This window comes from Cryobacterium sp. BB307, from assembly GCF_012274275.1.
Classification (GTDB): domain Bacteria; phylum Actinomycetota; class Actinomycetes; order Actinomycetales; family Microbacteriaceae; genus Terrimesophilobacter.
Window position 1 is genome coordinate 171,877 of record NZ_JAANZA010000003.1, and the last position, 55,102, is coordinate 226,978.

The 55,102-nt window shown below is 65.9% G+C and carries 59 protein-coding genes and 1 tRNA gene (2 of these 60 running past the window's edge); 26 read left to right on the forward strand and 34 right to left on the reverse strand.

Annotated features, from left to right (window positions below; translation table 11 throughout):
• Nucleotides 1-972, reverse strand: the 5' portion of a protein-coding gene (gene prfB / locus HGK58_RS12335; protein WP_168627921.1) for a peptide chain release factor 2. 138 nt of this gene lie to the left of the window's left edge; the window shows 972 of its 1,110 coding nt (coding positions 1-972); the start codon lies at nt 970-972; its stop codon lies beyond the left edge, outside the window.
• A 45-nt stretch (nt 973-1,017) separates the two neighbouring features.
• Between prfB and HGK58_RS12340 the strand changes: the two genes are divergently transcribed.
• A complete protein-coding gene (locus tag HGK58_RS12340; protein WP_168627922.1) occupies nt 1,018-2,250 on the forward strand; it encodes an MFS transporter in 1,233 nt (410 codons plus the stop codon).
• Between the two features lie 11 nt (nt 2,251-2,261).
• On the opposite strand, the gene HGK58_RS12345 is transcribed toward HGK58_RS12340, so the two are convergent.
• The 6 genes from HGK58_RS12345 to HGK58_RS12370 form a co-directional block, all read right to left on the reverse strand.
• Nucleotides 2,262-2,960 carry a hypothetical protein gene (locus tag HGK58_RS12345; RefSeq protein WP_168627923.1) on the reverse strand — a complete coding sequence of 233 codons (699 nt, stop codon included), beginning with the start codon at nt 2,958-2,960 and terminating at the stop codon, nt 2,262-2,264.
• A gap of 47 nt (nt 2,961-3,007) precedes the next feature.
• Nucleotides 3,008-4,036, reverse strand: a complete 1,029-nt coding sequence (locus HGK58_RS12350; RefSeq protein WP_168627924.1) for an agmatine deiminase family protein — start codon at nt 4,034-4,036, stop codon at nt 3,008-3,010.
• Nucleotides 4,037-4,122: 86 nt separating this feature from the next.
• Complete coding sequence (locus HGK58_RS12355) at nt 4,123-4,536, reverse strand: pilus assembly protein TadG-related protein (RefSeq protein WP_210422935.1); 414 nt, start codon at nt 4,534-4,536, stop codon at nt 4,123-4,125.
• Nucleotides 4,533-5,009 (reverse strand): hypothetical protein, encoded by a 477-nt coding sequence (locus tag HGK58_RS12360; protein ID WP_168627925.1) that lies wholly within the window; start codon nt 5,007-5,009, stop codon nt 4,533-4,535. Before HGK58_RS12360 ends, HGK58_RS12355 begins: the two co-directional genes overlap by 4 nt.
• The gene (locus HGK58_RS12365; RefSeq protein WP_168627926.1) at nt 4,984-5,376 is read right to left on the reverse strand and encodes a TadE family protein; all 393 of its coding nucleotides are present in this window, start codon (nt 5,374-5,376) and stop codon (nt 4,984-4,986) included. Before HGK58_RS12365 ends, HGK58_RS12360 begins: the two co-directional genes overlap by 26 nt.
• Nucleotides 5,377-5,391: 15 nt before the next feature.
• Complete coding sequence (locus tag HGK58_RS12370; RefSeq protein ID WP_168627927.1) at nt 5,392-5,553, reverse strand: hypothetical protein; 162 nt, start codon at nt 5,551-5,553, stop codon at nt 5,392-5,394.
• A gap of 118 nt (nt 5,554-5,671) precedes the next feature.
• Here HGK58_RS12370 and HGK58_RS12380 point away from each other — a divergent pair, with 118 nt between their 5' ends.
• The 6 genes from HGK58_RS12380 to HGK58_RS12405 all read left to right on the forward strand — a co-directional run bounded on the left by HGK58_RS12380 (nt 5,672) and on the right by HGK58_RS12405 (nt 13,667).
• Nucleotides 5,672-7,048, forward strand: a complete 1,377-nt coding sequence (locus HGK58_RS12380; RefSeq protein ID WP_168627928.1) for a recombinase family protein — start codon at nt 5,672-5,674, stop codon at nt 7,046-7,048.
• Between the two features lie 269 nt (nt 7,049-7,317).
• On the forward strand, nt 7,318-7,839 hold the full coding sequence (locus tag HGK58_RS12385) for a hypothetical protein (protein ID WP_168627929.1): 522 nt from the start codon (nt 7,318-7,320) through the stop codon (nt 7,837-7,839).
• On the forward strand, nt 7,839-8,792 hold the full coding sequence (locus HGK58_RS12390) for a hypothetical protein (RefSeq protein WP_168627930.1): 954 nt from the start codon (nt 7,839-7,841) through the stop codon (nt 8,790-8,792). The genes HGK58_RS12385 and HGK58_RS12390 overlap by 1 nt, the downstream gene beginning before the upstream one ends.
• Before the next feature lie 182 nt (nt 8,793-8,974).
• Entirely contained in the window at nt 8,975-11,722 is a 2,748-nt protein-coding gene (locus tag HGK58_RS12395; RefSeq protein WP_168627931.1) for an AAA family ATPase, read from the forward strand.
• Between the two features lie 393 nt (nt 11,723-12,115).
• The gene (locus HGK58_RS12400; RefSeq protein ID WP_168627932.1) at nt 12,116-12,841 is read left to right on the forward strand and encodes a DUF5343 domain-containing protein; all 726 of its coding nucleotides are present in this window, start codon (nt 12,116-12,118) and stop codon (nt 12,839-12,841) included.
• Entirely contained in the window at nt 12,831-13,667 is an 837-nt protein-coding gene (locus tag HGK58_RS12405) for a toll/interleukin-1 receptor domain-containing protein (protein ID WP_168627933.1), read from the forward strand. The genes HGK58_RS12400 and HGK58_RS12405 overlap by 11 nt, the downstream gene beginning before the upstream one ends.
• On the opposite strand, the gene HGK58_RS12410 is transcribed toward HGK58_RS12405, so the two are convergent.
• Together HGK58_RS12410 and HGK58_RS12415 are read right to left on the reverse strand one after the other, a co-directional pair.
• On the reverse strand, nt 13,651-14,322 hold the full coding sequence (locus HGK58_RS12410) for a recombinase family protein (RefSeq protein ID WP_168627934.1): 672 nt from the start codon (nt 14,320-14,322) through the stop codon (nt 13,651-13,653). The two genes, HGK58_RS12405 and HGK58_RS12410, sit on opposite strands and share 17 nt — an antisense overlap.
• 3 nt (nt 14,323-14,325) lie before the next feature.
• Entirely contained in the window at nt 14,326-14,757 is a 432-nt protein-coding gene (locus HGK58_RS12415; RefSeq protein ID WP_168627935.1) for a hypothetical protein, read from the reverse strand.
• A 200-nt stretch (nt 14,758-14,957) separates the two neighbouring features.
• Between HGK58_RS12415 and HGK58_RS12420 the strand changes: the two genes are divergently transcribed.
• The gene (locus HGK58_RS12420) at nt 14,958-15,605 is read left to right on the forward strand and encodes a hypothetical protein (protein WP_168627936.1); all 648 of its coding nucleotides are present in this window, start codon (nt 14,958-14,960) and stop codon (nt 15,603-15,605) included.
• 135 nt (nt 15,606-15,740) lie between these two features.
• On the opposite strand, the gene HGK58_RS13855 is transcribed toward HGK58_RS12420, so the two are convergent.
• The 5 genes from HGK58_RS13855 to HGK58_RS12445 form a co-directional block, all read right to left on the reverse strand.
• The gene (locus tag HGK58_RS13855; RefSeq protein WP_246865564.1) at nt 15,741-16,313 is read right to left on the reverse strand and encodes a hypothetical protein; all 573 of its coding nucleotides are present in this window, start codon (nt 16,311-16,313) and stop codon (nt 15,741-15,743) included.
• A gap of 141 nt (nt 16,314-16,454) precedes the next feature.
• Nucleotides 16,455-18,503, reverse strand: coding sequence for an AAA family ATPase (locus HGK58_RS12430; RefSeq protein ID WP_168627937.1), 2,049 nt, complete (start codon nt 18,501-18,503; stop codon nt 16,455-16,457).
• The gene (locus tag HGK58_RS12435; RefSeq protein ID WP_168627938.1) at nt 18,500-18,805 is read right to left on the reverse strand and encodes a hypothetical protein; all 306 of its coding nucleotides are present in this window, start codon (nt 18,803-18,805) and stop codon (nt 18,500-18,502) included. The genes HGK58_RS12430 and HGK58_RS12435 overlap by 4 nt, the downstream gene beginning before the upstream one ends.
• A gap of 80 nt (nt 18,806-18,885) precedes the next feature.
• Nucleotides 18,886-19,089 carry a hypothetical protein gene (locus HGK58_RS12440; protein ID WP_168627939.1) on the reverse strand — a complete coding sequence of 68 codons (204 nt, stop codon included), beginning with the start codon at nt 19,087-19,089 and terminating at the stop codon, nt 18,886-18,888.
• A gap of 522 nt (nt 19,090-19,611) precedes the next feature.
• Complete coding sequence (locus HGK58_RS12445) at nt 19,612-19,875, reverse strand: hypothetical protein (protein ID WP_168627940.1); 264 nt, start codon at nt 19,873-19,875, stop codon at nt 19,612-19,614.
• Nucleotides 19,876-20,177: 302 nt separating this feature from the next.
• On the opposite strand from HGK58_RS12445, the gene HGK58_RS12450 reads away from it, so the two are divergent.
• Nucleotides 20,178-20,831: a 7-cyano-7-deazaguanine synthase gene (locus HGK58_RS12450; protein WP_168627941.1), complete on the forward strand. Its 654-nt coding sequence runs from the start codon at nt 20,178-20,180 to the stop codon at nt 20,829-20,831.
• A 183-nt stretch (nt 20,832-21,014) separates the two neighbouring features.
• Here HGK58_RS12450 and HGK58_RS12455 read toward each other — a convergent pair whose 3' ends face one another.
• The 3 genes from HGK58_RS12455 to HGK58_RS12465 are packed head-to-tail and all read right to left on the reverse strand — an operon-like array spanning nt 21,015 to nt 23,919.
• Nucleotides 21,015-21,917: a type II secretion system F family protein gene (locus tag HGK58_RS12455; RefSeq protein ID WP_168628148.1), complete on the reverse strand. Its 903-nt coding sequence runs from the start codon at nt 21,915-21,917 to the stop codon at nt 21,015-21,017.
• On the reverse strand, nt 21,914-22,774 hold the full coding sequence (locus tag HGK58_RS12460; protein WP_168627942.1) for a type II secretion system F family protein: 861 nt from the start codon (nt 22,772-22,774) through the stop codon (nt 21,914-21,916). The genes HGK58_RS12455 and HGK58_RS12460 overlap by 4 nt, the downstream gene beginning before the upstream one ends.
• Nucleotides 22,771-23,919, reverse strand: coding sequence for an ATPase, T2SS/T4P/T4SS family (locus tag HGK58_RS12465; protein ID WP_168628149.1), 1,149 nt, complete (start codon nt 23,917-23,919; stop codon nt 22,771-22,773). The genes HGK58_RS12460 and HGK58_RS12465 overlap by 4 nt, the downstream gene beginning before the upstream one ends.
• Before the next feature lie 171 nt (nt 23,920-24,090).
• Here HGK58_RS12465 and HGK58_RS12470 point away from each other — a divergent pair.
• Together HGK58_RS12470 and HGK58_RS12475 are read left to right on the forward strand one after the other, a co-directional pair.
• A tRNA-Leu gene (locus HGK58_RS12470) sits at nt 24,091-24,172 on the forward strand.
• 183 nt (nt 24,173-24,355) lie between these two features.
• Nucleotides 24,356-24,571, forward strand: coding sequence for a hypothetical protein (locus HGK58_RS12475; RefSeq protein WP_168627943.1), 216 nt, complete (start codon nt 24,356-24,358; stop codon nt 24,569-24,571).
• Here HGK58_RS12475 and HGK58_RS12480 read toward each other — a convergent pair.
• On the reverse strand, nt 24,541-25,623 hold the full coding sequence (locus tag HGK58_RS12480) for an AAA family ATPase (RefSeq protein ID WP_168627944.1): 1,083 nt from the start codon (nt 25,621-25,623) through the stop codon (nt 24,541-24,543). The two genes, HGK58_RS12475 and HGK58_RS12480, sit on opposite strands and share 31 nt — an antisense overlap.
• Before the next feature lie 43 nt (nt 25,624-25,666).
• On the opposite strand from HGK58_RS12480, the gene HGK58_RS12485 reads away from it, so the two are divergent.
• Nucleotides 25,667-25,900, forward strand: coding sequence for a hypothetical protein (locus HGK58_RS12485; protein WP_168627945.1), 234 nt, complete (start codon nt 25,667-25,669; stop codon nt 25,898-25,900).
• Between the two features lie 7 nt (nt 25,901-25,907).
• Here the strand turns inward: HGK58_RS12485 and HGK58_RS12490 are convergent, their stop codons facing one another.
• Nucleotides 25,908-26,858, reverse strand: coding sequence for a zinc-binding dehydrogenase (locus tag HGK58_RS12490; protein ID WP_168627946.1), 951 nt, complete (start codon nt 26,856-26,858; stop codon nt 25,908-25,910).
• A 148-nt stretch (nt 26,859-27,006) separates the two neighbouring features.
• Here HGK58_RS12490 and HGK58_RS12495 point away from each other — a divergent pair, with 148 nt between their 5' ends.
• Nucleotides 27,007-27,609 (forward strand): TetR/AcrR family transcriptional regulator, encoded by a 603-nt coding sequence (locus tag HGK58_RS12495; protein WP_168627947.1) that lies wholly within the window; start codon nt 27,007-27,009, stop codon nt 27,607-27,609.
• A 14-nt stretch (nt 27,610-27,623) separates the two neighbouring features.
• On the opposite strand, the gene HGK58_RS12500 is transcribed toward HGK58_RS12495, so the two are convergent.
• On the reverse strand, nt 27,624-28,610 hold the full coding sequence (locus tag HGK58_RS12500; protein ID WP_168627948.1) for a squalene cyclase: 987 nt from the start codon (nt 28,608-28,610) through the stop codon (nt 27,624-27,626).
• 120 nt (nt 28,611-28,730) lie between these two features.
• On the opposite strand from HGK58_RS12500, the gene HGK58_RS12505 reads away from it, so the two are divergent.
• Nucleotides 28,731-29,468 (forward strand): VTT domain-containing protein, encoded by a 738-nt coding sequence (locus HGK58_RS12505; protein ID WP_168628150.1) that lies wholly within the window; start codon nt 28,731-28,733, stop codon nt 29,466-29,468.
• A gap of 10 nt (nt 29,469-29,478) precedes the next feature.
• Here HGK58_RS12505 and HGK58_RS12510 read toward each other — a convergent pair whose 3' ends face one another.
• From HGK58_RS12510 to rdgB, 6 genes are all read right to left on the reverse strand, one after another.
• Complete coding sequence (locus tag HGK58_RS12510) at nt 29,479-30,135, reverse strand: metal-dependent transcriptional regulator (protein ID WP_168627949.1); 657 nt, start codon at nt 30,133-30,135, stop codon at nt 29,479-29,481.
• On the reverse strand, nt 30,132-30,983 hold the full coding sequence (locus HGK58_RS12515) for a metal ABC transporter permease (RefSeq protein WP_349236233.1): 852 nt from the start codon (nt 30,981-30,983) through the stop codon (nt 30,132-30,134). The genes HGK58_RS12510 and HGK58_RS12515 overlap by 4 nt, the downstream gene beginning before the upstream one ends.
• A complete protein-coding gene (locus HGK58_RS12520) occupies nt 30,983-31,708 on the reverse strand; it encodes a metal ABC transporter ATP-binding protein (RefSeq protein ID WP_168627950.1) in 726 nt (241 codons plus the stop codon). The genes HGK58_RS12515 and HGK58_RS12520 overlap by 1 nt, the downstream gene beginning before the upstream one ends.
• Entirely contained in the window at nt 31,705-32,631 is a 927-nt protein-coding gene (locus tag HGK58_RS12525) for a metal ABC transporter substrate-binding protein (protein ID WP_210422938.1), read from the reverse strand. The genes HGK58_RS12520 and HGK58_RS12525 overlap by 4 nt, the downstream gene beginning before the upstream one ends.
• A gap of 128 nt (nt 32,632-32,759) precedes the next feature.
• Nucleotides 32,760-33,668 (reverse strand): cation diffusion facilitator family transporter, encoded by a 909-nt coding sequence (locus HGK58_RS12530; protein WP_168627951.1) that lies wholly within the window; start codon nt 33,666-33,668, stop codon nt 32,760-32,762.
• An 86-nt stretch (nt 33,669-33,754) separates the two neighbouring features.
• Nucleotides 33,755-34,342, reverse strand: coding sequence for an RdgB/HAM1 family non-canonical purine NTP pyrophosphatase (rdgB, locus tag HGK58_RS12535; RefSeq protein WP_168628153.1), 588 nt, complete (start codon nt 34,340-34,342; stop codon nt 33,755-33,757).
• Nucleotides 34,343-34,522: 180 nt separating this feature from the next.
• Here rdgB and HGK58_RS12540 point away from each other — a divergent pair, with 180 nt between their 5' ends.
• The 5 genes from HGK58_RS12540 to HGK58_RS12560 all read left to right on the forward strand — a co-directional run bounded on the left by HGK58_RS12540 (nt 34,523) and on the right by HGK58_RS12560 (nt 39,205).
• Entirely contained in the window at nt 34,523-35,275 is a 753-nt protein-coding gene (locus tag HGK58_RS12540) for an ABC transporter ATP-binding protein (protein WP_168627952.1), read from the forward strand.
• On the forward strand, nt 35,268-35,960 hold the full coding sequence (locus HGK58_RS12545) for an ABC transporter ATP-binding protein (RefSeq protein WP_168627953.1): 693 nt from the start codon (nt 35,268-35,270) through the stop codon (nt 35,958-35,960). Before HGK58_RS12540 ends, HGK58_RS12545 begins: the two co-directional genes overlap by 8 nt.
• A 38-nt stretch (nt 35,961-35,998) precedes the next feature.
• Entirely contained in the window at nt 35,999-37,243 is a 1,245-nt protein-coding gene (locus HGK58_RS12550; protein WP_168627954.1) for an ABC transporter substrate-binding protein, read from the forward strand.
• A gap of 67 nt (nt 37,244-37,310) precedes the next feature.
• Complete coding sequence (locus HGK58_RS12555; RefSeq protein WP_168627955.1) at nt 37,311-38,183, forward strand: branched-chain amino acid ABC transporter permease; 873 nt, start codon at nt 37,311-37,313, stop codon at nt 38,181-38,183.
• On the forward strand, nt 38,180-39,205 hold the full coding sequence (locus tag HGK58_RS12560; RefSeq protein WP_168627956.1) for a branched-chain amino acid ABC transporter permease: 1,026 nt from the start codon (nt 38,180-38,182) through the stop codon (nt 39,203-39,205). Before HGK58_RS12555 ends, HGK58_RS12560 begins: the two co-directional genes overlap by 4 nt.
• On the opposite strand, the gene rph is transcribed toward HGK58_RS12560, so the two are convergent.
• A complete protein-coding gene (gene rph, locus HGK58_RS12565; RefSeq protein WP_168627957.1) occupies nt 39,202-39,930 on the reverse strand; it encodes a ribonuclease PH in 729 nt (242 codons plus the stop codon). The genes HGK58_RS12560 and rph overlap by 4 nt on opposite strands.
• The gene (gene murI, locus HGK58_RS12570; protein WP_168627958.1) at nt 39,927-40,769 is read right to left on the reverse strand and encodes a glutamate racemase; all 843 of its coding nucleotides are present in this window, start codon (nt 40,767-40,769) and stop codon (nt 39,927-39,929) included. Before murI ends, rph begins: the two co-directional genes overlap by 4 nt.
• Before the next feature lie 51 nt (nt 40,770-40,820).
• On the opposite strand from murI, the gene HGK58_RS12575 reads away from it, so the two are divergent.
• Entirely contained in the window at nt 40,821-42,119 is a 1,299-nt protein-coding gene (locus tag HGK58_RS12575) for a nicotinate phosphoribosyltransferase (protein ID WP_349236219.1), read from the forward strand.
• 131 nt (nt 42,120-42,250) lie between these two features.
• Here HGK58_RS12575 and HGK58_RS12580 read toward each other — a convergent pair whose 3' ends face one another.
• Genes HGK58_RS12580 through HGK58_RS12590 form a run of 3 tightly spaced genes read right to left on the reverse strand, consistent with a single transcriptional unit; the run spans nt 42,251 to nt 45,344 of the window.
• Nucleotides 42,251-42,517: a DUF3039 domain-containing protein gene (locus tag HGK58_RS12580; RefSeq protein WP_168627959.1), complete on the reverse strand. Its 267-nt coding sequence runs from the start codon at nt 42,515-42,517 to the stop codon at nt 42,251-42,253.
• 17 nt (nt 42,518-42,534) lie between these two features.
• Nucleotides 42,535-44,109: a hypothetical protein gene (locus HGK58_RS12585; protein ID WP_168627960.1), complete on the reverse strand. Its 1,575-nt coding sequence runs from the start codon at nt 44,107-44,109 to the stop codon at nt 42,535-42,537.
• Nucleotides 44,085-45,344: an ABC transporter ATP-binding protein gene (locus HGK58_RS12590; protein WP_349236220.1), complete on the reverse strand. Its 1,260-nt coding sequence runs from the start codon at nt 45,342-45,344 to the stop codon at nt 44,085-44,087. Before HGK58_RS12590 ends, HGK58_RS12585 begins: the two co-directional genes overlap by 25 nt.
• Before the next feature lie 194 nt (nt 45,345-45,538).
• Between HGK58_RS12590 and HGK58_RS12595 the strand changes: the two genes are divergently transcribed.
• From HGK58_RS12595 to HGK58_RS12610, 4 genes are all read left to right on the forward strand, one after another.
• Nucleotides 45,539-46,231 carry a phosphocholine cytidylyltransferase family protein gene (locus HGK58_RS12595; RefSeq protein ID WP_168627961.1) on the forward strand — a complete coding sequence of 231 codons (693 nt, stop codon included), beginning with the start codon at nt 45,539-45,541 and terminating at the stop codon, nt 46,229-46,231.
• Nucleotides 46,232-46,316: 85 nt separating this feature from the next.
• Entirely contained in the window at nt 46,317-47,117 is an 801-nt protein-coding gene (locus HGK58_RS12600; RefSeq protein WP_168627962.1) for an ABC transporter permease, read from the forward strand.
• Complete coding sequence (locus tag HGK58_RS12605; RefSeq protein WP_168627963.1) at nt 47,117-47,890, forward strand: ABC transporter ATP-binding protein; 774 nt, start codon at nt 47,117-47,119, stop codon at nt 47,888-47,890. The genes HGK58_RS12600 and HGK58_RS12605 overlap by 1 nt, the downstream gene beginning before the upstream one ends.
• Nucleotides 47,891-47,939: 49 nt before the next feature.
• Nucleotides 47,940-48,779, forward strand: coding sequence for a hypothetical protein (locus HGK58_RS12610; RefSeq protein ID WP_168627964.1), 840 nt, complete (start codon nt 47,940-47,942; stop codon nt 48,777-48,779).
• A 5-nt stretch (nt 48,780-48,784) separates the two neighbouring features.
• Here HGK58_RS12610 and HGK58_RS12615 read toward each other — a convergent pair whose 3' ends face one another.
• Nucleotides 48,785-50,068 carry a CDP-glycerol glycerophosphotransferase family protein gene (locus HGK58_RS12615; protein WP_168627965.1) on the reverse strand — a complete coding sequence of 428 codons (1,284 nt, stop codon included), beginning with the start codon at nt 50,066-50,068 and terminating at the stop codon, nt 48,785-48,787.
• 74 nt (nt 50,069-50,142) lie between these two features.
• Between HGK58_RS12615 and HGK58_RS12620 the strand changes: the two genes are divergently transcribed.
• On the forward strand, nt 50,143-51,375 hold the full coding sequence (locus HGK58_RS12620) for a CDP-glycerol glycerophosphotransferase family protein (protein ID WP_168627966.1): 1,233 nt from the start codon (nt 50,143-50,145) through the stop codon (nt 51,373-51,375).
• Complete coding sequence (locus HGK58_RS12625; protein ID WP_168627967.1) at nt 51,372-52,847, forward strand: CDP-glycerol glycerophosphotransferase family protein; 1,476 nt, start codon at nt 51,372-51,374, stop codon at nt 52,845-52,847. The genes HGK58_RS12620 and HGK58_RS12625 overlap by 4 nt, the downstream gene beginning before the upstream one ends.
• Nucleotides 52,848-52,893: 46 nt before the next feature.
• On the opposite strand, the gene HGK58_RS12630 is transcribed toward HGK58_RS12625, so the two are convergent.
• Both HGK58_RS12630 and HGK58_RS12635 read right to left on the reverse strand, forming a co-directional pair.
• Nucleotides 52,894-53,937: a glycosyltransferase family 2 protein gene (locus tag HGK58_RS12630; protein ID WP_168627968.1), complete on the reverse strand. Its 1,044-nt coding sequence runs from the start codon at nt 53,935-53,937 to the stop codon at nt 52,894-52,896.
• Nucleotides 53,938-54,003: 66 nt separating this feature from the next.
• A protein-coding gene (locus HGK58_RS12635; protein ID WP_168627969.1) for a trypsin-like peptidase domain-containing protein crosses the window boundary here: on the reverse strand, nt 54,004-55,102 show its 3' portion. 395 nt of this gene lie beyond the right edge of the window; the window shows 1,099 of its 1,494 coding nt (coding positions 396-1,494); its start codon lies off the right edge, out of view; its stop codon occupies nt 54,004-54,006.

A 55,102-nucleotide genomic window follows, 5' to 3' on the forward strand; every position in this document is an offset into this window, starting at 1 on the left:
GTAGCTGCGCATCTGGTCACCCCAGCTCGCGGTGATCACCCCGGCGAGTTCCTTCTTCTGCGCCGCGTCTTGCTCGTGCTTGAGCAGCAGCAGCCTCGACTGCAGCACGCGCATTCCAGCAGCGCGGTTCTGAATCTGGCTCTTCTCGTTCTGCATCGACACGACGATCCCGGTCGGCACGTGAGTGATGCGCACGGCGGAGTCGGTCGTGTTGACCGACTGCCCGCCGGGTCCGGATGACCGGAAAACGTCGATTCGGATGTCGGACTCCGGCACGTCGATGTGGTCGGTCTCCTCCATCAGCGGGATGACCTCGACGGCCGCGAAGCTCGTCTGTCGCTTGCCCGCAGAGTTGAACGGGCTCATCCGCACCAGCCGGTGCGTTCCGGCCTCCACGCTCAGCTTGCCGAATGCGTACGCGGCGTCGAACTCGATGGTGGTCGACTTGATGCCGGCCTCTTCGGCGTAGCTGGTGTCCAGCACGCGGGCGGGCATGTCGTGCTGCTCCGCCCAGCGCAGGTACATGCGCTGCAGCATCTCGGCGAAGTCGGCCGCGTCGACGCCGCCCGCGCCCGCGCGGATGGTCATGACGGCGGGACGTTCGTCCCATTCACCGTTCAGGAGGGTCTGCACTTCGAGGTCGCCGAGCACCTGCTCGATGGACTCCAGTTCGGTGCGCACCTCGATGGCGACGCTCTCATCGGATTCCTCGTTCGCCAGCTCGGCCATGACCTCGAGGTCGTCGATGCGACGCTCGAGTTCGATCACGCGCGCGAGCTCCGACTGACGGTGGCTGAGTGCGCTCGTGACCTTCTGCGCGGCATCCGGGTCATCCCAGAGATCCGGAGCACCCGCCTGCTCGCTCAGCTCGGCGATCTGCTGCTGCAGGCGCTCGACGCCCACAACGGATCGGATGTCCGCAAAGGTCTTGCGCAGTTCGGCGAGCTCCTGCGAGATGTCCAGATCAATCATGTCGCGCAAAAGCCTACCGTCGCGGGCCTCAATAGAGTTGTGCGAGTGAGTTCAGGACAGTCCTTCCGCTTCGGCTCGCTTGCCGTGCCTGTGCTGCTGCCGACCCTGGCATTCGCGATCGGTGAGGGCGCGATCATCCCGATCATCCCGATCGTGGCGAGCAACGCCGGTGCGGACCTGGCTGTTGCCGGTCTGATCGCGGGACTGTTCGTCATCGGCGGGCTGATCGGAAACATCCCGAGCGGCTGGATCGTCGCGCGACTCGGTGAACGCCCCTCGATGATCGGCGCAGCACTGCTCTCCATCGTCGGGGTCGGTGTCGCGCTGCTGGCGCAGGGTATCGCGGTGCTCGCGGTCGGCGTGTTCCTGATCGGGCTCTCGACCGCCGCGTTCGCACTGGCACGGCACGCGTTCATGACCAGCTTCGTGCCGCTCGCCTACCGCGCGCGGGCGCTGTCGACCCTCGGCGGCACCCTGCGGCTCGGGATGTTCATCGGCCCGTTCGTTGCCGCTGCGGTGATCGGGTTGACCGGCTCGGCCCAGGCCGTGTTCTGGGTGCACGCGGTCGCCTGCCTGTTGGCGGCGGTGACTCTCCTGGTGATGCCGGATCCGACCGCGTTGTTCGCCGCCCGGGCTACGGCATCCGGTCTCCATGAGGGCGAGGAGTTCGTCGCCCGGGAGTCGGCCGGGCTGTTCCGCACCATCCGGGACCGGCGCGCCACGCTGCTCACCATCGGTGTCGGCGGCGCCTTGTTCGCCGCGATCCGGACCAGTCGTCAGGTGATCCTGCCGCTGTGGGCGGTGAGCATCGGGCTGACGGATGCGAATGCGGCGCTCATCATCGGCCTCGGCGGCGCGCTGGACTTTGCGCTGTTCTACGCGAGCGGGCAGATCATGGACCGCTGGGGCCGGCTGTGGAGCGTTCTGCCGTCGATGGCCGGACTCGGTGTCGGCCACCTGGTGCTCTCGGTCACGCACGACCTGCCCGGAAACGTGACCTGGTTCATCGCCGTCACCATGGTGCTCGGTGTCGCGAACGGACTCGGCAGCGGCATCATGATGACGCTCGGCGCAGACCTCGCGGACAAACGCGATCCGGCCCCGTTCCTGGGCGCGTGGCGGTTCACCACCCAATCCGGGGCGGCCGCAGCACCGCTCGTCGTCGCGGGCGTCACCGCGGTGGCATCGGTGTCGGTCGCCGCCGCGCTGATGGGGGTGCTCGGGCTGGCCGGGGCGGGCATCATGGCGCGGTTCGTGCCGAACCGGCCGCAGCACTAACTGCCGCAGCACTAACTGGGGCGCGCGACGTCGATGCTGAAGATGGTGTAGCCGGCCTTCACGTCGACGAAGAAGCTCGCCGAGACCGCCAACCCGCTGTCGGTCACGACCGGCAGCTGCACCGTGATCTGCCCGCTTTCGGATGCGCGGGCGTCATCGGTGAGTTGTGATTGCAAGCGGAGGATGTCGGACTCGGTCCAGCCGACGCTCGGTGCGAGCCCGCGGACCAAAGCGATCGCATCCGGGTACCGGTTCGTGCCAGACGGGTACAACGAGACCGAGGTGACGGTGTCGTTCTCCGTCGTGATGGTGAGCCGGTCGATGAGGTCGACCACCACGACGTCGTCCTCGCCGAGCAGCCGCACCTGCACCGGACGCAGCAGCTCGACTTCCTTGGCCCCGTCGGCCTCGAGACCGAGTTCGGACGCCGGAAGCGCGTTCTCACGCAGCTTGATCTTCGCGTAGCCCTGCACGGTCAGGAAGTCGAGGCCCGGCTGGGTGAAGGTCGACATGCCGTCGGAAGCCTGCTGGTCGGCGGATGCGACGGGCCGGTCGGCAGTCCACCACGAGTTCTCGAAGGCGAAGACCGCGAAGACGATGCCGCCGATGATCAGCACCAGGATCGCTGCCGGCAGCCAGCTCAGTGCGCGCTTGAACCCGGACTCGCGGCGCACGGGGATGCCGCGCTCGTCGAGGGTTGTGCGATTCACCCAACCAGCCTAGGCGGGTGCGCTTCGCTCTGTGGTCGAGACCCCGCTCAGACCGAAGTGGCCGGCTGCTGCTGCGTGATGCAGTGGATGCCGCCGCCGCGAGCGAGAATCGACCGCGCGTCGACCGTCACGACCCGCCGCCCCGGGTAGGCGGCTTCCAGGATTTCGCGCGACCGCGCATCCGCTCGCTCCTCACCGTAGCCGCACGCGATGACGCCGTCGTTGACGACGAGGTGGTTGACGTAACTCCAGTCCACGAAACCCTTGTCGTCGCGCAGGGTGTCGGGGGCGGGCAGGTCGATGATGGTCCACTCGCGTCCGGCGGCGTCGCGCGTGCCCTGCAGGAACTCGCGCAGGTCGCGGCACACCTTGAAGTCCGGATGCTCCTGGTTGGTCTGCTGGTGCAGCAGGATCGTGCCCGGCGACGGGATCGCGGCGACCATGTCGACGTGGCCGCGGGTGCCGAGCTCCTCGTAGTCGCGGGTGAGTCCGCGCGGCAGCCAGATGACGTGGGTGGCGCCGAGCGTGCGGGCGAGTTCCGCCTCGACCCGCGCCTTGTCCGCGTACGGATTGCGGCCGGGGTCGAGTTGCACGGTCTCGGTGACGAGCACGGTGCCCTCGCCGTCGACGTGGATGGCACCGCCCTCGTTCACGAGCAGGGACGGGATGACCTCGGCGCCCACCGCCCTGGCGACGAACCCGGCGATGTGCTGGTCGGCGGCGCCGGCCGACCAGTCGGTCGCGCCCCAGCCGTTGAAGGTCCAGTCGACGGCGCCGAGGCGGCCGTCCTCAGCGAGGACGAAGGTCGGGCCGGTGTCGCGCATCCAGAACTCTTCGAGCGGCGTCTCGATGACCTCGATGTCGCTGGACAGGTGCCGTGCGGCGTGGTCGCGCGCGCTTGGATCGACCAACATGGTGACCGGCTCGAACTCGGCGGCGCCGTGGGCGACGGCCGACCAGGTGCGACGGGCCTCTTCGGCTGACTCGGCGTTAGTGCCGAGGGTGTAGCCGTCGCGCGGAAACTCCATCCAGATCCGCTCCTGACGCGCGGTCTCGGCCGGCATTCTCCACTGCACACTGCCTCCCGGGCTCAGGGTGATCGGTGAGCACCATAATGCCGCACCTTCGGGTTAGCGGCCGAACACGCTGCGGGCGTTCGCGGTCACCTCGAGCGGGAAGCCCTCCGGCACCAGCAGCGACACGATCGGGGGACGCCAGAACGCGGAGAGGGTGACGGTGGCGCTGCGGCCGTCGACCGACTCGGCGCGCTCGACCCGAGTTGCTCGAAGTCGGCGGCATCCGGAGCGCTGGCGAGGTAGTCGGACACGGCCGCGGCGACATCCGGCGAGCGCAATTCGACACGGGGAACCTCGGCGGTGACGATGACATCGTCCAGTTCGAACGCCTCAGCGCCGACCAGCGCGGCACCGTCGGCGAGGGTGAACAGTCGCTTGCGCTCGAGATAGAGCGAGGTCGCAGCGACCACAAGCAGGATCAGCGCGAGCGCGAGCACTCCGTAGAAGATCGTCAAGAGCAGGGTCGTGCCGTCCTCGTCGCGAAGCAGACGGCGGTTCATCCGGCACCCCAGAAGCGTGAGACCTGCTGGGTCGCGGAGGCTTCGAGCGGCACTGCGAGCGGCGAATCGAAGTCGAGCACGGCGGGCACGAGCGGAAGCGGCACCCGGATACTGACGGTCACCGTCACGACGCCCCGCCGGGTGAGGCAGTCGGCTGGGTTGGGTGAGCAGGCGATCGAGATGGCGGCTCGCGGGTCGGCGATGTCGGCGTCGGCGAGCGCGAAGGCGACGGCGCGTTCGGCTCTCGCGCTTGCCTCTGCCGGTGTCTCCGCCTGCACGTACACCCGCGCAGCCTGCCGTGCGGCGCCCTCGACGGCGAGCGCACCGCCCTGGATCGCGGCCACCGCGAGGGCCAGGTAGACGAGCGGGATCAGCAGGATCATGCCGACCGTGATGAACTCGAGCGACGCGGTGCCGCCCTGCTGCGAGGCGAGTGGGGCCAGGCGGTCAGTCCAGCGTTTCCACCGCGGCATGGCCGTCCACCTCCAGCCCTCCCTCGATGCCGACGAGCCCGATGAGCGGAAGCGGCGTCCGCACGGTCACGACCGTGGACGGATGCCCGAGGTAGGTCCCGTACGCGGCACTTACGTCGCCCGCATAGGTCGGCCCGAGCGCTGTCTCAAGCAGAGAGGTCGTGCGAGCGACACCGTCGGCGAGTGTGTTGTCGGCGAGCGCGGCAAAACGGGCACCCTCGGCGGCCGCGTCGTGCACCGTATTCCGGATGAGCAGCGCGAGCCCCAGTTGCAGAACTGAGAGAGTCAGCATGGTCAGCAGGGCGCCGACCAGCACGAACTCGACCACCGCGGACCCGGACTCGTCGCGCTCCAGACGGGCGAGCATCCGGGACCGCATCGGTCAGAACCCGGTGACGCGGCTGATCGCCTGCTGGAACACGTCGCTGAGCGCCGGTCCGGCGAGCGCCCAGATCAGGATCACGAGCCCGGCGGTCATTAGTGTGATCAGCACCCAGCCGGGCACGTCGCCGCGCTCATCTCGTATCCGTCGTAGCAATTGCATGCTTGCTCCTCTCACAGTCCCAGTTGCAGCACGAAGACGCCGGGGAAGATCGCGAACGCGACGGTGATCGGCATGATGAGGAACACCAGCGGCACCAACATTGCAATAAGGTACCTTTATGCAATGTGTCATCTACACGCGCGTAAGCCTCGACCGCACAGGTGAAGCGCTCGCCGTTGCCCGCCAAGAGCAGGAGTGCCGGGCGCTGGCTGAGCGCCTAGGCCTAACAGTCATCCACACCTACACCGACAACGACATCAGTGCCACCAACGGCAAAGTTCGGCCGGGCTTCGAGGCCATGCTCGACGCTCAGCCCCCGGCCATCATCGCCTGGCATCAGGACCGGCTGCTACGCCTCACCCGTGACCTGGAGCGGGTCATCACGCTGAATGTGCCCGTGTACACCGTGACGGCGGGCACCCTAGACCTGACGACACCGGCAGGGCGTGCCGTGGCGCGTACCGTGGCCGCCTGGAGCCAGTACGAGGGCGAGCAGAAGGCCACACGGCAGGTCGCCGCCAACGTGCAGCGGGCAGCCAATGGCGTCCACTCGGGGCGTGTGGGCTACGGCTACCGGCGCGAGGGTACTGCCCTTCAGCTTCACGCCAGTGAGGCCACGACGATCCGGGCGGCGGTGCAGCGGGTGCTGGACGGAGAGTCGCTGCGGGCGATCTGCAAGGACTTCGACGCCCAGGAGGTTCCCACCCCTGGCCGGGGCGCGCGCTGGAACTCGACCACGCTCAAGCAGTTGCTGCTGCGACCGAGCCTGGCTGGGCTAACTGTCCATCGGGGGCAGGTAGTGGGCCGCACCCCCGCCGAGTCCCCACGTGTCATCGACGAGGACACTCACGAACGGATCAAGGCCGTGCTTACTGACCCCGCGCGCCGCACCGGCACCCCCGGCAGGGCACCCAAGTACCTACTGGGAGGCATCGCCCGGTGTGGCCGCTGTGGCGGCGTCATGGCGCGCGCGATCGGCAGGATGCAGCGCCAGGCCAACGGCAACGTCAAACGCCAGCCGCCTGGCTACGTGTGCAGTGAGTGCTACCGCGTGCGCCGCAAGCAGTCTGACGTCGATGCAGTGGTAGAGGGCATCGTGGTGGGCCGGTTGCAGATGCCCGACGCTGCGCAGTTGTTCGCCACGGGCGACCCTGCCGCCCTGCAAGAGGCGCGCGACACGATCGAGGCGATAGACGCCCGGCTAGCCAACGCTGCCGACATGTTTGCCACAGGCGACATTGACGCGGCGCAGTTGACGCGCATCACCGAGCGGTTGCGGGCCGACCGCACCCTGGCCGCCGCTGCCGTGGAGGCCGCGCTCCCTGCCGCCGTACCTGCCGAGTTGGTGGGTAGCGATGCTGCCGAGGCATGGGCCGCACTCAGCATGGACAGTAAGCGTGCCGTCCTAACCGCGCTGGTCACTGTAACGATCCTGCCGAGCGGCAGCGGCAAGGCATTCGACCCGGACACCGTGCGCATCACCTGGCGCAGCTAGCTGCAGATCGAGGACATCCGCTAGAGCCTGACCATGCCGCAGACAGGGCAGAGCCAGAACGGGCGCTCGGGAGTGCCGGCGATCTGGAGGCGCACGAGGCACCGAGCGCAAGATGGATCGCTCAGGACCTTCAGATCGTCCTGCATTAGGCGACCGTACCGAGCACCGCCCAGCCGCGCACGAGTTGTCCACACACTCACAGAAGCCCGAAAGGTCAGCACGGACACTCAACGCCGATAGAGTCTCTCTCAACGATCCGTGGAGGCGAGTTGGCGAAGTTTGAGCAGGACCTGAAGGCTCTCGCGCCCCAGCCCGAGAAGGTCGCGTTAGCAGCCGCGTTGGATGGCATGCCGCCTGACGACACCGTATCGGTCGAGGTACCCGGCGTCTCCGCCATAGAGCTGCCTGAAGCGCGCGAGGCATTCGACATCGCGATGAAAGCGTTCGGCGATCGGATGATGAGCGAGGCTGAGCGCCTTGAGGCCGTCCACCGCGACGACACATCCCCGAAGGCGCAGTTCACTACAAAAATGATAGTCCTGGCCGAGTCTGAGGCACGGGAGATCGAGTACCGCGAAGCGCTTCGACGTAAGCCGCCGAAATGGGTGATCCCCGCTGAGGTCGGACAGTACTTCTTCACGGGGCTCTTCGGCGTGGCGGGCGGAGCTGCCGTAGGTGAGAAAGAGTGGCTCTGGCTCCAGCCGAGCAACTGGGGCGTGGTCTGCTTCTTCTCGCTCCTCCTAGGCATCGCCCTCACCATGATCGTTCGACAGGGCAGAAAGGACACCTGATGACTTTCAACGCCACGAGCGCCCGCGAAGGCGAGCGCCGCCTTACCCCGGCCGCCCGCCAGTCGCTGGACGAACTGACCGCGGCCTACCGCGCGCGTCTAATCGAGCAGGCAATGATCGGGACCCGGAACGGCGAAATCTCCGCGATCGACTTCATGCGGTCTGTCTACGCCAACCCGGAAGCGGACGAGTCAATGCGCGCGCGCATTCGAGCCGAGCATGAAGTCGACCTCTCGCGCTACAGGCTCAGCCGTGCGCGACGAATAGCAACCATGACCGCTGCGTTCGGCATTCTCATCGGCGGGCTTACCGTCGTGCTCTGCGTGACGCTGTTCGACGTCTCTCTGCTCAACATCCTGCCGCTCGTCGCGACTCCCACAGTTACGGTCATCGCGCTCGCGATCGGTCGCTACTTCGCGATCAGTGAAGAGCGCGAGAGTACGTTGATGCGCAGGATGGAGCTTGATCTCCCAGCACGGTTCTCGGCGGCCCACCTTGACTGGGCCGGCGAAGAAGCTCACAGCGAGCCTGGCCTGGAAGAGATCAACATCCGGTTCATGAGTCTGTGGTCCTTCCTGGAACAACAGCTCGAAGAACTCGCTGCCCGCGTTCTCCCCGACACCGGTCGACGGTCCATAGGAACGATTATCAAGCAGCTGACTTACGACGGCACCCTGACCGAGTACCAGGCGGACCAGATCAAGCGGATGCTCACCGTCAGGAACGACCTCGTTCACGGCGGGCTCCCGAAGAACTACGTGCTTCGGGATGAACTGCGCGAGATCATCACCGTCAACGACATGGTGACCGGTCTGCTCGAAGGTGCACCCCTTCTCAGCCAGACAGAGAAGTCAGCTCTAACCGTCAAGCGCATCGTCGCGAAGTGGAACGACGACCTAGCCGAAAACGGTTGGCCCGGTACCCGCAGTAACGACAGTGGGCACGAGAGGTAGACACACTTTTGCCGCAAGGGTCCCCTTCAGGCGCGTCAGAGTTCCGCGGTGTGACTTCTGGCCTCCGAGTGGTAAGTCTTCCCGCTTCTGCGAGATCTGCTCCATAATCGTGAGAACCAGATCGGTCGGTCTCGACGTCGCGAGACCTAGGCGGGCCAAAGCGGGCCTCGAAAGCAGGAGCAATGGCGACCGTCGAAGAGCAGGTGCGCGACACGAGCGACGTAATTGTCAAGAACATCGACTCACTGACGACTAGTCGAGGGTTCCTGTCGCAGAACGTGCTCCAGCAGCTTCGCCACCTCGTCGAAGGGCTCATCGTTTGGGCAGCTAACGGAAAGCCCGCGGACGTCTTCGACTATAGCGAGGTGGGGGCGGCGTCCTCTGTCGTCAAGGCCACGGCGAAGTACCGGCTGCTGAGCCGGTTCCACGACATGCTTCAAGCCAGCGTCTCGCACTACACGCTTGGCGAGGACCCCTCCGAGCGACTGATGCTCAAGTACTACGAGTACTTGCTTCGCACTCGGGATCTTGCCAAGGCGCAGTTGGGCATCGCGATACTCGAAAATCTGCACAAGTTCCCGCTTAACACGGACCCAGCCTTGAGCGAGTACCACGAGAAAATCGCCGGCCTGATCAACACGATGACGGCCACGCTAGTGCCGACGCAGCGAACCGAGCGCTACTACGTACACCACTCGCGGCCGTTCTTCGTTCACGGTCGCATTTACTACGAAGTGACGTTCTCACTCGCTCACAACCGGACAAACAAGTTCGACCGCAATATCGCCTTCACCGACATCGACATGACGGATAGGTATGCGGCAAATCTTGAGCTAGCGACCGGCACCATTTCCGTCTTCAGCGAAACGATGCCCGTGACCGTGATCAGAACATGGTCGGTCTCGCTCCGGCCATGCGAGCTGGACAACTTCTCGCGCCTGTTCTCCCCGGTCACAAGCAGGGTATCGACCAAGCAGCCAGAGTATGAGCGTCTGATGGAGTACCTGACCAAGACGCATTCGAGCCTGCTCGACCTTGTCGATCTGACGGACCCCGACTACTTGCGAGTCCGGACGTGGGCGCTCGAGAAAACAAAGGGGGACTCTCTGATCTTCAGCGTGCTGGATCGGGCTCGCGACCTCATCCAGCGTGATGCAAACGGCTCAAGGGTTCTCCGCTACCTACTGCTGCGTATGCGGAACGAGACAATTAAGAGTCAGTACGACGCGACGCCGCAGGATTGGTTGTCCAATCTGCACATCACGTCGCAAAGCAAGCCATTCGACACCATGCCGCTTTGCACGAGCCCCAGGGGTCATGTACCGAGCTTCGGCGATTTGATGGAAGCTTTCGATTCATCGAAGCGCCAACACGAGCTCCTCGCGCGACGGATCAACACGAACGTCGAGCAGCACGGTCAGATCTACACCGCTGAAACCGACCTTGCTCACTTCGGTGACCTCGATCCCCTCATCGAGAAATACAACCGCCTGCTGCCCCCGACCCCGAAGCATGCACCCCGGAAGCTTTGCCGTGACGTAGGCCATGTGTTCATGGTCGGGTACGAAGATGGCACCGTATCGATCATCGACCAGCTGCAGAGCATTGCAGCGGGGGGTCTGGCCGGCCACGCCGCGAGCGCCGCAGCCTGGGTCTCCGCCAACTCCGCAAAGTTCGATGATCCGTTCAAGGCGAATGCTCTAACCGACCTATTTGAGAAATCAACAGTCGCCCTCATCTATGGCGCGGCAGGAACCGGCAAGACCACGATGGTCGACCTGATCGCGAACTACTTCGCTAATGACTCGAAGCTGTTCCTCGCCCACACCAATCCGGCCGTAGCAAATCTGGAGAAACGCGTCACTGCGAAGACGAACTCAGAGTTCAGCACGATCTACAGCCACACGAAGTACCCGACTGGTCGGCATTACCGCCTGCTGATCATCGATGAGTGCAGCACGGTCAGCAACGCCAGCCTCCTCAAGGTGCTGCAATGCACAGATTTCGACCTGCTCGTCCTCGTCGGTGACGTTTACCAGATCGAATCCATCGAGTTCGGCAATTGGTTCTCGACCATCCGGTCGTACCTTCCGCCGGAGTCGGTATTCGAGCTGACTCAGCCCTTCCGTACCACCGACCCCAACCTGCGCCTGCTTTGGGACCGAGTGCGCAGCCTGGACGACAAGATCGAAGAGTCGATCTCGAAGAACCACTACGCCACCGTCCTCGGAGACTCGCTCTTTAAGGCGCGTCACGCGGACGAGATCGTCCTTTGCCTGAACTACGACGGGCTATACGGGATCAACAACGTTAACCGCTTCTTGCAGGCGAGCAACCCAAGCCCGGCCGTTCACTGGGGTGACGCCACCTTCAAAGTCAACGATCCAATCCTCTTCGGCGAGACGGACCGGTTCGGCGGAATCGTCCACAACAACCTCAAGGGAACGATCGTCAACATCGCCACCGATAAGGGCCGGATCACATTCGACGTGAAGGTCGATAAGACGCTCACGGCTGCGGACTTCTTCTTCGTGCTCGACATCAAATGGCTGGGGGGCTCGGTCGTACAGTTCGACGTACTCCAACGTGGCAACACGGACGATGATGACGATGCCTCGGTGACCATCGTCCCGTTCCAGATCGCATACGCGGTGTCGATTCATAAAGCACAAGGTCTCGAGTTCAACTCGGTCAAAGTGGTCATTACCGACGCGAACGAGGACCGGATCACGCATGCGATCCTCTACACCGCGATCACGCGTGCCCGTCAGTTCCTTGAAATCTTCTGGAGCGCCGAGGTTCAGCAGCGAATGCTGAGCAAGTTGGTCGTTCGCGAGAATTCCAAAGACGAGGCGATCCTCCGGAAGCGTAGGGGCGTCGTGCCGGTCGCTCCTAGGCCGAAGCTCGCGAAGTCTCGCCCACCGGTCTAATGCCAGAAGGGCACCCTTCAGGCACACGGGTCCGCCGGAGTCGACTAATGGCCACAAGCAACTGGTGAGATGCGGACACCGCCGACGAGATCTACTGGGTTGGAGATCAGGCAAGATCCAATCGTTTTTGGGCGACTATCTGCGCGCGCCGAAAGCAGCGGGCAATGGCAACCCATCGTGGTCGCCCGAGTTGACCACGCGCGTCAGCCGGTCGACCGGGATTTCCACTGGCATAGTCCGACCCATCTGCGCTATTCGCTCCCGGCTTCGTAGCGCGACTCACGTGCGGGTCCATACCGCGAACTCGCTCAACGTGTCCTTCATTCGGCGCGCCGCCATCTGATGAGGTCTGTTCGGTTCTAGTATCGGGCCCGACCCAGACTGGAGACTTGCATGGCAGACGAGACGCCCGACGCCAAGGTGTCGTTCCCATACATGACGGCTGGGCATTGGTTCGGTGTCCGTGCCAAGCTCCGTCAATCTGTCCCCAAGGCCATTGATATTGACTGGGTCATGTCGGCGCTGGGTACCTCTGAGAAGGGCGCACGGAACATCCTCCCTCAGTTGCGAGCGGTAGGTCTCGTGGCCCCCGATGGTTCGCCGTCTGAGCTTGCGCTTGATCTCCGTGACGACGACACCTACGCCGAAGCGGCCAAGCAAATTTTGGACGCGCTCTACCCGGACAGCCTGCGCTCGGCCTATGACGATCCGTCCGTGGACGCCTCGCGCGTCGCTTCGTGGTTCATGCGCAACGCCAAGACTGGACAAGCAACGGCGAGCATGCAGGCGAAGCTCTACCTCACCTTGCTCAAAGGCGAGTTGCCTTCGCCGGACGATGTGAAGAACGGCTCAACGGGGAGCCGGAAGCCAAAGGAAAGGACGCCGAAGGCTGGAGGCGCCAAGCCTGCAGCCGCACTCAAGCGCCCCGAGATCAAACAACAGTCCGAGAGCGACGCTCCCCAGGGCCCTGACGACAACGGCGGCGGAGGTTCGGGGCGGCAGGGAGCTGACGGTCCCTCGCTGCATATCGACTTGCAGATTCACATCTCTGCGGACGCCGGGCGAGACCAGATTGAGGCTGTGTTCGAAAGCATGTCCAAACACCTGTATGGACGCTGAGTCATCTCGCGAGCATATGGTTGCCGCCGCGATCGGCATCCGATCGAACCCCGCCTACCGGAGTCTTCAAAGAACGTTGCCCATAGGTGTCGATTCACCAGCGGATGAGGCGATAGCGGTTCGAACGGTCTTCATATCCTGGGCACATTCCAACACAGACTGGTCAAGTGACGAGACGAAGGAATGGCAGGCGCAGGTTGCGGACCTGGCGGCAACGCTCGTCGAGCTCGGGATCGACGCCGATATAGACCTGTTCCACTTGGACGAGGCAATTGACTGGACGCGCTTCGGGCCGAGCGGGATTCAGCGTGCCGATGTGACTGCGGTGGTCATGTCGGCAGCCTGGGCTGAACGATGGAGCGGGAGGAATGAGCCGACGGTCGGGGCTGGGGCGGCCGCCGAGGCTGACACGCTGCGAGGACTGTTCGCGCGTAACCAGGCCGAGTGGCAACGACGGGTCGTCATCATCATGCTGCCAGGCGTGCCAGACACCGTTGTCCCCCCAGATCTTGAACGAGTGAGTCGCCTTTACGTTGACCTCAGCGACCCCGACTCCATTGAAGCTGTCGTCCGCCTCGTAACGGGCCAGCCGCGGTTTCCGAAGCCGAAGCTGGGGAGGGTTCCAGTGTTGGAACCTGATGCGGATTACCGAGGAAGCGGTGGCGCGGTTAGCGAGTTGCGGCTCCGCTTGCTAGAGACGCGGCGCCGACTGCGCACGCTCAAGTCCCGGCATACCGACGCGGCGCGCGATGAGATGCGGGAGCTCACGCTGCGTGAGTCGGCGTTGCAAGGCTTCATAGACGCAGTGCTCAAGTCCGAGGACTAACAGGCGCAGAATGATTGAGGAGCAGGCGCTTCTGCACCTTCGCTACTGTGTTGGCTGACCACGGTGCACCGGTCGCCGTGGTGAGGCCCTCGGCGTTGAGTGCGTTCGCCGTGCCGGCGATGGTGTGTGTGGTTCGCAGCGTCATCAGGCGATGGCCGGTGCTCTGCGGCAGTGCGGACACGCGGCCCATATGCTTGCCCTGACGCTTGGCGGCTTGCATGGCGGCGGACGTGCGCTCACCAATTACCTCGCGCTCCCATTCGGCAACCGACATCATCACGTTGGCCACAAGCTTGCCGGTCGGGCTGCTGGTGTCCACACCGAGGTCAATGGCCACAACAGCCCACTTGCGCGCAGCGGCAAGCTTCAAGATGCCCGAGAAGTCATGCACGCTGCGGCTCAGGCGGTCAAGCTTCGCCACCACGATGCCGTCCACATCACGGCGCTTCGGCAGGACCTGCAGCCGGGTGAGCGCGGCCTGTAACTGCGAACGATCCAGCGACTTGGCCGACACGCCCTCGTCCAGGTACCAGACCACGTCCCAGCTGTGCGCGTCAGCGTAGCGCTGAATCGCGTCGCGCTGAGCATCCAGGCCGAGGCCGCTGTCGGCCTGCTCCTCAGTGGACACCCGCAGGTAGCCGATCATCGTGGTCATTGGTCACGCCTTCTTGACGAGGGGCACGATGTTGCGGCGGATGTGGCGAGTGAGTGCGCCCTTGTTGGCGAACTGCTCCCCGCAGGTGCAGTCGTTGAGTGCGTTGGCGTTCGCCTCGTGCGCGACCACGCGTGAAGCTAGGTTAGCCGCGTGCTTTCCTCCCGTGGCGACGCGCTTGGCAGGTGCCTCGATCTCCCACCCGGAGGGCAGGTTTCCGACGTTGGCGATGGCCCGCTGGACGAGAGCGTCAAAGTCGTCAGCCTCGATAACCTCCACGAACGCTTGCCAGGCCATGGCACGCATGGCCTTATAGCGGTTCTTCTGAACGTCGATGCCGTGAGCCTCGATAACCTTCGCAATGCCCTCGTTGACGATCTGCTGGAGGGTGGGTTCCACTGCCTCGACCTCGACGGGGACTGTGTTCTTGGTGGCCATGATTTCTCCTTCGCTGCGCCATGAGAATCGAACATGTGTTCGAATAAACAGGCACTTTGCCTGAAGGGGACCCTTCTGGCAAACAGGGTCGGTGTCTGACTGTCTGTGATGCGCTGCGGCATGCCGCTTAGGTTCTGGCGTGCGGCGCTGCGCTTGGGTCGCGCCTACCACCTGCCACACTTGCGCTTGAGGAGGTATTAATGGAGGTTTCAAGCGGCCAACCGAGTTTCGACATCGACGACGTCAACGTCCGACAGGTCGTCAGGGTGCAGGCTCTCAGACAGCCCGGCGTGCCGGTGGAGAAAGGTCTTTGGCAGTGGCCGGAGGTTCCGGAGCATGCGCGCGAAGCGGTCCGCCAATACTGGGACGCCCAACAGCAGGACGACTCGCATGCCCACGACGTGACGTTCTGGGGTCCGCGTGCATTCCTTGAGCCATTGTCACGGAGCATCGCCGTGGCCCAAGATGACGTCGACGGCGTGGGGTGGCTGCAGGTCTTGCTCGATCTGGTCGAGCAACAAGGTCTGCAGTGGAGAGAGCACCCCGATCCCGCTTCGGGGTACCCCTTCCGCGACCACGAAGACCGCATGCCTCCAGTGCCCCTGTCGAAATTGCGCGCGACCAAGCCCGAGCAGATACTGGGTCACAGCCCATTCGCTGATCGATCGAACCTTTGTCTGGCATTCAGGAGCACTAAGGACGTGGGGCTCTTGCTGCAGGTTGTAGCGGAGCGAGTGCCAGGATTCGCGGACGTGCGGATCAAACTGATAGCGAACGGTTCTGTGTATGACTGGACGTACCGCGGGGGGACGCAGGTTAGTTTCGACAATTCAGCCCTGGGATCCTGACGGCGTGGCCGGTGCGTCGCGGCTGTCGCTAGTCCCGACCTAGCGCTCGCAGGCATGGCCGGGAGGGACCTGCACCACACGCAGAGAGCCCCCCAGCGACTGCCAAAGGGCTCTCGAGTGGGGGTGCCGTGCAGGTCAGACGTTCGGTGCCGCGTACGTCATCTGGTTGGAGATGTTGAATGCAGGCCCGCTGGTCACTCCCTCCACATACGCGAGCGCCGCTGCCGAGTCCGCCGTGTCCGGGTGCGCAGCCTGGTAGACCTCAGCCACGTCGAGCCACACGGAGTTCCGAGCGCGGTTGCCGACTGCATGCGCCAGGCTGTCGTCACCGTTGGCGATGGCGTCGTTCAGCACTTCCAGCGCCTCCTGCTTGTCTGTGATCTTGCGGGCGCGGTCGGCGGCATCCCGACGCAGCAGCACACTGTTCGCATCGCTGGGCTGGCTGCCGCGCAGCTCGCGCTCGACCTTGTCGCGCAGGTTCTTGACGTAGGACTCCTGGTCGGCCTTGATGCCGTCGAGCTTGCTCCTGGTGGATGTGTCGAGGGCTTCCAGGTGCTCCTTTTTGGCGAGGTCGGACGTCATCGGGTCATCGAGGATCGCCTGGCGGGCGTTGCGGTGCGCTTCCTTGACGGCAGCGGCGCTGTCCTTGTAGCTGTTCAGCGCCGAGGGCAGGCTCTTCTCGACGGACGCGGCGGTTGACTTGCTCATGGTGTTTCCTTCCATTTGGTTACCGGGAACCGCCCGGTGCGGTGGTTGATGGTTTGGCCAGGTCAGCGCGGCGTCAGCGTTCACAGCGGTCTCCTCCTGCGGCGCTCGTGACGTGTCCACACAAGCCGGAGAGTTCTGTGCTCATGAGTCGGCCCCCGTGGAACGGTTGGGCTTCCTCTTCTGCTCGCCAGGTGCCCTAGTGGGCTTGCGCGCGCGGGGTGCCCCGCCAACTGCGCCAGCAGCACCAACGGCGCCAACTGCGCTTTTCGTGCCCCCAGTTGGTGTAGTTAGTGCAGTTGGTTGCTCTCCCCTAGCTGCTGCGCCAACTGGTGCGCCCACTGGCAAGTCCCAGTAAGTGACCCTGGGGAACCCAGCCGACGTAATCACTGCCTTGATGCGCTGACGCGCCCGTTTCAGTGCGTCCAAGGAGTGCCCCACCTTTGCCCCTTCGCTCTTGACCAGCGCGGATGCGACCGGGCTTTCCATCGTCAGGAAGTCGAGCAGCCAGTCAGCCGCCTCACCAGTTGCGGTCTTGTCTGTGCCCTCACCAGCGCGGCCCATTACCGAACCGATGGACTCTTCGAGGTCCGCTCCCCACACGAGCCGCCCGGTGCATGCGGTGCCCTCGTCGGTGTCCACGGGTGTCGAGACGATCGTGAACGTCAGCGTGGGCAGGTCGGTGCGGCCTAGGTTGTTCTTCGGGGTGCCGAACAGCTTGCGTTGCTCGGTATCGTCGTCCGGGTCGATCACGACCGTGTGGACAGAGCGCGCCACTGCCGTGAACGCCTTCGAGCCCATGACAAGCTGCAAGGGGTCGGTGGAGCCGGACTTGTTGTGGTGCATGATGCCGAGCATGGCCATGCCAGTACGGTCAGCGAGGGCCACCAGCGGTTCCAGCGCGATGCGAACCTCGGAGTCCTTGTGCGTGTCCTGCTCGCCCAGCCTGCTCATGAGCGGGTCCAGCAGCAGCAGCCCCGAATCCGTCTGCAGTGCAGCGTCTTCCAGCGCGCGGAGGTCGTGCGGCAGCGACAGCCCAAGGTGGATGTCGTCGGCGGTGCGCACCTCTACGCGGAACACCCTGTCTAGGTCAGCTTGCGCTGCCATGAGCCGCGGGACGATGGTGTGCTCCCACGAGTCTTCGGTAGCCGCGATGAGCACGCCCCTCGGCTTGCCATGGGACTCGCCCGGGAGTTCACCACGGGTGACCCGTGCGGCGATCCAGTACGCACCGGTCGACTTGCCGATGCCCTCACGGCCTGCGAGCAGTGCGAGCGTGCCAAGCGCGAGCCTGCCGTCCCACAGCCACACGACCGGGCGCGGCTTGATAGCCGAGGCGGGGGTGAGTTGTAGCGAGCGTGCCCGCGGCCGGGAACCCTTCACGTTCGGCTTGTCCTGCACGTGCTCGGTCGGGGGCGCATGCATCACCGCGTCCCAGTCGGCCTCCACCCGAGCAATGCCCTTGGTCCATGCCTGGTCGAACGCGTCGCCGGCATCGGGATAGTTGCGGGTGTACCGCTCACGCGCGACGTCGTACGCCTGCTGGCGACCATTGCCCCACGACAGGGCATCCACGAGAGGCGTGAGCAGCGGCAGTAGGTCGGCGTTACTGACGCCTTTGAGCGGCACCGCCTTGGCCAGCTTGTGCGCCTTCGTGCTCGGCTTCGGGGTGCGCTCATCCGCGAGCCAGTCCTCCAGCGACACCGTGGACGAGTAGGCGGTCGCTTTGTGGCGCACCACTGCCCAAGCCGGTGCCGGGGCAAGGTCCGGAGCCTCGGTTAGCGCTGGCCCGTTGTAGATGACCATGCCGACACCCGCGCGAATGTCCACGCCTAGCATGCCGTGCACGTCGGTGGCGATGGTGCAGTCCACGCCGTCTGGGGCCGCGTACAGGTCGTGACGACCCTTGCCGCTGCGGCTCGCATAGTGCATCGTCGCTGGCAGCCTGATTCCCGCCTGCTTGAGACTCGCGAAGCCATCACGGCCGCCCTTGCGGTCACGGTCAACGACGACCAGCCTGCTGAGGCCGCAGTGAACGCCGATGCGCTCGTCCCGCTTAAACCAACCCTTGATGGTTGCCCAGTCGGTCGTGGCCTCGGTTCCCCACTTGGCCAGCGGCTTACCATCGGCGGAGCATGGGAAGACGTACCATCCGGCAGCCGCCAAGCTGAGCGCGATGTCCACGGTGCTCACTTGTCGACCTCCTCTTCGTCGAGGTCGTCCTCTTCAACCAGAAGTCGCAGGCGCAGCGGCTCATCCGGCATGAAGTAGAGCACACCCTGGCACTCGTCACACCGTGAGTGAGACTTGTGCAGGGCCTCTAGGCCCCAGTTCAGGCCCTCCTGGCTGGCCCACGTGGCTACGTCGCACTGGAACGATTCCTGGCCGCCATGCGTGTGGATGTACCCGTATCCGTGCTCAGCCAGACCGGGGAGCATGACCCCGTGCTCAGCCCACGGCTCGAACCACTTAGGGTCAGGTCCGGTGCTAAGCACGCGCATGGCCTCAGCCCGTGACAGCCTCCGCTTACTCGGGTAGTTGGCTACGGTCCAAGTCGTGGCACGCCCTCGACTGGTCATCGCTGGCCACCCTTCAGCAGGCCGGTCAGACGCTTGACCTGGCTGGGGGTGAGCGGCGGAGCGGCGGCGAGCGCACGCTCGATGGCTGCCTCGATGTTGGCTGTGGCTAGCTCTTGCCGAGCTTCGAATACCTGGCTTTGGTCTTGGGCACGTACTGCCCGCGCCACCCTCGTGGCGGCATGTTGCTTGATGGAAGACATCTGGTCCCCTAGGACTGACCCGGAGGACCCCATGACAGGGTCGAGCATCCGGAGTGATTCGACAATGGGGGCTCTGCTTCAGCCGGGGGCATCTCGCCCGCACCGGCGTCTGTCAGTGCCTTACTGCCTGGCCCACCATCTCGGTGGCCAGCTGTCGAATCACTCGACGTACTTCACTTTGCCGAATCTCTCGGCGTACTGCTCTTTGACGAATCACTCGTCGCCGTATCAGGGCATCCCGCCCTGCTGTTGCTGTTGCTGTTGCTGTTACTGTTGCTGTTGCTGTTGCTGTTACACAGTTTGCCCTACACCCCCGCCTATTTGGCAAATTGGCGGGAAAAGCCCTGGTCAGGCGGCGGGTTCCCCGACCCCAGTAACCGCGTTGCCCTACGCCCCGTTGCCGCGTTGGGTTGCCGGGGGTAGCCGGGTGGGCAGGCTGGTAGCGCTTAGGCCTCTCAGCGACCGCCCAGGGCCGCTCGCGCCGACAGCGGCCCGCGCCCAAGGGCCAGGCAACCTCGCTAGCTAGTCGTCGTTGGGTAGGTACCAACCGTGCTCGCGGCGCCGGGGCTCCGGTGGGTTCGGGTGTTCGCGGGCGTAGGCCTCGTTCGCACGGCGCGTCATTTCTTCGTCGTAGCGGTGCAGCTCATCGTAGAGTCTCGACGCCTCGTCGAGATCCCCGCTAGCTACATAACTCTGTCGCAGCGCCTCGCGGTCGTCTTCAAGTTCCGCGTCGGACAGCGGGCGGAGGCTACCCAAGCCGCGTGCAATGGAGTCGAAGATGCCCATGCAAGGATGCTGTCACGGCCGGAGGCTCGCGGGCAACCGTAGAAAGGTACGTTTACGCATTTGTGCGGGGCGAAGGCGTGGAGAGCTCCTCAGCCGCTCGCGCAAGGACCCGCTTCCCCTCGACCCGCTCGGCTACCTCGACACGTGCGTGCATCGCGGTCGTCCGACTCGCGAGCTTCCGGAGGCCGTCAGGTCCCCTTGGCAACCCGTGCCAGCTTCAGCGGGTCCCGATCAAATGTGGAAAACGCTAGCGACTGCGAGACGCTACGAGTAGGTTCTCCTCACCCAGTGAAAGGAAACTCATGTCCGTCATAGTTCTCATGTCCGGTGGCCCGGACTCGTCCACCCTCGCCTTCCACGCGAAGCATCAGCTTGGTGAAGATGTCATCGGTCTGTTTGTTGATAGCGGTCAGTTGTTCGCAGACGCAGAATTGGCGGGTGCGAAGACCGTGGCGAAAGCTTTGGGTATCCACCTTGAGATCGCGCGACTCTCCGCCTTTCGTGACGTCATGATCGGATTCGTGCCTGCGCCCTATGTGGCCATGGGCGGCGACGCCGAGGCTTTGTCCCGCGGGGGCGCATTCCTTCCGATCGCGGTCGCCTGTAGTTACGCGGTCTTCACCCAATCATCCCGGATCCAAGTAGCAACGATCGCCGAGGACGTGGAGAAGTTTCCTGCGATGATCCCATTCGTCGAAAATTGGAATCCAAACCTTCGGCTGTTCCTCTCTGACGAGAATGCTGGCATCGAATTACCGTTCTTGCGGAAGCGCAAGTCCGAGGTGCTGCGGCTCGGGACGGAGCTAGGAGTTCCGCTTCACGCCACCAGGACGTGTCAGCAAGCCACGGCACTTCACTGTGGTGAATGTTCGCGATGTTCCTCTCGGCACCAGGCATTTCGGGCTGCGGGATTGGCTGACCCGACCGCATACACCGTCGCGCCGGGGGCCAACTGACCGGATGAGAATGACCGTATGGGATGGCGGTCTTCTCACTCTCATTTTTCCCAACGAGACGAGTCACCGATGGGTCCAGGTTGATAACGCTGCTATCAACCACCCATGCGACACATCTTTGAACCCAAGCCGCAATCTCGAATTAGCGGGTTGTCGGGTAACGGGATCATGCCTTCCCATAGATCAGGTTCTTCCCCTTTCTCCTAGCGGGAAGTGTTGGAGTTTTAGTCCCGTGCTGATGGGCACCATCATCGCGATTTCCTTCTTGCCCGCGACCTCGATGAGCTCGCGCTTGGCCTGCTCGCGCGCGTCCTGCGCCTGCGCCCGCAGGACGTCGGCGAGCGGGCTGCCGCGCTCGAGCGCGCCGACCAGCTGATCGACAGCGCGGCTCAACGCGGGCAGCCGGATGCCTAAGACCAGCCCGTTGAGCGCGACCGACAGCGCCATGCCGCTGTTGACCTCCGACACCACCCGCCCGAGTTCGGAGGACAGGTCGCCGCTGCCGGCCCGCGCCACTCGGCGCAGCGAGTCGAGGATGCCCTCGCCCGCCGCGAGACTCAGCGTGAGGAACTCCAGCACCGTCGGCTGCTCGCTCGCGATCCGCGACATCCGGCGTTTGGCGGCGCGCTGCAGCAACCAGTCGCGCAGGAGGTAACCCGCAACCGTGGACAGCACCGCAATGACGATGCTCACGACGACAGGGGCAGTCTGCGTCCGGGACATCGCGGCGGCGATCACCACCCCTACGCCAGCACCGCCGACCGCCCACGCGAGCTTCCTTGCCCGGAACGACTCGACACTCAGGTCGGAGCCGGCCTGCCGGAGCCGAAGCTGCGTCGTTGCCGCTCCGGCCTCGGAACGGATGCGCGCGCTCAGCGGTTCGAGCAAGGCGCCGAACACAGGCAACGGGTTGGCCGGACGGCGCGCGACCAGCTCGCGCGCGCCGTCCGACACGTCTATGAGGTACGGCGCGACCCGGTGAATGAGCCGCGGCCGTCCGATGCGCGGCACCAGGCTGACCAACGACCACAGGCCGAGACCGAGTGCGATGCCGCACAACACCGCCCATCCGGCCAGCCCGCTCATGCGAACCACCGGCGCTCTTCGGGCAGCCGGGCGAGAGCGACCATGAGCCGGTAGGCGATGACCGTCACAAGCAACCCGCCGACGATGAGCGCCATGCTGCTCGGAGAGTTGTACGCTGCGGCGGCTTCCGGGCGAGTCGCGAGCAGGACAAGCACCACCCACGGAGCGGCAGCGCCCAGCTTCGCGGCGTTCATCACCCACGACTGGCGTGCTTCGACCTCGCCCCGGATCGCGGACTCCTGCCGCAGATAGGCGGCAAGCGAGCGCAGCACCGCGGGCAGTTCACTGCCGCCTACTTCGCGCGCCATCCGGAGCGTCTCCAGCAGCCGGTCGGCGGTCGGGTCGGCCAGCCGGGCCTTCAGTCGATCCAGGCACAGTTGGAAGTTGCCTGTGGCCGCATAATCCTGCTCGAAACTGGCGAACTCTGCACGTGTTGTGGCGGGGCCGGTGGCCGCGAGGGAGGACACACTGTCGGGCAGCGACAGCCCGGAACGCACGCCCGACACCAGGTGGTCGACGACATCCGGCCACAGCATCCGGCTCAGCTTGCGTCGCTTGCGAGCGCGTGAGTTCACCAGCAGTGCCGGGAGCGCGGTCGCCGCCACGGCAGCGGCAACTGCAAGGGCGATCACCGGAACGAAGGCGAAAACCACCGCCCCGATCGCCAGCCCGACGACCACAGAGACGACCCCGAACAGCGGCAGGCTGACCGAGCCGAGGCCCGCCTGCGCGAGCCGGTCGCGGAACACGCCGAGCCGTGACGGTGTACTCCGGATGCTGTCCCGCGCCGGCCAGAGGAACGGCGACGCCGCGAGCAGCAGCCCGAGCCCGAGCGTGAGGCCGAGGATCAGGATCATGCCGCACCGCGCAGCAGGATCGCCGGGTCGAAACCGGCATCGAGGAACTTCTCCGCGCGTGCCGGCAACGCCCCGGTCGGCGCGAGCGCACCGTCGCGCCAGGAGAACACGATATCGACGTCGATGCCCCCGTCGCTGAGTTGGCCGGTGGGGGTCGCGATGTGGGCGATCCGGCGCCTCCCGCTGCGCTCCAGCGCACAGTGCACCACCACGTCGATGCTGCTGGCGACGGTCGGCACGACGAACGCCGCGTCGATGTTCCGCCCGGCGAGCAGCGGCAACGTGGACAGCTTGCGCAGCGCATCCCGTGCGCTGTTCGCGTGAATGGAGCACATCCCGGGCAGACCGCTGTTCAGCGCGATAAGCAGGTCGAGCGACTCGGCCTCGCGCACTTCCCCGACCACCAGCCGATCGGGGCGCATCCGGAGTGCCTCCTTGATGAGGCGTCGCAACGAGATTTCGCCTGTGCCCTCGAGGCTGGGCTGCCTGCACTGCATCGCCACTGCGTCGCGCGCGGTGACGCTCAGCTCGAAGGTCTCCTCGACCGTGACGATGCGCTCCCCAGGCCTGGACAGCGACAGCAGCGCGCCGAGCAGGGTGGTCTTGCCGCTCTGGGTGGCGCCGGAGACGAGGATGTTCTGGCCGGACAGCACGCACATCCGTAGGAACTCGGCCGCGCGTTGGCTGAGAGACCCGAGCTCGACGAGCTGCTGCAGATTCCGGATGCGGTGGGTGAACTTGCGGATGTTGACCGCCCAGTGCCGGTGGGTGACATCCGGGATCACGACGTGGAGCCGGGACCCGTCCGGCAGCGAGGCGTCCACGAATGGGCTGGACAGGTCGACTCGGCGGCCGGTGGACTGCAGCATCCGTTCCACCAAGTCGCGCACTTGCGAGTCGGTCAGCTCAACGCCAGACGGTTCGGCGATGCCGTTGCGGGCGATGAAGATCTCGGACGGCGAATTGATCCAGATCTCCTCAACAGTGTCGTCGTCGAAGAACCTTTGCAGGGGGCCGTAGCCGATGATGGTCGCCATGACCTCGCGGACGACCTGCGCCTCGTCGGCGAGCAGCGGCTGGGAGCCGCCAAGGGCCCGTTCGCTGTAGCGCTGAACCTCATCGCGAACGAGCCCGTCGGCGAGCATCGGGTTGCCACCCAAGTCGACGCCGTTGCGACGCACACGCTCCCTGACCCGCTCGGCGATGATCTGGGCGGCTTTGCTCACCTGAGCATGATGCGTGATTCCGGATGCGCCTGGCTGCGATTATCCACAGGCCGGAGCCCGCCGCGGTCGCCAGTACACTGGATTCGCCTCGCGGAAGTGGTGAAATTGGCAGACACGCAGGATTTAGGTTCCTGTGCTTTCGAGCGTGCGGGTTCAAGTCCCGCCTTCCGCACTTTCTAAGACTGAACTGGACAGTGTTGACGAGGTTGTGTTGTCGCCAGGTGGCTGAGTCGTTCCTCGCTTCCCGGGAGCGGGCCGGAGCCGAAGACACCGAGCGAATACGCCTCGATGTATGCGCGGCTAATCGCGCCGCCCACACTCGGGCATCTCCCGGCAAACCAGATCGACAGCACCGATGTCGTACGAGACCCTGGCGCGGGCGGCCGTGCTTCGGATGGATCCGGTTGCGCAGCGGACCTGGCCCAATAGTTACACGTCGCTCGCAGAAACGTATTCGGATTTGTTCGCGTCAAGCGGATGGCAGGCGGAAGAGTTCAGGCGACGGCTCTGGGAGAAGTACTTCTCCGTGGCGGACTGGGATCAGGAGGCAGCCGTCGACCGAATCTGCTGAGCGACCTCTTCTGCCGTCTTCCCGTCCGTCGGGATTACCTGACATTCCGCAGGCCGGAATGCCAGGTCTTGTGACTCTGCGGTGGATGCCTTCAGCACCTCTTGCACCTGCGCTTCGTCGAGGCCAAGACGATGGTCTCCCGCGAGCGGGGGACCGCCGCCGGCAGCGCGGGAATGCAATCGTGACTCGAGTGTCGCGGCTGAGGCGTCCAACCAGATCACCATTGGGTCATCGAGCTGGGTCATGAGCTCCCGGGCGGTGGGCGGATCAGCGGTCACCAGGACACTTGGGATGCCGTGCGCTGCCATTATCTGGACCAGCGCCGCGGTGTTCGCGGCTCGCAGCGCCGCCAGCTCGATTGATCGCGGCGCAGCGCCGAGGAACCCAACCTGGTGGCTGTCGATGTAGCCACCACGCTCGCCCGCCCAGACGCTGTGAAGGAACGCGAGGAAGCCGGCGGTCGATAGCCCCACTCCCCCAGGCCCCGTTACGATGGTCACACCCGAGGTGGCAGTCCTTTTACGCGCATGCGCCACAGGACTCGGAGGTACGGCACGGAGATGATGCTCGACCGGCTCGACGAGGGCTTCAACCAGCTGTCCAACCGTCCGCTTTGTGGTGTCGAGCGAAATGTCCGCCCACCCGCCGTCGAACCGGGCGGCGTACGCGACGGAGTCTGGAGCGAGATGGACGTTCCAGTTGCGCCGTTGGACGCGCTCGGTGATGGCGTCGCCCGAGGCGTGCAGGTGCACCACGAGGGTGCGCGCCCGCGCACCGTCAGGCAGCAGTCGCTCGAGCTGGGTCTCATTGTCCACAATTCCCGAAACGATAATCACTGTGGCGCCTGCATCACGGAAGGCGGGTTCGACAGCTCCCAACCCAGCGGCGATGAGCTCGTCTTCTGAAACGTCCGCGCCCACCGCATTGCGGAGTTGATCGGCATCGACGAACGCCGCAGAGATGCCACGTCGTGACAGATGCTGCTGCAGCGCCCAGCCGGTCACCGTCTTCCCCACGCCTGACGCGCCAACGAGCCACACCAGAGCGATCACCTGGGCAAGAGTATCAGCGACGCCACGTCTCGCCTCACTTCGCGTGGCCAAGGCTGTTGCTCGTGACGGCAGCCGTCCTCAGGGGCTCAAGACGATCGAGCTCGAGGATGTCCGCGCTCTTCTCAACGTCGAGGCGAACAAGCGCCGACTCGGGCCAGGGAAGGCACACGCCTTGGAAGCCATGAGCAACAGTCATGACAAGCCGATTCGGCGCGAGTCAATCCCACAGGCCGCTGGTGCGCTTGCGGTGCGGAGCGTCAGCCGCCCCGCACCGTGACCAAGCGTCAGCCGTTCTCTGGGTAGACCGCCACCAGGCGGCCCAGAACGTCACCGCGAGCCACGCGCTCCATGCCCTCGCCGATATCGTCGAAGCCGATCTCGGTCGTCACCGGCACAATTGCACCGCTTGCGATGAAGTCGAGCGTGTCGATCAGGTGCTCCCTCGTGGAGCTCGCGTCCGACTTCAGGGTGAGACCGCGCAGCGCGAAGTCCGCCGTGTTGATCGTGGACTCGTTCCGGCTCAGCCCGACGAGGACGACCGTGCCTCCCGGCCTGACCGACTCGAGCGCGCCGCTCGTAGTGGTCCCGAAACCGGCGAAGTCGACGATCACATCCAACTCATACTCGGCGAGCTCCGCGGCATCCGTCACGCACGCCTTCGCGCCAAGGCCGAGCGCCTTTTCGCGCGCGTCCTCCTTGGGCTCCGCTGCGTACACCTCCGCACCCAGTGCGATGCCCACCTGCAGACCGATGAGACCAAGCCCACCAAGACCGACAATGCCGAGCTTCGTGCCCTTGGTGACACCGGCGACATTCTTGACGTTGTGCACGGCGGTGCGCCCCGCATCCGTCGCCGCGGCTGCTGCCGCAGCGCTCACGCCCTCGGGAACCTTGACCGCCTGCTCTGCCGGGTACACGCCCTTGGGCGCGTAGCCTCCGTCTCGCGCGACGCCCGGGCCGTCGAAGTTCATGACGAGAGCGACCAGGTCACCTACGGCAAGGCCCTCGACTCCGTCACCGACCTCGGTAATGCGGCCGGCGACCTCGTGGCCGAGCGTGCGCGGCAGCTCTCCCAGGTACATCGACGGGATGGAGCCCTCGAGGTAGCCGACGTCGGAGTGGCAAAGGCCAGCCGCGAGCACGTCGATCGCGATCTCTCCCGGTCCCGCCTTCGGCTCCGGAACCTCGTTCAGCGTCAGCGGCTGCCCGTCTCCTACAAACTGCCAAGCCTTCACGGCGTACCTCCTCGATTCCCGCCGGCCGTTGCGCGACCAGGCGAACTATGAAATATTCGGTCAGACCAATCTATCAAACTGCAGTTCGATAGAGCCTGACTGCGACCTTGCGCCGAGGGCACAGGGGATTCGATGCCAAGGTGGAATCATGACGACTCAGCGCGATCTGGCCGCTTCAGCGAGGTCGTTCAACCAGAACGACCCTCGTGCGCAGCGCAGTCGGGACGCGATCATGCGCGTGGCTCGGGAGCTTTCCGGCGGTCCCGTCGGAGAGCTCACCGTGGCACACATCGTCAGCAAGGCGGGCATCAGCAAAAGCACGTTTTACCAGCACTTCACCGGCCTTGACGACGTGCTTCTCCTGCTCCTCGAAGACGCACTGGGGTCGATCAACTATGACGACCTGGTTGCCCGACACGGCGAAGGCAACCCCCTTGCCATTACGGTTCTCGGCCATCGACGTGTCATCGCCCAGTTCGAGGAGCACGCCACTCTGTTCACTCACGTGCTCACCTCCGAAGAGCTCTCGCGAGCTCGCGACGGTATCGTCCAACTCATCACGGACCTCCTCGACCGCACGATGCGCGCGATTCCCCATCCGCCGGACGTCGACATCCCCGTCGCCGCCCGCTTCGTTGCGAGCGGCTTCGTCGGAGTCATCATCGACTGGTTCCAGCACGGGCGCGCGCGTGACCCCGACGAGCTGGCCGCCTCGCTCGCCCAACTGACCCCGGAGTGGTTCCGCTCGTAGCCTTCCGGATGCAGTCAGACGAGTCGCTGCGCTGCGTCCCCGTGCGGCATGGTCCCATCCCACCAGTCGAGGGCACGGATGCCGTAGAACGTGAGCCACTTGGACGGCTCGCCGGGCGGGACATCCACCTCGAACCACGCGTCGCCCGGATGCCGGCGCTCTTGCAGCCAGGTGCCGTCGGGTTCGCGTGCGGCGCGGATCACCTCGATCGCCTCGGCGAGCCGCGGGTCGGGCTCGGTGCCGTCGTGCAGCACGGCGGCCCGGAAGTAGTCGACCGCATTCAGCACGCTGTAGAACCAGCGGAACGGGTAAGCGAACCGGGCCACCCAGGGCGCGACGAGCTCTCCGGTGGACAGCCGGTACAGCAGCCGACGCTGCAGCAGGTACTCCTCGCCCGCCCTTCGTGCCTCCCGCAACTCATCACTGGCCCCGACCGCGGCCTCGTAGTACAGCAGACCCTTCAGCGAGTTGAGCGTCGAATGGAACGAGGACCGAGTGGAGCCTTCGATCCAATCGCAGTTCCAGCCGCCATCCGCCATCCGGTGATCGGGGAACCACTGGGCGAGGCCGGTGACGTCCATGCCCAGCCAGACGCCGTTGGCGAGCGTGTAGGCATTGATGCAGCAGTCGACTTCGCCGCCCCAGTACGGAAGATCGTTGTACTCCCAGCGACTGTTCGCCGCGAGCTGTTCGGCTGTGCCAGTCAGCACGGCCGCATCAACGCCCCACTCGCGCAGCGAGTTCAGGCTCCAGGTCGTCGCTGTCCACGGCTGCCCCTCTCCGGAACCGTCGTAGACCTTCGGGAAGTACGCACCTCCGGCCCACTGCCCGTCCGGATCCTGCAGCGCGAGCAGCCGCGCGCCGAACCCTTCGGTCGCCACGCGGGCACGGGTGGCGGTCCATACCGCGTCCGGCGCGCCGACCAGGTCGCGCTCCACCTGCCAGCGCAACGCCGGATCCGAGTCGAGCAGCCAGTCCGCCAGCGCCGGTTCGATGGGCATGTTCGGCAGGGTAGCTGATCCGGGTCGAGGGTCGTCGCACGCGCGCATCCGAAAGCCACACGCAGTACGCTAACCGAGAGCCTTTCACGGCTTCCGTCGCCGATCGTCTGGAGCACTCCCCTGGTCCCCTCAGCACTAATCCCGTGGCTCGACCCTGAGACCCTCATCAACGGTTTCGGGGCGTTCGCGCTCATCGGCGTGTGCGCGATCGTGTTCGCCGAGACCGGCCTTCTCGTCGGTTTCCTGTTGCCCGGCGACACGCTGCTGGTCATCACCGGCCTGCTCACCTTCGCCGGTGTCATCGAGATCGACATCTGGTGGGTGTGCCTTGCGATCGGCGCCGCGGCCTTCCTCGGCGGCGAGGTCGGCTACCTGATAGGTCACAAGTTCGGGCCGAGGGTGTTCGAACGCAAGGAGAGCGGCCTATTCAGCCGCAAGAACGTTGAACGCACCAACGCGTTCTTCGAGCGCTTCGGCGGCCTGTCCGTGATCCTGGCCCGGTTCATCCCGATCCTGCGCACCTTCGTGCCGGTTGCCGCGGGCGTCGGGCACATGAACTATAAGAAGTACTCGCTGTACAACTTCATCGGCGCGATGATTTGGGGTGCTGGTCTCACCTACTTCGGGTTCCTGCTCGGCTACATCCCGCCGGTCGCGGACTTCGTGCGCTCCTACATCGACGTGATCCTGCTCGGCGCGGTGCTGCTCACCCTCATCCCGACGGTGCTCCACTACTGGCAGTCGAGCCGCAAGGCAAAAAAGGCCCGGCTCGAGGGCATCCAGCCGCTCACCGCCGAGGAGGCCGTGCTGGACCCCAGCCTCTTCGACCAGGACCCCACGAACAACCCCAAGCACTGAGGTCGCGGGGCTACGCAGCCAGCCAGATGGCGGCGGCAGCGTCCGAGCCGAGGTCGAGCGGATGCCCGTCCACCAGCACCGCGAGCGCACCACCGAACGGGCGGCGTTCTATGACCTCGATCGGCGCATCCAGCCGGACCGCGTGCTCGTCCAACCAGCGCAGCAGTTCGGGGTTGCGGTCGCTGATGCGCACCACAGCGCCGCGGTGCCCATCGGATGCCTGAGACAGCAGCACCGCGTCCGGCAGCCGAACCGTGCCGTCTGCGGCCGGGATCGGGTCGCCGTGCGGGTCGCGCGTGGGTTGCCCGAGCTGCCGACTGATCGCGTCCAGCATCCGGTCGCTCAGGGCGTGCTCGAGCACCTCCGCCTCGTCGTGCACCTCGTCCCAGCCGTAGCCGAACGACTCCACCAGCCAGGTCTCGATCAGCCGGTGCCTGCGCACCATCCGCAGCGCGAGCGCCCGCCCCTGGTCGGTGAGCGTGATCGCCCCATACGGCACATGCGTCACCAGCCCGGACGCTGCCAGCTTCTTCACCATCTCGGTGACGGATGACGCCGCGAGCCCCATCCGCGCGGCCAGCGCTGACGGGGTGATCGACTCCGGCTGCCACTCGGTGTGCCCGTAGATCGTCTTGACGTAGTCCTCGACCGTCGTCGACCCGTTCACGCAACCACCACCCTCCGCGAACGCACCCAGTTCACGACCACTCCGCCGCGCGGCCCGAACAGGTAGGCGAGCACGAACGCAACCGACTGGGCGAGCACGACGCAGCCGCCGGTGGACGCGTCGAAGTAGTAGCTCGCGTACAGTCCGGCGAGCGCGGCGATCACCGTGATGAGCACCGCAAGCCACAGCATCCGGTCGAACCGCTTGGTCAGCAGGTACGCGGTCACCCCCGGCGTGATCAGCATCGCGACCACCAGGATGATGCCTACCGCCTGTAGCGCGACCACCACGGTCAGGGCGAGCAGCCCGAGCAGCAGCACGCTCAGCCAGCGCGTGTTGATGCCGATCGCGTCGGCGTGGCCGCGGTCGAACGCGTACAGGGTCAGGTCGCGGCGCTTGAACAGCAGCACCGCGGTTGCGAGCACACCGCTGATCACCACCTGCCAGATGTCGGCGTCACTCACCCCCAGCACGTTGCCGAACAGGATGTGCCCCAGGTCGGTCTGGCTGGGCGTCTTCGAGATGATGACTAGACCGAGCGCGAACAGTCCGGTGAACACGACGCCGATCGCGGCATCCGACTTGATCTTCGTCGTCGCGCGCACGCCGCCGATCAGCGCCACCGCGCCCGCGCCGAAGATGAACGCGCCGACCGCGAACGGCCAGCCGAGGATGTAGCTGATCGCCACCCCTGGCAGCACCGCGTGCGACACCGCGTCGCCCATCAGCGACCAGCCGATCTGCACCAGCCAGCAGCTCAGGATGGCGCAGGTGACCGCCGCGATCAGCGTTACGAGCGCCGCGCGGGTCATGAACGCGAACTGCAGCGGCTCGAGGATCCAGTCGATCACGCCGCCTCCAACCCGAAGACGCGCGCCAGATTCTCCGGGCTGAGCGCGACATCCGGATGCCCGTGGAACAGCACCCGGTTCTTCAGCAGGATCACTTCATCACACAGCTCCGGCACACCGGCGAGGTCGTGGGTGGAGATCAGGATGCCGCAGCCGGTGTCGCGCAGTTCGCGCAGCAGGGTGATGATGCGGCGCTCGGAGGCCTTGTCCACCCCGGCGAACGGCTCGTCCAGGAGCAGCAGCCGCGCCTCCTGCGCGATCGCCCGCGCGACGAAGACGCGCTTGCGCTGGCCGCCGCTGAGTTCGCCGATCTGGCGTCCGGCCAGCTCGGTCAGACCAACCCGGGCGAGGGCATCCGTGACCGCCGCCTTGTCGATTGCGCGCGGCCGGCGGGACGGGCCGAGCTTGCCGTAGCGGCCGGTCATGACCACCTCGTGCACCGAGAGCGGGAAGTCCCAGTCGATAGATTCCGATTGCGGCATGTAGGCGACGAGTCCCTTGCCGCGCGCCGCGGCCGGCGTGCCGCTGAACAGCGTGACGCTGCCCGCCGCGGGTCGGACGGTGCCCATGATCGCCTTGTAGAGGGTGCTCTTGCCGGAGCCGTTCATGCCAAGCAGCCCGGTGATGCGCCCTGGCTCGAGCACGACATCCACCTCGTCCAGTGCCTGCACCTGGCCGTAGCGCACCGACAGGTCGCGTACCTCGATGACCGGATCGCTCATTGCATCAGCCCGTCAGCAATGAGGTTGACGTCGTAGCGGAGCAGGTCGAGGTAGGTCGGTACGGGTCCATCCGGCTCGCTCAGCGAGTCGACGAACAGCTTGCCTGCGAATTCCGCCCCGGATTCGCTCGCCACCTGCTGCTGCGAGGCGGAGTTGACCGTGGTCTCGCAGAACACGGCGGGCACGTTGCGGTCCTGGACGAGTTCGATGACCTTGCGGATCTGCTGCGGGGTGCCCTGCGTGTCGCTGTTCACCGGCCACAGGTACGCCTCGTCGAGGCCGAGGTCGCGAGCCAGGTAGCTGAAAGCACCCTCGCAGGTGACCAGCAGCCGGTGGTCGGGGTCGAGGGCCGCGAGGAACACGGTCAACTGCTCGGCGACGCCCTGCAGCTCATTGCGGTAGGCGGCTCCGCGCTCCTCGAACCGCGCCGCGGCATCCGGGACCAGCTCACTCAGCCCCGCGACGATGTTGTCGACGTAGGTCTGACCGGCGATCGGCGACATCCAGGCGTGCGGGTTCGGGAGGCCTTGGTAGTCGCCGGTGGAGATGGCGATCGGCTCGATCCCCTCGGTGAGGACGACGTGGGGCACGTCGAGTGTCGCCACGAAGTCCTCGAACCAGCGCTCGAGGCCGAACCCGTTGTCGAAGATGAGATCGGCGGATGCCGCGTTCCGCAGGTCCGATGGCGTCGGCTCGTAGCCGTGGATCTCCGCGCCGACCTTGGTGATGGACTCCACCCGGACGTCGTCGCCGCCGACGGCGCGCACCATGTCGGCGATGACGGTGAAGGTGGTGAGCACCAGCGGGGTGCCGTCGTCCGCACGGTCGCCGGGGGCACTGTTGGCTGTGCTGCAGCCGGCGACCACGGCGACGGCCGCCACGCTCGCCAGAATTCGGCCCATTCGCGTCCCAAATTTCGGCATGCCGAAATAATACGCTCCTTCCCCGGCCGACCTCCATCGAGTCGGGATGTTTGCACGTCATGACGCGCGGAAAAAGCGCAAGCCTCCCGACTCGATGGGTGCGGGGACGGTTTGGACGGCGAACGGGGTCAGGGGTGGAAGTGCTCCTCGTGCCCGGCGTGCTCGGCCGGCTCCAGCTGGAACGTCGAGTGCGCCACATCGAAGTGGTCGGCGAGGCATGCCGAGAGACTGTCGAGCATCCGCCCCGCCCCCTGCTCGGCGAACACCGCGGGCTCGACCACGACGTGCGCCGAGAACACCGGCTGGCCGGACGTGATCGCCCAGACATGGACGTCGTGCACGTCCACGACGCCTTCGGTCTCGAGCAGGTGCTCGCGGATCTCGGCCACACTCGTGTCAACCGGCACCGACTCGCTCAGCACACGCACCGCATCCCGCAGCAGCAGCAGAGCGCGCGGCGCGATCATCAGCGCGATGGCGATGGAGGCGATCGCATCCGCCTGCACGAACCCGGTGGTGAGCAGCACGACCGCCGCGATGATCGCCGCGAGTGAGCCGAGCATGTCGCCCAGCACTTCGAGGTAGGCACCGCGCATGTTGATGGAGGTGGATGCCTGGGGCCGGAGCACGAGCGCGGATGCGATGTTCGCCGCCAGGCCGATGCTCGCGACGATCAGCATGGGCAGGCCGAGAACGTCCGCCGGCTCGGGATCCACCAGCCGCTCCACCGCTTGCACACACACGACGACCGCGATCACGATGAGCACGATGGCGTTGATGAGCGCGCCGAAGACCTCGGCGCGTTGGAACCCGAACGTGGCCCGGTCGGTCGCCGGGCGCGCCGCGATGACGTTGGCGGTCAGCGCGACGATAAGCGCGATCGAGTCGGAAACCATGTGCCCGGCGTCAGCCAGCAGCGCGAGCGACCCGGTGAGCAGCGCGCCGATGAACTCGGCGACCATCACGATCGCGGTGATGCCGAGCGCGATCGCCAGTCGAGTCCGGTTGGTGCTCGAGTGATCGTGCGTGTGGCTCACGGTACCAGCGTAGGCACCGGCGCCGGATACGGGTGGCTAGCCGGTGGTGCGCCGGAGTGCGATTCCCCTCCCAACGCCATCGGCGACTAGAGTCCCAGCCGCTCCCGCACGACCGGCATGAGCGCGGCGAAGGCACGCGACCGATGGCTGATCGCATTCTTCTCGTCCGCGGTGAGCTCGGCAGATGCGACCTTGTAGCCCTCGGGACGGAACACCGGGTCGTAGCCGAAGCCATTGGTGCCGCTCGCTTCCTCGAGCACGGTGCCCGGCCACACCCCCAGTTCGACGTGCTCAGTGTCGCCGTTCACGAACGCTGCGGCGCACATGAAGTTGGCCGCGCGATCACTCACACCGCGCATCCGCTCGAGGAGCAGCTCGTAGTTGTCGCGGTCGTTCCTGGTGCCGGCGTAGCGGGCCGAATGGATGCCCGGCTCGCCGCCCAGCGCCGGAATGCTGATCCCGGAGTCATCGGCGATCGCCGGCAGCCCGGTGTGCAGGTTCGCGGCGCGCGCCTTGATGAGCGCGTTCTCCTGGAAGGTCTCTCCGTCCTCGACCGGCTCCGGACCGTCATAGCCGACGAGCTCGATGCCCTCCAGCTGGCTGTGGAGAATCCGGCGCAGCTCTTCGACTTTGTGGGCATTGTGGGTGGCGAGAACAAGCTTCACGCCGCTCAGCCTAGGGCGCGCCGCCGAATGATTGACAAGCGCTCGCGGCCCGATCTACGATCGCTGACACATGAACCGGTTGTCAGGTTTATGTCTTAACCCTCCAACGCTGTAGGGAAGGCAATATACCGTGCTCACGGAAGTCCACAGTTCTACCCCGTCTGTGAACCCCATCTCGGGGGTAACGCGGTGACCGACCACCTTCTGACCGCATCCGGGCTTACCAAGGACTTCCGAGGCTTCACCGCCGTCAAGCAGGTCGACCTGAGTGTCGAGCGCGGCACGGTGCACGCCCTCGTAGGACCGAACGGCGCAGGTAAGACCACCCTCTTCAACCTGCTCACCGGATTCCTGACGCCGACCTCGGGCACGATCACGTTCGACGGCAAGGACATCACCGGCCTGCAGCCCGAGAACATCGCGCACCTCGGCATTGCGCGCTCGTTTCAAATCACCAGCTTGTTCGACAACATGACCGCGCTCGAGCATCTCGAACTGGCGCTCGCGAGCCCGACCGGTCTCGGCCTGAAGTTCTGGCGCAGCGAGCGAAGCCTTGAGCAGTTCCATGGCCGCGCGCTCGAACTGCTCGATCAGGTAGGGATGGCCGACCATGCCACGCGCGAGGTCGGCCAGTTCGCGTACGGACAGAAGCGAGCGGTCGAGCTCGCACTCGCTCTCGCCCTCGACCCGCAATTGCTGCTGCTCGACGAGCCCACGGCGGGCATGGGCATCGACGACGTCGACCGCACGATCGAACTCATCATCCGGATCGCCGCCGGTCGCACCATCGTCTTCGTCGACCACAACATGCACGTCGTCGGCAGCCTCGCGAACCGGGTCACCGTGCTGCAGCAGGGCCAGATCCTGGTCGAGGGCAGCTACGAGGAGGTCCGGCAGGACGAAAAGGTCATCACCGCTTACCTGGGGCAGGCACATGCTTGACATCACGAATCTCTCCGCGTCCTACGGCGAGGCCCGCGTCCTGACCGACGTTTCGGTCACCGTCAATCCGGGCGAGGTCGTCACCCTCGTCGGTCGCAACGGCGCAGGCAAGACAACGTTGCTCAAGTGCGTCATGGGGCTGCACCGCGACTACGAGGGCGGCATCAGCCTTGCGGGCGCACCCGTAGACAAGCGCTCCCCCGACCAGCGTGCCAAGGCGGGCATCGGCTGGGTTCCGGATGACCGCGGCATGTACGCGTCACTGACCGTCGCCGAGAACCTCACCCTGCCGCCGGTCGTGCACTCCTCTGGCTGGTCGCTGGACAAGGTGTACGACGCCTTCCCGGTGCTGCGCGAGCGCCGCAACTCGATGGGCACGCAGCTCTCCGGCGGCGAGCAGCAGATGCTCGCGATCGCGCGCGTGCTCCGGATGGGGTCCCGCCTACTCCTCCTCGACGAACCGAGCGAGGGGTTGGCCCCCGTGATCGTGCAGCGCATCGGCGAGATCATCCGCGAGATCAAGAAGGAGGGCGTGTCAGTGCTGCTCGTTGAGCAGAACGTGAAGTTTGCCTCCACCGTCGCCGACCGTCACTATCTGCTCGCCCAAGGACGTGTTGTCGAACAGCTCGACAACGCCGATTTCCAGGCCCGCGAGAGCGAACTTCTCGTGCACTTGGGGATCTGACCACCACAACACCAAGCACCGATCAAGGGAGATACGTAATGGGGATCACCAAGAGGACGGGCACCGCATTTGCAACGCTCGTCGCCGGCGGCGTGCTGCTGGCCGGCTGTGCGGGCGGCGGCGGGCCGTCGACCGGCGCCACCAGCGAGCTGACCAACGACAAGGTTGTCATCGGTGTGCTCAACGACCAGTCCGGCGTCTACAAGGACCTGTCCGGTCCCAACAGCGTTGAGGCGGTCCGGATGGCCATCGCGGACTACCAGGAGAAGTACGGCGACGACGCCGTCGCATCCGAGATCGAGGTGGTCACCGCTGACCACCAGAACAAGCCGGATGTCGCCAACACACAGGCCCAGGCGATGTACGACCGCCAGAACGCCGACATCATCCTCGACGTGCCGGCCTCGTCGGCGGCGCTCGCGGTGTCCACCGTTGCCGCCGAGAAGCAGAAGCTGTACATCAACATCGGTGCCGCGACGATGGAGCTGACCGGCGCATCCTGCAACAAGTACACCTTCCACTGGGCTTACAACACCCAGATGCTCGCGAAGGGCGCAACCGGTCTGGTGGAGGACGGCGGCGAGACCTGGTCGATCGTCTACCCCGACTACGCGTTCGGCCAGGACATGCTGAAGTCGTTCTCGGAGGCGGTCGAGGGTGCGGGCGGCACGGTCAACGAGTCGATCGCGACCCCGTTCCCTAACGACAACTTCGCGACCTTCATCACCAAGGCGCAGTCGACCAACCCGGATGTCATCGGAACCATGCAGGCCGGTGGTGACCTGATCAACTTCGTCAAGCAGTTCAACCAGTCGGGCGCCCGCGACACCACGACCCTCGCGGTCGGGCTCATGTTCATCACCGACATCCACTCACTGGGTGTCGAAGAGTTCGCCGGCACCACCTTCACCGACGCCTGGTACTGGAACTACGACGACCAGAACCGCGAGTGGGCCGACCGCTTCATGGAGATCACGGACACGCGCCCGTCGTTCGCGCACGCGGCGAACTACTCCGCGGCGTTCCAGTACCTCGAAGCGATCCAGCGGGCAGGCACGGATGACGCGGATGCGGTCGTCGCCGAACTGGAGGGCCAGAAGATCGACGATGTGTTCCTGCGCAACGGCGAGATCCGCGCCGACCACAGCGTCGCGCACGACACCTACCTCGCGAAGGTGAAGAGCCCGGGCGACGTCAAGGAGGAGTGGGACTACGAGGAGATCATCACCACTCTCCCCGCGGCGCAGGCGTACGCGCCGGTGCAGGAGTCCTGCTCGCTCTGAGCTAGTTGACCAACCGGGGGTGGGCGGCATATCCGTCCACCCCCTCGAGACCCAAGAAAACCGGGACATGGAAGATTTCATCCAGTACACCGTCCAGGGCCTGTCGGCCGGAGGGTTCTACGCCCTCGCCGCGCTGGGCCTTGCGGTGATCTTCGGCGCCCTCGGCGTGGTGAACTTCGCCCACGGCGCCTGCTACATGCTCGGCGCCGTCGGCGCGGCGGTGCTGCTCGGCACCTTCAACATCAACTTCTGGGCGGCGCTCGTCATCATCCCGCTGCTGATGTTCGGGTTCGGTGTGTTGATCGAGCGGCTGCTGATCCAATGGCTGCTGCGGCTCGACATCCTGTACAACTTCCTGCTCACGTTCGGCCTCGCGCTGCTGCTGGTCGACCTCGTCAAGCGCGAGTACGGCGTCTCCGGCCTCCCGTACGAGGTGCCACCGGGCCTGGAGGGGCTTGTCACGATCGGGTCGGTGTCGATTCAGAAATACCAGCTGTTCGTGTTCGCGTTCTCAGTCGTCATCTGCCTTGCGGTGTGGCTGCTCCTCACCAGGACGCGGGTCGGCATGATCGTGCGTGCCGCAACTGAGGAGCCAGAGCGCACACGCGCGCTGGGCATCAACGTCGGCCGCTGGGTGACCCCGATCTTCGGCTTCGGCATCGCGCTCGCGGGCCTCGCCGGCGTGCTGGCCGCGCCGTTCCGGGCCATCACCGCGAGCATGGGCAGCAACTTCATCATCGTCCTCTTCGCGATCGTCGTGATCGGCGGGCTCGGCTCGATCCTCGGCGCGGTTGTGGCCGGCTTCTTGGTCGGCCTCGTCGAAGCCTACGGACAGGCTTATGCGCCCAGCTTCTCGCAACTGGTGATCTTCATCCTCATGGCAATCGTCATCCTGGTGCGACCCGCCGGGCTCTTCGGAAGGCGGCAGGAAGCAGTATGAGCGAGACCGTTCTCGAATCGCCCAAGGAGACCCGCTACCTCCTGGATCCCGCCGCGCGCCGCTCCCGGATGATCCGGCGCACCGTGCTGCTCGCCGTCGGCTTGATTGCGACATTCCTTCTGCCCTGGATGATCTACCCGCCGGTGGCCATGGACATTGCCGCCTGGGCGTTGTTCGCCATCTCGGTCGACCTGCTGCTCGGCTACACCGGTCTGCTGTCGTTCGGGCATGCGGCGTTCTGGGGCAGCTCGGCCTACGTCACCGGGCTCATCGCGATCAAGTCCGGGTTGCCGTTCCCGGTGGCGATCCTCGGCGGCATGCTCGCGGCCATGATCATCGCGGTGCCGATCGGCTGGCTGTCGGTGCGCCGCGCTGGCATCTACTTCGCGATGGTGACGCTCGCGTTCGCGCAGATGATCTACTTCGTCGCGAACCAGTGGAAGGACGTGACCGGCGGCGAGAACGGCCTGCAGGGTGTGCCGAGCAACTTCTTCGGCATCAAACTGGTCGAGTCGGACTCGTTCTACTTCTATTACGTTGCGGTGCTGCTGATCATCCTCGGCGCGTGGGCAGCGTGGCGGATCGTGCATTCGCCATTCGGTCGGGTGCTGCAGTCGATCCGCGACAACCCGGCACGCGCCAGAGCCCTCGGCTACGACGTCGAGAAGTACAAGCTCGCCGCGTTCGTGCTGTCGGCTGGTCTAGCCGGGCTGGCCGGCGGCGTGTTCGCCATCAGCCACGGTTTCGTCTCGCTGCAGGAGCTGGACTGGACCACCTCCGGCAAGGTCGTGCTGATGACCGTCATCGGCGGGATGGGCACGCTGTGGGGCGGACCGGTGGGAGCGGCTCTGATCGTGCTCCTCGAAGACGCGCTCGCGACATCCGGATTCGACGGCATCGGCATCATCACCGGCAGCATCTTCATCGTCGTCGTGCTGCTTTTCCGCCGTGGGATCTGGGGAACCGCCACGCTGCTGATCGAGAAGGCGCGGAAGGCGATCGTCTCGCGGAAGCGCAGCTAGCCGGCGAGTGCCGCCGACTGGAGCGCCGTGAGCTCGGCTCCCCCGGCGACCGCGAGGTCAAGCAGCGAGTCGAGCTCACCGCGATCGAACGGTGCGCCCTCGGCCGTGCCCTGCACCTCCACGAACAGCCCACGCCCGGTGACCACGACGTTCATGTCGGTCTCCGCGCGGACGTCCTCGACGTAGGCCAGGTCCAGCATCGGCGTGCCGTCGACGATGCCGACGCTGACCGCGGCGACGCTGTCGTGCAGCGGCCGCGAGTTCTTGCCGATGAAGCCCTGCGAGCGGCCCCATTCGAGCGCATCCGCGAGCGCGACGTAGGCGCCGGTAATGGCCGCGGTGCGCGTGCCGCCGTCGGCCTGCAGCACGTCGCAGTCGATCACGATGGTGTTCTCGCCGAGCGCCTTTGTATCGACCACCGCGCGCAGGCTGCGCCCGATGAGCCGGGAGATCTCGTGGGTGCGACCGCCGATGCGGCCCTTGACCGACTCGCGGTCCATGCGCTCGTTGGTGGAGCGCGGCAGCATCGAGTACTCGGCGGTGACCCAGCCGCGACCCTTGCCGGTCATCCAGCGCGGAACCCCGTTGGTGAAGGACGCGGTGCACAGCACCTTCGTCTTGCCGAAGGAGATGAGCGCCGACCCTTCGGCCTGCTCGCTCCATCCGCGCTCGATGGTGATGTGGCGCAGCTCATCGGCTGCTCGGCCGTCGTGGCGCTGGGTCATTCGTTTAGTCCTTCGTGTTGGCTGATGGTTCCAGTCTCGACCAGTTCGACCTCGGAGACCTCGGGGCCGAGGAAGCGCCGCGCGAGGCGCATGAACTCGGTCGTGCTGCTGCCGGTCGCCTCGAAATGGTAGGTGGGCTTCTCGGATGCCTGGCGCAGCAGGTCGTGCTTGACGAGCGTGCGGAACACGTCGTAGGCGGTCTCGTCGTCACTGGACACCAGACGCACTTCGCGGCCCATGACGAACTGGATGGGCGCGCGCAGCAGCGGGTAGTGGGTGCAGCCGAGCACCAGGGTGTCGACCCCCGCTTCCTTGAGCGGCGACAGGTAGTGGTCGGCGACGCGGAACAGCTCAGGGCCGGACGTGACACCGGCCTCGACGAACTCGACGAAGCGGGGGCAGGCTTGAGTGATCAGTTCGATGTCGGATGCCGCGGCGAAGGCATCCTCATACGCCTTCGACTTGATGGTGCCGACCGTTCCGATCACGCCGACTCGTTTGTTCGCTGTCTGCCGAACGGCGGCGCGGACCGCCGGTTGGATGACCTCGACGACGGGGATGCCCATGCCCTCGGTGTAGCGCTCACGCGCGTCGCGGAGCATCGCGGCGGAGGCAGTGTTGCAGGCGATCACCAGCAGCTTCACGCCCTTCGCGACCAGGTCGTCGGTCACCGCGAGCGCGTACTCGCGCACCTCGGCGATCGGCTTGGGCCCGTACGGGGAGTGTGCGGTGTCGCCGACGTAGACGATCGATTCGTTCGGCAGCTGGTCGATGATCGACCGCGCCACGGTGAGCCCGCCGACGCCAGAGTCGAAGATCCCTATGGGTGCGTCGGTCACGATAGACGATTCTAGCGGCGACCATCTGAGTGCTGATCTAGGCTCGGGGGTGTGACGTCGACCGCACTGCACACCGATCGCTACGAACTCACCATGGTGGAGGCGGCCCTCCGCTCCGGAACCGGTTCCCGCCGGTGCATCTTCGAGGTGTACGGACGCCGGCTGCCCGGCGCCCGCCGGTACGGCATCGTCGCAGGCACTGGACGGCTGCTCGAGCTGGTCTCACGGTTCCGCTTCACCGAGCCGGAGCTCGACTGGCTGCGCGAGAACGACGTAGTCGACGCGCCCACCCTCGACTGGCTGGCCGACTACGGCTTCCGCGGCGACATCTGGGGCTATCGCGAGGGCGAAGCGTACTTCCCCAGCTCGCCGGTGCTTGTCATCGAGGGCACCTTCGCCGAGGCGGTGCTGCTCGAAACCCTCGCTCTGAGCGTGCTCAACTACGACAGCGCTGTCGCCAGCGCCGCATCCCGGATGGTCACCGCGGCATCCGGTCGTCCGCTCGCCGAGATGGGGTCGCGCCGCACCGGCGAGCACTCGGCGGTTGCCGCGGCCCGCGCCGCCTACATCGCCGGTTTCACCTCGACCAGCAACCTTGAGGCTGGGCGCACCTGGGGCATCCCGACGATGGGCACCGCTGCCCACTCCTTCACGCTGCTGCACGACACGGAGGAGGACGCGTTCCGCGCCCAGGTCGCAGCGATGGGCCCTGGCACCACCCTGCTCATTGACACCTACGACATCGCGGCGGCGGTGGAGCGTGCCGTCGCCATCGCCGGCCCTGAGCTCGGTGCCGTCCGCATCGACAGCGGCGACCTGCCGTCGCTGGTCACCGACGTGCGCCGGCAGCTTGACGAGCTGGGCGCGCACAACACCAAGATCACCGTCACCAATGACCTCGACGAACATGCGATCGCCGCGCTTGCCGCTGCGCCGGTGGATGCCTACGGGGTGGGCACGTCGGTCGTGACCGGGTCGGGCTCCCCCGCCGCCGGGATGGTCTACAAGCTCGTGGCGCACGAGGATGGCGACGGCGGCTGGGTGCCTGTCGCCAAGAAGTCGACCGGAAAGGTCTCCATCGCCGGTCGCAAGTGGGCGACGCGAACCTACGGTCGGGACAACAAGGCGACGCAGGAACTCCTGCAGGTGAGCGTTGACCCGCCGGCCGAGGATGTCGGCCGCGAACTACTCGTGCCGCTCATGACGGACGGCGAGGCCGACCCCCAGTACCTAGGCGCTGCGGGGACCAGGCTCGCGCGCGAGCACCGGGAGCTGGTGCTCCACGAGCTGCCGGCCGATGCGTTCCGCCTCACGCGCGGAGAGCCGGCCATCCCGACGGTGTACGAGTAGCCCACTCCCCGCGAACGCCGCCCAATAGTGCGAGCGCACGGGAGATTGCGCGCTCGCTCGCACAATTCACGCGCATTCGCGTGGGACGGAGACAGAGTGACTGCGGGCAGGAGAGGGACGTTGGTGAAACCCTACGGCTTCATCTTCTCGTAGATCTCTTTGCAGGTTGGGCAGACCGGGAACTTCTCCGGGTCGCGACCGGGCGTCCACAGCTTCCCGCACAACGCACGGACGGGCTTGCCGGTGAGAGCCGACTCGAGCACCTTGTTCTTCGGCACGTAGTGGGAGAAGCGCTCGTGGTCGCCCTCCTCGATCTGCTCCCGATTCAGCAGCTCCTCAAGTTCGCGGTCCAGCGTGTCGACGCCGCCGCCCGTCTTGTCCGGTTCGATGCTGCTCATGGCTCCAGCTTAATCGACTAGAAGCGCATGGTGTATGCGAGCAGCTCGGGTGCCCGCCGCTTGAATATCGCACCACCGACCAGGACGCCCGCCGTCAGCACGGCCAGCCCGCTGCCGAAGCCGAGCAGCACCACCAGGAACTGCCCATCCCCGCCGCTGCTGAGGGACTGCACCGCGAAATACACCGTCGGCGCCGCGAGCACAGCGATGGCCAGGATTGACATGACCTGCACCGTCGACGCCCGGCTTCCACCGGATTGCGGCTGCGCGAAGGCGCTGTCCCCCGGGTGCGGTGCCGGGTACGGCGTCCACGCCGAGACCACGCTCGAGACGCCCAAGGCGACGAGCAGGGTGCACGCGGCGACCGCGGCGATCGTCCACAAGGCATCCGGGGCGCCGAAGAGCCACGCGGTGAGCGGCGAGCCGAACCCGATGACCAGCGCCCCGAGCGCGAGCGCAGGGACCGTCCGGCCGAAGCGGTCGGCGGTGCCCGAGACGTTGGCCGAGACATGCAACCACAGTGCCGAATTGTCGTAGGCGACATCGTTGTGCACGGTGGCCCAACCCAGGAAGAAGCACAGGATCGTGACCGGCAGCAGCACGAGGTCCGACAGCGGCACCCCGGCGATCGCGAGAACGCCGATCAGCACGACCGGCACGAACGGGAGGATGAAGAACGAGGCCCGGTAGCGGACGTCGCGGCCCCAGTAGCTCAGGCTGCGCGCCGCAATGACCCCGGATGCGGTGCCCGGCAGGGCGCGGAACCAGCCCATCCCGAGGTACGGCCGCACCCGCTGCCGTCTCACCGGCGAGTTAAGCATCCGCTCGACGAGCAACTGCCAGACAAGCCACAGGCCGGCCAGGAACGCCACCGCGATCAGCAGCTTGCCGACGGCGGCGCCGCCGTTGCCGACCGCGGCATCGCCGGGCGCTGCCCAGGCGGCCCCGAGTGGCGTCCAGGCGGTGACATCCGCGACCTTCCCGAGGGCGGCGACCGCCGACGGCCGCCATTGCGCGGAGAGCATCACCACCGCGATCGGCGAGGCGACCACGAAGGCGAGCAGCACGATCAGTCCGCTGGTCTCGCGCTCCCGTCGGGTGGCGAGGAACAGGGATGCGAGACACGCGGTGATGCGGGCACACAACACGCACGTGGCGACAATCAGCGGCACGCACAGCATGGCGACGGCGGATGCGCCCGGATGTGCGCTCCACGCGACGACCTGCGCCAGTCCGACCACCGTCATCACGAACGCGGGGATGCCGACAAGTGACGCGACCCCCAAGCCGACCGCGAGCTGGCCGGGCTTCAGTCCGAATACCGAGAACTGGCGCGGGTCCAGCGGGTCATCGACGCCGAAGACCAGCGGCACGAGGATGAACAGCGCGAGGATGGCCGTGCCGGCCGCGACGGTCACGTCACCGGTGAAGACCGGGTCGGCATCCTTCAGCCGCGCCAGGCCGACGGTGACGAACCAGGCAGCGCCGAGCCCGTAGATCAGCATGAGCAGAACGCCGATCAGGTGGCGGGGTTCGCGGCGGGCGGCGTTGCGGAGAAGGTCGAACTTCAGTCGGACAAAGTGTGCAACCACTCCAGTCCTTCCGCCGCATCCGCACCGATCGCGAGTTCGACGAAGCGCTCCTCAAGCGTGACCGAGCCCCTTACCTCCTCGATCGAGCCGGACTCGATGACCTTGCCCTCGACGATGACCGCAACGGAGTCGCACAGGTTCTCGATCAGCTCCATGCTGTGGCTGGAGAGAATGACGGTTCCACCAGAGGAAACGAACCGGCGCAGCACGTGGCTGATGCGCTCCGCCGAAACCGGGTCAACTGCTTCGAACGGTTCGTCGAGCACCAGCAGCTTCGGAGAGTGGATCATCGCCGCTGCGAGTGCGACCTTCTTGGCCATCCCCGCCGAGTAGTCGGCGACCAGGCGGGTGAGCGCCTCCTCGATGCCGAACGCGGCCGCCAGGTCTGCGGTGCGCTGGCGGACGACGGATGGCTGCAGCCCGCGAAGAACGCCGGAGTAGTGCAGCAGTTGGCGTCCGGTGAGGCGGTCGAACACGCGCATCCGGTCGGGGAGGATGCCCATTTGCTGCTTCGCGATGGCGGTGTCCTTCCAGACGTCCGCCTCGGCAATCGTGATGTGGCCCGCGCTCGGGCGCAGCATGCCGCTGATCATGCCAAGCGTCGTGGTCTTGCCTGCGCCGTTGGGTCCGACGATGCCGAAGATCGAGCCCGCCGGCACATCCAGGTCGATGTTGTCGACGGCCACAGAGCCGCCGAAGTCCTTGCTCAGGCCCTGCAAGCTCACGAGCGTCTTGCCGGTGGGACGCGGGCGCGGTGCTCGCTTGGGCGTTGTCGCCGGCGGAGCTGGCGGTGGCTCCGACTTGACCCGTGGTGAGCGGGCAGGAGCGGGACGAACCGCAGACTGCGTCTTGGAACGAGCTGGCGTCTTCGGCTTCGCCGGCGCACGAGTCTCGGCGGCGGCCGGAATCGCGCGAACCGGCTTGGAAACAGCATCCGGGACGGATGGCTTGGGTTTCTCCACGACGACGAGCTCGTCTGCACGGACCACTGGCGCGACGATATCCACGCTCGGATGCGACTCGACGGCGGCCGCGGACGCCTCAGATTCGGCCTTCAGCCGTTCGATGAGCGCATCAAAGCGGTCGAGGAAGCGGTCGACTGACAGAGGACTCTCAGGCGATTGGATGGGTGCCTCAATGTTGCGGCCGGAATCCGACTCGACATGGGAGACTTCACGCGAGTCGATTGACTCTCGTACGTCAGCGATCGTCGACTCCGGCTCCACAGACCCCACCGTACAAGGCAATCACAACTCTCACGGCCAAAACTCGGCGTTCTATCACGAAATGACTACGTTGCACCAAGCTCACAGGCTCGGACGTAGACCCACCGGTAAACTCTAGCGAGCACAACGGGGTGTCCGAACGAAAACCGCAACATGAATTCCACATGAATTCGCGGCAAGAGAAGACACCAAAGGAGAGTTCAATGACCACCCAGATCGTCATCCTGGCAGCCGGGATGGGCAGCAGGCTCGGTCGGTCCCTCCCGAAGCCGCTGACCGAACTGAACGACGGCCGCACGATCATGCAGCAGCAGTTCGACAACATCCGTCACGCCTTCGGAAACGAGGCGCAGGTCACGATCGTGGTCGGCTACAAGCTCGAGCACATCATTGAGGCCTTCCCGGAGTCGAACTTCGTCTACAACGAGCAGTACGACCAGACCAACACCTCGAAGAGCTTGCTTCGTGCGCTGCGCGCTTCCGCGCCGGGTGGCGTGTTGTGGATGAACGGCGATGTGGTCTTCGACCCTGAGGCGCTTGAGCGTGCGGCGAAGCTTGTCGCGCGCGACCAGTCCTTCGTCACGGTCAACACCTCCAAGGTCTCCGACGAGGAGGTCAAGTACACGACTGACGCGAACGGCTACATCCGCGAGCTCTCGAAGACAGTCAAGGGCGGCCTCGGCGAGGCTGTCGGCATCAACTACATCTCGCGTGACGCGAAGGCGGCCCTGGTTCGCCACCTGAACCGCGTGGACGACCAGGACTATTTCGAGCGGGGCCTCGAGCTCGCGGTCGAGCAGGACGGTCTGCGTCTCGAGCCGCTCGACATCTCGGACCTGTACGCGGTCGAGATCGACTTCGCCGAAGACCTGGAGCGCGCGAACCTCTTCGTGTAGCTCCGGCGCTCTGCCAAGGCTGGTTTCGAGACGATCGCTGGCGCGATCACTCAACCAGCGGACACCGATCACTACGATAAGAGTCGTGTCAGCCACCGTATCGTCGCGTCCGCAGCCGTCTGCGAGCCGACGCTACCGACAGTCGCTGTGGCTGCTGACAAAGCGCGACCTGCGGGTGCGGTACTCGACATCCGTCCTCGGCTACGTCTGGTCGATTCTCGACCCCCTGCTGATGGCGGGGATCTACTGGTTCGTCTTCACCCAGGTGTTCAACCGCACGGTGGGCGAAGAGCCGTACATCATCTTCCTGCTCACGGCGCTGCTGCCGTGGATGTGGTTCAACGGCACCGTGAGCGACAGCACGCGTGCGTTCATCCGCGATGCCAAGCTCATCCGGTCAACCCGGATGCCCCGCACCATCTGGGTGAACCGGATCGTGCTGTCGAAGGGCATCGAGTTCCTGCTGAGCATGCCAGTGCTCGCGCTGTTCGCGGTGTTCACACCCGGTACCCAGCTGCACTGGCAGGTGGTCTTCTTCCCGCTGGCCGTCCTGCTGCAGGCCGTGCTTCTCGTCGGCCTCGGCCTGATCGTCGCCCCGCTCGTGGTCTTCTTCCGGGACTTCGAGCGGGCGGTGAAGCTCGTCCTGCGATTCCTGTTCTATGCCTCGCCGGTCATCTATGGTCTGTCCAACCTGCCGCCGGAGCTGCAGCCGTGGGCCGCATTCAACCCGCTCGCCGGCATCTTCTCGCTCTACCGCTCCGCCTTCTTCCCGGGCCAGCTCGACTGGTTCGCGGTGGGTGCAGGCGCACTGGTGAGCGTCGTCATCCTGGTTGTCGGTCTGCTGGTGTTCTCCCGCACCCAACGCTCGGTGCTGAAGGAGATCTGATGGTCGAGGTCATTCCCGCCGAGCTGAAGGGCACGCCGGTCATCGAGGTGTCGGATGTCGGCATCCGGTTCCGGCGCAACCGTCGGTCCCGGCGCAACTTCAAGGATCTGTTCGCGGGCAAGAACCGGCGGGCGCGTCCGAGCGAATTCTGGGCGCTGCGCAACGTGTCATTCACGGTGAAGCAAGGTGAGGCGATCGGCGTCGTTGGGCGAAACGGGCAGGGAAAGTCCACGTTGCTGAAGCTCGTGACCGGTGTGCTGCTTCCGGATGAGGGCAACGTCGAGGTGCACGCCGGGGTGGCCCCGTTGATCGAGATCACCGGCGGCTTCGTCGAGGACCTGACCGTGCGCGACAACGTCTACCTGACCGCGGGTCTGCACGGCATGTCGAAGCGCGAGATCGACGAGCGCTACGACGAGATCATCGGGTTCGCCGAGATCGAGGACTTCCAGGAGACCCCGTACAAGCACCTGTCCAGCGGCATGAAGGTGCGGCTCGCGTTCTCGGTCATCTCGCGCCTCGAGGAGCCGATTCTGCTCGTCGACGAAGTGCTCGCGGTGGGCGACAAGGCGTTCCGCGAGAAGTGCTACCGGCGCATCGAGGAGATGCTCGAGGGCGGGCGGACGCTGTTCTTCGTCTCGCACAACGAGCGAGACCTGAAGCGCTTCTGCCGTCGCGGCCTGTACCTCGACAAGGGTGAGCTCGTGCTCGATTCGAGCATCGAAGACGTGCTCGACCGCTACAACTCCGACTACGGGCTCGTCACGCACTGACTCCCAGACTCGGTCACCTATCATCGGAATCCCGAACGGGAGGATGACCGTGAGCTACAGCGAGAAGATGGCTGCCGGCTTGATGCCGGTACAAGGGTTTGACCGGCTGCTTACCGCACAGCGCCCCGCTGTGCTCGCGCACATCCGGAATATCCGTCGTCGGCATCCGGATGCGACACCCGGCGAGGTCATCCGCATTCTGGAGCAGCATTTCCACGCCACTGTCACCGCGGGCGGCGCCACCGCCGGTGCTGCGGCGATCGTTCCGGGGGTGGGGACCACCATCAGCCTCGCCATCACGGGCGTCGAGACGGCCATCTTCCTCGAGTCCTGCGCACTGTTGGCGCAGGCAGTCAGCGAGGTACACGGAATCGCCGTCACCGACCCGGACCGCGCCCGCACCATCGTCATGGCGATGGTGCTCGGCAAGTCGGGTGGCGATCTGGTCCGCAATCTTGCGGCACAGGCATCCGGAACGGGCGTCTCCCGCAACGCCTTCTGGGGGGACCTGGTCGGCCGCAACCTGCCTCAGGCCGTTGTCGGCCCGATCGCCACAAAGGTGCGGCGGTCGTTCATGAGGCGGTTCACGCGCAACACGGCAACTAGCGCCATCGGGCGCATCATCCCGTTCGGGATCGGTGCGGTCGTCGGCGGCGTGGGCAGCAACGTGCTCGGGCGAAAGATCATCCAGAGCTCTCGCATCGCGTTCGGCCCGCCTCCGGCCGAGTTCCCGCCGAACCTGGATCCGCGACCGCGCAAGCAGCGCGCCATCCGGCTGAAGGTGGTTTCGGGCGGGAAGTCCCGACTGGGACCCACCATGCTCCCCGAGGAGCCCGCCGAAGCACCCGAGGCTGGCGGGCAGGCTCCCGGGTCGACGTCAACCGGCTGACCGGCTCAGTCCCCGGCTGAGGCGCCGTCGTCCTCGTCGTCATCGTCATCGCTGGCGAAGACCCTCGGGTCGGCTTCGTGCAGGGCCGCGTGCTTGTGCCACTCCTCGATGAGCTGCTCGACCGCGCCGCGGAAGCGTGCCGTCGCCGCGCCGGGTGAGGTGTCACCGAAGTGTCGGGTGACCCAAAAGTTGAGGCGCTGGCGGGCGTCCTCGTCGTGCTGGACGCGATCGACAGCCTCAACGACGTTCTGGGCGTCCGAGGCGTCGAGCCATTCTGCCGCCCCGAGGTAGCCGGATGTGTCGATCTCAGCATCCGGCGACACCGGGCGGGTGATCAACAGCGGTTTGCCGGTGGCCAGCCTGTCGTAGACCATCGCCGATACGTCGGAGATCGCCACATCAGCCGCCTGCAGCTGCCAGCCCACGTCTCCCCCGGTGTCGACGATGTGATTGGCGCTCGGATCAAGCGAGTTCGCGCGACGCAACGCCTCCTTGATCCTGGTGTTGGCGGCGCCGTACTCCGAGTCCTGAATCCCGCTTCGAGGATGCGGGCGGTAGATGACTCGGAAGCGGGCATCCGAGATCAGGGAGGCCACCAACGCCTCTCCGTGCGAGCGGATCGATCCGTACCGCATCGACTCGCGGTCACCCTCCCACGTCGGCGAGTACAGCACCACGGTGCGGTCGTCTGGCGTGTACGGCAGCTCACCCTCGAAGTGATCGGCCTGTGGGCGACCGATCACCAGCGCCCGCTTGTCGACGTCATAGTTCCAGAGCGCCGCCCGCAGTCGGTCGAGTGCAGCGTCACCGGCGACCATCACGTAGTCGTAGGCCTTGTGCTGACTGCTCGACATGTACGACTTGTCGCTCTCACCGTGGTTGATGAAGACGTGCCACAGCCGACCGAACCGGAGCATGGGGAAGTTCCGCATGTTCTGATTCACATAGAACATCAGCTTGAGTTCCTGGGAGGCGAGGAAACTCTCGACCTCACGGATCTCGCGCAGGTGCACGACCGGCAGCGGGCACTCTTCGAGAAGAGCAAGGGTCGCACTCGGCGAGCGGGCGATGATGACGACCGGATGCGTCTTCGCGAGCTCAAGCAGCGGCCCGTACCACTGGCGCAACTGGTACAGGTTGACCCGCCCGTCGGCGAAGTGCACACCGACGACAGCGTTCTCCGGCGGCGCTGGCAACTCGATCGACGCGAGCTGGTTGCGGCTCATTCGCGTCCGGAAGAGATTCCGGACGATGCGACGCGCTGTCTTGAGGTCGTTGACTAACGGCATCCATCGATTAAACCAGTGGTATCGGGCACGCCTCGCCATGGCCCGGCGGTGGCCGACGCTACGCTGAACTCACTGTGGAACGCGAGACTCGAGCCGGTGCATCCGCACGCTTCACCTTCGCGAGGGGGAACGCGGCGAAGCTTCTCTCGGCGCCGCTGTACGCGCTCGGCGGGCTCGCGAGTCTCGTCGTGCCACGCCGCGGCGACCGGTGGGTGTTCGGCAGCGGCTCGGGACTGGGCGAGGGTGCTCTCCCGTTGGCGCTGCACGTGCGCGCCACCGACCCCGCCGCGCGCGTGCTGTGGCTGGCCGCAGACGAGCGGGAGCGTCAGGCGGCGCTGGCTCTCGGGCTGCCGAGCGCACTGCGTTCAACCTGGCGCGGGTTCCGGGCAACGCTGCGCGCCAGCGTCATCGTGATCACTCACGGCTTCGGCGACGTGAACCGATTCGGCACGCGCGGTGCTTTCGTGGTGCAGCTGTGGCACGGGATCCCGCTCAAGAAGATCCAGCTCGACTCCCCCGTTACCTTCACCAGTTCGCTGGCGCCGGCCGGATTGCTGCGCGCGTTGTACCGGCGCAGCGCAGCGGCGATCGACCTGCTGCCTGCGGCATCCGAGACCTCCGCGGCGCGGCTGCGGACCGCGTTCGGGCTGCCCGCGGGCACGGTGGTGGTGACCGGCGACCCGCGCGACGACGCCGTGCTGCGACCCGATGGCGCTCGGGACCTGCTCGAGAGCGCGCTCGGCCCGCTCGCGGACAGCCGGGTGCTGCTGTACGCGCCGACCTGGCGGGACGGCGCATCCGACCCCGGCGTGCCCACCGAATCCGACTGGGCGGCGATCGCCGACTACCTGGAGCGCTCGAACAGCCTGCTGGCGCTGCGCCCGCACCCGCACGGCGTCGGCGACTACGAGCGCGGCACGATGGTGAGCCCGCGCATCCGGATGCTGCCATCAACGGTGATCGGGGACCTTAACCGGGTGCTGCCCGGGGTCGATGTCGTCATCACCGACTACTCCTCCGTTGCCTACGATTTCGCGCTCACCGCGCGCCCGATCGTGTTCTTCGCGCCCGACGTCGCCGAGTACGCCGCGACACGCGGACTGTACGAGCCGTACGAGCAGTTCAGCGGCGGGCACACTGTCAGCAACTGGGGCGGCGTCACCCGACAACTCGACGACCCGGCGGCGCTCGGCGCCCTCCGGGAGCACAGCAGTAGGCTCGCACAGCGGCACCATGCCTACCGCGACGGCCGCAACACCGAGAGGGTGTACACCGAGATCGCCGCCCGGCTGAAAGGGCAGGAATGACCGCAACGCAGCATGTCACCGCTTCGACGATCGACCTGGTCGCCGGTGAACCACCGCAGCTCGTCGTGAGCGGCGAGGGCACCGCGCCCGTCGAGCTGGAGCTGGTTGGCTCGCGGCTGCGGTTGCCTGCGCTGATCGCGGTCGACGGTGAGCGGTGGACCGCGACGATCCCGCTGCTCAGTTCGCGTTGGGGCGGTCCCGCACTGCCGCCGCCGAGCGGGAGGTACCGGATAGGCGTCGCCGCGCGCGGGATCGTCCTGCCGGAAGCGGCGTTTCTGCGCGGACTGTTTCGCGTCGCCTTCGAAGCCGACGACAGCGGAGTGGTCGCGGAGTTCTCTGCGCCGCTCGCCGACGATGAGGTGGGGCCGGAGAATCAGGCCAGACTCGAACGCGAGTACCACGCAGCCAACCCTGAGCCCCAGAACGCGGTGTTCTTCGAGAGCTTCTACGGACAGAACGCATCCTGCAACCCGCTCGCCATTGCACGTGCTCTGGCGGAAACCCGGCCGGACATCGCCCGCTACTGGGGCGTCGCCGACGCATCCGTCGACGTGCCTCTGGGCGGGATCGCCGTCATCGAGGGCAGCCGTGAGTGGTGGCGCATCCGGGCGGCAGCGAGGCTCATTGTGATCAACGACTGGCTGCGCGGGCGCTACCGCAAACGCTCCCATCAAAAGGTGCTGCAGACCTGGCACGGCACCATGCTCAAGCGGCTCGCGCTCAGCCGGCGCCGGCTAGGACTCCGTCCCGCCCTTGCGACGCTCAAGGAGCGCGCTCGGTGGAGCATCCTGCTCGCGCAGAACTCGTACGCTGCCAATATCTTCCGCCGTTCATATGCCTGGCTGGGTCCGGTGTGGGAGGAGGGTTACCCGCGCGACGACATCCTGGTCACCGGTGATGCCGCGGCGGTGCGCGCCAAGCTCGGGATTGCGGATGACGTGCGGGTGCTGCTGTACGCGCCGACCTGGCGGGACGACCGGCCGGACCACGTCGACCACTTGGACGTCGCCAGCTTCGCCGAGCAGCTCGGCGACGGGTATGTGACGCTGATCCGGGGGCACTCGCGCACCCTCCGCCCGGGCGAAGATGTGCGCGGCGGCGGCGTCGTCGACGTCACAAGCTACCCGGACATCGCCGAGCTGTTCCTGGTCGCGGATGCGCTCATCACCGACTATTCGAGCGTCATGTTCGACTTCAGCGTGACCCGGAAGCCGATCTTCTTCTTCACGCCCGACCTCGACCGATACCGGGAGGTGCTGCGCGGGTTCTACTTCGACCTGCTGGCGGTCGCACCGGGTCCGGTCGTGCGGGATTCGGCCGAGCTGTTGGAGCTCGTGCGAAATCCGGATGCTGTCGCCGAGGAGTACCGGGAGCGCTACCAGGCGTGGCGCGAGCGGTTCAACCCGCGCGACGACGGCCAGGCCGCGCAGCGGGTGGTGGACCGGATCCTGCGGGACGGTCTGCTGGACTGAGCCCGGCCTTGGTCTCGACGAGCTCGAGCACCGCCGTGTTCGCCGCTCAAATCTCAGTGCGCGAGGTGTCGTTGATACCGCTTGCCCCCCGCAGCAGGCCGACGATGAAGCCGGCGCCCCAGGCGAGGTGCATGGTGGGCAGCACAATCAGGAACAGCAGCCGATGCCACCACGGCTCCACGGCATCCGTGAGCAGACTGACGGCGATGACCAGCAGCACGTACAGGATCGGACCTAGAAAGACGATGCTGGCGATGGCGCTCGGCCAGCCGGTGAGCACGCCGGTCAGCTGCAGGATCCCGACCAGGATGCTTGCGACCACCGACAGCACCAGCACAGGCGGTGCGAAGAATCGCCACGGGTTGCGCCCGCGGTACCGGCGCACCAGCTCGCCGCGCCAGACACCGGTGGCGAAGAACTGGCGCACCAGTTTCGGCCAGTTCTCCCGCGGCCAGTAGCTGACCTTGAGTGCCGGGTCGAACCAGACCAGTCCCCCGCCGGTGCGGATGCGCAGGTTGAGTTCCCAGTCCTCACCGCGGCGGATCGTCTCGTCGAAGTACCCGGCCTTCTCGACAGCTTCGCGACGGAACACGCCCAGGTACGCCGACTCCGACTCCCCCTCCTCGGCGCCGCCGTGGTAGCTCGCGCCACCGAGCCCGAACCGGCTGTTGTAGGCGCGCGCGACGGCCGATTGAAACGCGTTCTTGCCCTTGGCGAGCATGACCCCGCCGACGTTCGCCGCGCCGGTGCGCTGCAGCGTCGCGATGGCCGTGCTGGCGTAATCGGTGGGCAGCGCCGAGTGCGCGTCGACGCGAACGATGATCGGCATCGTGCTCGCCTTGATGGCGAGGTTCAGGCCGATCGGGATGTCGGCATCCGGATTCTCCACGATCCGGATGCGCGGCTCGTCTCTCGCGAGCCGTTCGACCAGTTCGGTGGTGCCGTCGGTCGAGGGTCCGAGGGCGAGGATGAGCTCGAGCGGCCCTGGGTAGTCCTGGTGCAGCACCGACCCGATTGCCGCTTCGATGTACCCGACCTCGTTGAGAACGGGGATCACATAGGAGATTCCCGGTGTCGGGGCGTCGGCCATTTGGTCCACTCGGTCGGTGTTTCTAAGGTCGCCCCAGCCTATCGGAGCGACCCCTGCCGACCGGTCTTACTCGAGCGAGCCGACGGTGATGTCGACCTTCTGAACTTCGCCGTCACGCACGAACGTCATCGGCACGGTCGTGCCGGGAGCGAGAGCGCGCACCTGCGCGGTCAGGTCGATGCTGCCCGTGATCGGCACGTCGTTGAAACTCGTGACGATGTCGCCCTCGCGCAGGCCGGCCGCCTCCGCCGCCCCGCCGCCGGAGATCTCCTTGACGCTCGCACCGACGATGCTCTTTTCGCTGATGTCCTGGTCGAGTGTGACGTTGATGACGGATGCGCCGATCAGGCCGTGGGTTGCCTCACCGTTCTTGATGATCTCATCCGCGATTCGCTTGACGACGTTCGCAGGGACAGCGAAGCCGACCCCGATGTTCCCGGCTGCGGCGCCACCGGTGCTGGCGATCGCCACATTGACGCCGATGAGGTCACCCTTCGCGTCGAGCAGCGCGCCGCCTGAGTTACCGGGGTTGATCGCGGCATCCGTCTGGATGACGGGCAGGTAGATCTGCGAAGACTGCTGAGACTGCTGGGGCTGGTCCTGTCCGAACTCCCAGAAGTCGAACGGGCTCTGGGGACTCTCCGGCGTGTCGCCCTCGGGCGGGGCCGAGGACGCGACGGTGATGCTGCGGTTGAGCGCGCTCACAATGCCGTTCGTGACGGTGTTGGACAGTCCGAGCGGCGCGCCGATGGCGACCGTGGTGTCGCCGACGTTGAGGTTGCTTGAGTCGCCGAACTTGATCGGCTGAAGGTCGGTCTGGGCGTCGATCTTGATCACTGCGAGGTCGGTGAGCGGATCGGTGCCAACGAGCGTTCCGGGGTAGAGATGACCGTCGTAGGTCTGCACCTGGATCTGGGAGTCGGCCGATTCACCGTCGAGCGTGACGACGTGCGTGTTGGTGACGATGTGTCCATCGTTGTCGAGGATCACGCCGGATCCGGTACCGGAAGCGGATCCCCCAGCGACCGAGATCGTGACCACCGACGGCCCTGCTTCCGCGGCAATCGCGGTGATGAGTGTCGCATCCGCCCCATCGTTGACCGTGATGGTGGCCGGTGAAGCTCCCGGCCCGCCAGCCTGGCCGTCATTGCCGGATGTGATCGCC

What these genes read in the sequence shown, in the direction of transcription:
- HGK58_RS12355 (WP_210422935.1), bottom strand. Translation starts at nt 4,536, where the DNA reads ATGAACCGCCGTCTGCTTCGCGACGAGGACGGCACGACCCTGCTCTTG.
- HGK58_RS12360 (WP_168627925.1), bottom strand. Translation starts at nt 5,009, where the DNA reads ATGCCGCGGTGGAAACGCTGGACTGACCGCCTGGCCCCACTCGCCTCG.
- HGK58_RS12365 (WP_168627926.1), bottom strand. Translation starts at nt 5,376, where the DNA reads ATGCTCGCCCGTCTGGAGCGCGACGAGTCCGGGTCCGCGGTGGTCGAG.
- HGK58_RS12370 (WP_168627927.1), bottom strand. Translation starts at nt 5,553, where the DNA reads ATGCAATTGCTACGACGGATACGAGATGAGCGCGGCGACGTGCCCGGC.
- HGK58_RS12380 (WP_168627928.1), top strand. Translation starts at nt 5,672, where the DNA reads ATGCAATGTGTCATCTACACGCGCGTAAGCCTCGACCGCACAGGTGAA.
- HGK58_RS12390 (WP_168627930.1), top strand. Translation starts at nt 7,839, where the DNA reads ATGACTTTCAACGCCACGAGCGCCCGCGAAGGCGAGCGCCGCCTTACC.
- HGK58_RS12395 (WP_168627931.1), top strand. Translation starts at nt 8,975, where the DNA reads ATGGCGACCGTCGAAGAGCAGGTGCGCGACACGAGCGACGTAATTGTC.
- HGK58_RS12400 (WP_168627932.1), top strand. Translation starts at nt 12,116, where the DNA reads ATGGCAGACGAGACGCCCGACGCCAAGGTGTCGTTCCCATACATGACG.
- HGK58_RS12405 (WP_168627933.1), top strand. Translation starts at nt 12,831, where the DNA reads ATGGACGCTGAGTCATCTCGCGAGCATATGGTTGCCGCCGCGATCGGC.
- HGK58_RS12410 (WP_168627934.1), bottom strand. Translation starts at nt 14,322, where the DNA reads ATGACCACGATGATCGGCTACCTGCGGGTGTCCACTGAGGAGCAGGCC.
- HGK58_RS12415 (WP_168627935.1), bottom strand. Translation starts at nt 14,757, where the DNA reads ATGGCCACCAAGAACACAGTCCCCGTCGAGGTCGAGGCAGTGGAACCC.
- HGK58_RS12420 (WP_168627936.1), top strand. Translation starts at nt 14,958, where the DNA reads ATGGAGGTTTCAAGCGGCCAACCGAGTTTCGACATCGACGACGTCAAC.
- HGK58_RS13855 (WP_246865564.1), bottom strand. Translation starts at nt 16,313, where the DNA reads ATGAGCAAGTCAACCGCCGCGTCCGTCGAGAAGAGCCTGCCCTCGGCG.
- HGK58_RS12440 (WP_168627939.1), bottom strand. Translation starts at nt 19,089, where the DNA reads ATGTCTTCCATCAAGCAACATGCCGCCACGAGGGTGGCGCGGGCAGTA.
- HGK58_RS12445 (WP_168627940.1), bottom strand. Translation starts at nt 19,875, where the DNA reads ATGGGCATCTTCGACTCCATTGCACGCGGCTTGGGTAGCCTCCGCCCG.
- HGK58_RS12450 (WP_168627941.1), top strand. Translation starts at nt 20,178, where the DNA reads ATGTCCGTCATAGTTCTCATGTCCGGTGGCCCGGACTCGTCCACCCTC.
- HGK58_RS12455 (WP_168628148.1), bottom strand. Translation starts at nt 21,917, where the DNA reads ATGAGCGGGCTGGCCGGATGGGCGGTGTTGTGCGGCATCGCACTCGGT.
- HGK58_RS12460 (WP_168627942.1), bottom strand. Translation starts at nt 22,774, where the DNA reads ATGATCCTGATCCTCGGCCTCACGCTCGGGCTCGGGCTGCTGCTCGCG.
- HGK58_RS12465 (WP_168628149.1), bottom strand. Translation starts at nt 23,919, where the DNA reads ATGCTCGCCGACGGGCTCGTTCGCGATGAGGTTCAGCGCTACAGCGAA.
- HGK58_RS12475 (WP_168627943.1), top strand. Translation starts at nt 24,356, where the DNA reads ATGTCGTACGAGACCCTGGCGCGGGCGGCCGTGCTTCGGATGGATCCG.
- HGK58_RS12495 (WP_168627947.1), top strand. Translation starts at nt 27,007, where the DNA reads ATGACGACTCAGCGCGATCTGGCCGCTTCAGCGAGGTCGTTCAACCAG.
- HGK58_RS12500 (WP_168627948.1), bottom strand. Translation starts at nt 28,610, where the DNA reads ATGCCCATCGAACCGGCGCTGGCGGACTGGCTGCTCGACTCGGATCCG.
- HGK58_RS12520 (WP_168627950.1), bottom strand. Translation starts at nt 31,708, where the DNA reads ATGAGCGATCCGGTCATCGAGGTACGCGACCTGTCGGTGCGCTACGGC.
- HGK58_RS12525 (WP_210422938.1), bottom strand. Translation starts at nt 32,631, where the DNA reads ATGCCGAAATTTGGGACGCGAATGGGCCGAATTCTGGCGAGCGTGGCG.
- HGK58_RS12545 (WP_168627953.1), top strand. Translation starts at nt 35,268, where the DNA reads ATGCTTGACATCACGAATCTCTCCGCGTCCTACGGCGAGGCCCGCGTC.
- HGK58_RS12550 (WP_168627954.1), top strand. Translation starts at nt 35,999, where the DNA reads ATGGGGATCACCAAGAGGACGGGCACCGCATTTGCAACGCTCGTCGCC.
- HGK58_RS12555 (WP_168627955.1), top strand. Translation starts at nt 37,311, where the DNA reads ATGGAAGATTTCATCCAGTACACCGTCCAGGGCCTGTCGGCCGGAGGG.
- HGK58_RS12560 (WP_168627956.1), top strand. Translation starts at nt 38,180, where the DNA reads ATGAGCGAGACCGTTCTCGAATCGCCCAAGGAGACCCGCTACCTCCTG.
- rph (WP_168627957.1), bottom strand. Translation starts at nt 39,930, where the DNA reads ATGACCCAGCGCCACGACGGCCGAGCAGCCGATGAGCTGCGCCACATC.
- HGK58_RS12580 (WP_168627959.1), bottom strand. Translation starts at nt 42,517, where the DNA reads ATGAGCAGCATCGAACCGGACAAGACGGGCGGCGGCGTCGACACGCTG.
- HGK58_RS12595 (WP_168627961.1), top strand. Translation starts at nt 45,539, where the DNA reads ATGACCACCCAGATCGTCATCCTGGCAGCCGGGATGGGCAGCAGGCTC.
- HGK58_RS12605 (WP_168627963.1), top strand. Translation starts at nt 47,117, where the DNA reads ATGGTCGAGGTCATTCCCGCCGAGCTGAAGGGCACGCCGGTCATCGAG.
- HGK58_RS12615 (WP_168627965.1), bottom strand. Translation starts at nt 50,068, where the DNA reads ATGCCGTTAGTCAACGACCTCAAGACAGCGCGTCGCATCGTCCGGAAT.
- HGK58_RS12625 (WP_168627967.1), top strand. Translation starts at nt 51,372, where the DNA reads ATGACCGCAACGCAGCATGTCACCGCTTCGACGATCGACCTGGTCGCC.
- HGK58_RS12630 (WP_168627968.1), bottom strand. Translation starts at nt 53,937, where the DNA reads ATGGCCGACGCCCCGACACCGGGAATCTCCTATGTGATCCCCGTTCTC.